General features: G+C 73.2%; 62 protein-coding genes and 1 pseudogene (2 of these 63 running past the window's edge). 30 read left to right on the top strand and 33 right to left on the bottom strand.

Annotation, left to right across the window (positions count from 1 at the left end; genetic code table 11):
- The 3 genes from HF526_RS03950 to HF526_RS03940 all read right to left on the bottom strand — a co-directional run.
- On the bottom strand, positions 1 to 896 hold the 5' portion of the coding sequence (locus HF526_RS03950; RefSeq protein ID WP_169379828.1) for a multicopper oxidase family protein. The gene continues 733 nt to the left of window position 1, outside the view; only the first 896 of its 1,629 coding nucleotides appear in the window; its start codon is at positions 894 to 896; the stop codon falls past the left edge of the window.
- A 210-nt stretch (positions 897 to 1,106) separates the two neighbouring features.
- The gene (locus HF526_RS03945) at positions 1,107 to 2,432 is read right to left on the bottom strand and encodes a sensor histidine kinase (protein WP_169379827.1); all 1,326 of its coding nucleotides are present in this window, start codon (positions 2,430 to 2,432) and stop codon (positions 1,107 to 1,109) included.
- Between the two features lie 21 nt (positions 2,433 to 2,453).
- On the bottom strand, positions 2,454 to 3,206 hold the full coding sequence (locus tag HF526_RS03940) for a response regulator transcription factor (RefSeq protein ID WP_169379826.1): 753 nt from the start codon (positions 3,204 to 3,206) through the stop codon (positions 2,454 to 2,456).
- Positions 3,207 to 3,412: 206 nt separating this feature from the next.
- On the opposite strand from HF526_RS03940, the gene HF526_RS03935 reads away from it, so the two are divergent.
- On the top strand, positions 3,413 to 3,838 hold the full coding sequence (locus HF526_RS03935; protein ID WP_169379825.1) for a response regulator: 426 nt from the start codon (positions 3,413 to 3,415) through the stop codon (positions 3,836 to 3,838).
- A 15-nt stretch (positions 3,839 to 3,853) separates the two neighbouring features.
- On the opposite strand, the gene HF526_RS03930 is transcribed toward HF526_RS03935, so the two are convergent.
- Positions 3,854 to 4,321 carry a PPOX class F420-dependent oxidoreductase gene (locus HF526_RS03930; RefSeq protein ID WP_169379824.1) on the bottom strand — a complete coding sequence of 156 codons (468 nt, stop codon included), beginning with the start codon at positions 4,319 to 4,321 and terminating at the stop codon, positions 3,854 to 3,856.
- Positions 4,322 to 4,378: 57 nt separating this feature from the next.
- Between HF526_RS03930 and HF526_RS03925 the strand changes: the two genes are divergently transcribed.
- From HF526_RS03925 to HF526_RS03885, 9 genes are all read left to right on the top strand, one after another.
- The gene (locus HF526_RS03925; protein WP_169379823.1) at positions 4,379 to 4,807 is read left to right on the top strand and encodes an HIT family protein; all 429 of its coding nucleotides are present in this window, start codon (positions 4,379 to 4,381) and stop codon (positions 4,805 to 4,807) included.
- Between the two features lie 4 nt (positions 4,808 to 4,811).
- Positions 4,812 to 5,501: a histidine phosphatase family protein gene (locus HF526_RS03920; protein WP_169379822.1), complete on the top strand. Its 690-nt coding sequence runs from the start codon at positions 4,812 to 4,814 to the stop codon at positions 5,499 to 5,501.
- On the top strand, positions 5,452 to 5,817 hold the full coding sequence (locus tag HF526_RS36760) for a hypothetical protein (RefSeq protein ID WP_338051277.1): 366 nt from the start codon (positions 5,452 to 5,454) through the stop codon (positions 5,815 to 5,817). The genes HF526_RS03920 and HF526_RS36760 overlap by 50 nt, the downstream gene beginning before the upstream one ends.
- A gap of 234 nt (positions 5,818 to 6,051) precedes the next feature.
- The gene (locus HF526_RS03910) at positions 6,052 to 7,329 is read left to right on the top strand and encodes an MFS transporter (protein WP_169379820.1); all 1,278 of its coding nucleotides are present in this window, start codon (positions 6,052 to 6,054) and stop codon (positions 7,327 to 7,329) included.
- A gap of 631 nt (positions 7,330 to 7,960) precedes the next feature.
- The gene (locus tag HF526_RS03905) at positions 7,961 to 9,229 is read left to right on the top strand and encodes a sensor domain-containing diguanylate cyclase (RefSeq protein ID WP_169379819.1); all 1,269 of its coding nucleotides are present in this window, start codon (positions 7,961 to 7,963) and stop codon (positions 9,227 to 9,229) included.
- A 334-nt stretch (positions 9,230 to 9,563) separates the two neighbouring features.
- Positions 9,564 to 10,748, top strand: a complete 1,185-nt coding sequence (locus HF526_RS03900) for a GGDEF domain-containing protein (RefSeq protein ID WP_169379818.1) — start codon at positions 9,564 to 9,566, stop codon at positions 10,746 to 10,748.
- 89 nt (positions 10,749 to 10,837) lie between these two features.
- Positions 10,838 to 12,808, top strand: coding sequence for a 1-deoxy-D-xylulose-5-phosphate synthase (dxs, locus tag HF526_RS03895; RefSeq protein WP_169379817.1), 1,971 nt, complete (start codon positions 10,838 to 10,840; stop codon positions 12,806 to 12,808).
- A complete protein-coding gene (locus HF526_RS03890; protein ID WP_169379816.1) occupies positions 12,808 to 13,473 on the top strand; it encodes a response regulator transcription factor in 666 nt (221 codons plus the stop codon). The genes dxs and HF526_RS03890 overlap by 1 nt, the downstream gene beginning before the upstream one ends.
- A 120-nt stretch (positions 13,474 to 13,593) precedes the next feature.
- Positions 13,594 to 14,706 (top strand): sensor histidine kinase, encoded by a 1,113-nt coding sequence (locus HF526_RS03885; RefSeq protein WP_169379878.1) that lies wholly within the window; start codon positions 13,594 to 13,596, stop codon positions 14,704 to 14,706.
- 38 nt (positions 14,707 to 14,744) lie between these two features.
- Here HF526_RS03885 and HF526_RS03880 read toward each other — a convergent pair whose 3' ends face one another.
- The 3 genes from HF526_RS03880 to HF526_RS03870 form a co-directional block, all read right to left on the bottom strand.
- A complete protein-coding gene (locus HF526_RS03880; RefSeq protein WP_169379815.1) occupies positions 14,745 to 15,995 on the bottom strand; it encodes a ribonuclease D in 1,251 nt (416 codons plus the stop codon).
- Between the two features lie 2 nt (positions 15,996 to 15,997).
- Entirely contained in the window at positions 15,998 to 16,651 is a 654-nt protein-coding gene (locus HF526_RS03875; RefSeq protein ID WP_169379877.1) for a response regulator, read from the bottom strand.
- Positions 16,652 to 16,987: 336 nt separating this feature from the next.
- The gene (locus tag HF526_RS03870) at positions 16,988 to 17,575 is read right to left on the bottom strand and encodes a DUF3000 family protein (protein ID WP_169379814.1); all 588 of its coding nucleotides are present in this window, start codon (positions 17,573 to 17,575) and stop codon (positions 16,988 to 16,990) included.
- 106 nt (positions 17,576 to 17,681) lie between these two features.
- On the opposite strand from HF526_RS03870, the gene hemE reads away from it, so the two are divergent.
- From hemE to hemQ, 3 genes are all read left to right on the top strand, one after another.
- Complete coding sequence (gene hemE / locus HF526_RS03865; protein WP_420821584.1) at positions 17,682 to 18,767, top strand: uroporphyrinogen decarboxylase; 1,086 nt, start codon at positions 17,682 to 17,684, stop codon at positions 18,765 to 18,767.
- Positions 18,767 to 20,233: a protoporphyrinogen oxidase gene (gene hemG, locus HF526_RS03860; protein ID WP_169379812.1), complete on the top strand. Its 1,467-nt coding sequence runs from the start codon at positions 18,767 to 18,769 to the stop codon at positions 20,231 to 20,233. Before hemE ends, hemG begins: the two co-directional genes overlap by 1 nt.
- 116 nt (positions 20,234 to 20,349) lie before the next feature.
- A complete protein-coding gene (gene hemQ / locus HF526_RS03855; RefSeq protein ID WP_169379811.1) occupies positions 20,350 to 21,045 on the top strand; it encodes a hydrogen peroxide-dependent heme synthase in 696 nt (231 codons plus the stop codon).
- A gap of 1 nt (position 21,046) precedes the next feature.
- On the opposite strand, the gene HF526_RS03850 is transcribed toward hemQ, so the two are convergent.
- Entirely contained in the window at positions 21,047 to 21,529 is a 483-nt protein-coding gene (locus HF526_RS03850; protein ID WP_211176725.1) for a hypothetical protein, read from the bottom strand.
- A 96-nt stretch (positions 21,530 to 21,625) separates the two neighbouring features.
- Here HF526_RS03850 and HF526_RS03845 point away from each other — a divergent pair, with 96 nt between their 5' ends.
- The gene (locus tag HF526_RS03845; RefSeq protein WP_169379810.1) at positions 21,626 to 22,672 is read left to right on the top strand and encodes a zinc-binding dehydrogenase; all 1,047 of its coding nucleotides are present in this window, start codon (positions 21,626 to 21,628) and stop codon (positions 22,670 to 22,672) included.
- 2 nt (positions 22,673 to 22,674) lie between these two features.
- Here the strand turns inward: HF526_RS03845 and msrB are convergent, their stop codons facing one another.
- Positions 22,675 to 23,100, bottom strand: a complete 426-nt coding sequence (gene msrB, locus HF526_RS03840) for a peptide-methionine (R)-S-oxide reductase MsrB (RefSeq protein ID WP_169379809.1) — start codon at positions 23,098 to 23,100, stop codon at positions 22,675 to 22,677.
- 41 nt (positions 23,101 to 23,141) lie between these two features.
- Positions 23,142 to 23,447, bottom strand: coding sequence for a hypothetical protein (locus HF526_RS03835; RefSeq protein WP_169379808.1), 306 nt, complete (start codon positions 23,445 to 23,447; stop codon positions 23,142 to 23,144).
- A 102-nt stretch (positions 23,448 to 23,549) separates the two neighbouring features.
- Here HF526_RS03835 and ligD point away from each other — a divergent pair, with 102 nt between their 5' ends.
- Positions 23,550 to 24,551 (top strand): non-homologous end-joining DNA ligase, encoded by a 1,002-nt coding sequence (gene ligD / locus HF526_RS03830; protein ID WP_169379875.1) that lies wholly within the window; start codon positions 23,550 to 23,552, stop codon positions 24,549 to 24,551.
- Between the two features lie 89 nt (positions 24,552 to 24,640).
- On the opposite strand, the gene HF526_RS03825 is transcribed toward ligD, so the two are convergent.
- On the bottom strand, positions 24,641 to 24,829 hold the full coding sequence (locus HF526_RS03825; RefSeq protein WP_169379807.1) for a CsbD family protein: 189 nt from the start codon (positions 24,827 to 24,829) through the stop codon (positions 24,641 to 24,643).
- Between the two features lie 66 nt (positions 24,830 to 24,895).
- Positions 24,896 to 25,599 (bottom strand): annotated as a pseudogene (locus HF526_RS35055) (aldehyde dehydrogenase family protein).
- Positions 25,600 to 26,008: 409 nt separating this feature from the next.
- On the opposite strand from HF526_RS35055, the gene HF526_RS03815 reads away from it, so the two are divergent.
- A complete protein-coding gene (locus tag HF526_RS03815; RefSeq protein ID WP_338051276.1) occupies positions 26,009 to 26,563 on the top strand; it encodes a bifunctional nuclease family protein in 555 nt (184 codons plus the stop codon).
- A 108-nt stretch (positions 26,564 to 26,671) separates the two neighbouring features.
- Positions 26,672 to 27,187: a DUF6328 family protein gene (locus tag HF526_RS03810; protein WP_239028238.1), complete on the top strand. Its 516-nt coding sequence runs from the start codon at positions 26,672 to 26,674 to the stop codon at positions 27,185 to 27,187.
- 12 nt (positions 27,188 to 27,199) lie between these two features.
- Here HF526_RS03810 and HF526_RS03805 read toward each other — a convergent pair whose 3' ends face one another.
- From HF526_RS03805 to HF526_RS03770, 8 genes are all read right to left on the bottom strand, one after another.
- A complete protein-coding gene (locus tag HF526_RS03805) occupies positions 27,200 to 29,077 on the bottom strand; it encodes a complex I subunit 5 family protein (RefSeq protein ID WP_211176724.1) in 1,878 nt (625 codons plus the stop codon).
- A gap of 16 nt (positions 29,078 to 29,093) precedes the next feature.
- Positions 29,094 to 29,447: a sodium:proton antiporter gene (locus HF526_RS03800; protein ID WP_169379805.1), complete on the bottom strand. Its 354-nt coding sequence runs from the start codon at positions 29,445 to 29,447 to the stop codon at positions 29,094 to 29,096.
- Entirely contained in the window at positions 29,444 to 30,196 is a 753-nt protein-coding gene (locus HF526_RS03795) for an MnhB domain-containing protein (protein ID WP_169379804.1), read from the bottom strand. The genes HF526_RS03800 and HF526_RS03795 overlap by 4 nt, the downstream gene beginning before the upstream one ends.
- Positions 30,193 to 30,429 carry a Na(+)/H(+) antiporter subunit B gene (locus HF526_RS03790; RefSeq protein WP_338051275.1) on the bottom strand — a complete coding sequence of 79 codons (237 nt, stop codon included), beginning with the start codon at positions 30,427 to 30,429 and terminating at the stop codon, positions 30,193 to 30,195. The genes HF526_RS03795 and HF526_RS03790 overlap by 4 nt, the downstream gene beginning before the upstream one ends.
- Positions 30,426 to 30,737, bottom strand: coding sequence for a monovalent cation/H(+) antiporter subunit G (locus HF526_RS03785; RefSeq protein WP_169379803.1), 312 nt, complete (start codon positions 30,735 to 30,737; stop codon positions 30,426 to 30,428). The genes HF526_RS03790 and HF526_RS03785 overlap by 4 nt, the downstream gene beginning before the upstream one ends.
- Positions 30,734 to 30,985, bottom strand: a complete 252-nt coding sequence (locus tag HF526_RS36130) for a monovalent cation/H+ antiporter complex subunit F (RefSeq protein WP_169379802.1) — start codon at positions 30,983 to 30,985, stop codon at positions 30,734 to 30,736. Before HF526_RS36130 ends, HF526_RS03785 begins: the two co-directional genes overlap by 4 nt.
- Positions 30,982 to 31,479, bottom strand: coding sequence for a hypothetical protein (locus HF526_RS03775; protein ID WP_169379801.1), 498 nt, complete (start codon positions 31,477 to 31,479; stop codon positions 30,982 to 30,984). Before HF526_RS03775 ends, HF526_RS36130 begins: the two co-directional genes overlap by 4 nt.
- A 157-nt stretch (positions 31,480 to 31,636) precedes the next feature.
- Positions 31,637 to 32,746, bottom strand: coding sequence for an aromatic acid exporter family protein (locus tag HF526_RS03770; RefSeq protein ID WP_169379800.1), 1,110 nt, complete (start codon positions 32,744 to 32,746; stop codon positions 31,637 to 31,639).
- A 246-nt stretch (positions 32,747 to 32,992) separates the two neighbouring features.
- Between HF526_RS03770 and HF526_RS03765 the strand changes: the two genes are divergently transcribed.
- From HF526_RS03765 to HF526_RS03745, 6 genes are all read left to right on the top strand, one after another.
- Positions 32,993 to 34,786 (top strand): thiamine pyrophosphate-requiring protein, encoded by a 1,794-nt coding sequence (locus HF526_RS03765; RefSeq protein WP_169379799.1) that lies wholly within the window; start codon positions 32,993 to 32,995, stop codon positions 34,784 to 34,786.
- 193 nt (positions 34,787 to 34,979) lie between these two features.
- On the top strand, positions 34,980 to 35,111 hold the full coding sequence (locus HF526_RS36125) for a hypothetical protein (RefSeq protein WP_275403867.1): 132 nt from the start codon (positions 34,980 to 34,982) through the stop codon (positions 35,109 to 35,111).
- Positions 35,112 to 35,732: 621 nt separating this feature from the next.
- Positions 35,733 to 36,380, top strand: a complete 648-nt coding sequence (locus tag HF526_RS03760) for an ABC transporter permease (protein WP_169379798.1) — start codon at positions 35,733 to 35,735, stop codon at positions 36,378 to 36,380.
- Positions 36,373 to 37,563, top strand: coding sequence for an ABC transporter ATP-binding protein (locus HF526_RS03755; RefSeq protein ID WP_338051274.1), 1,191 nt, complete (start codon positions 36,373 to 36,375; stop codon positions 37,561 to 37,563). The genes HF526_RS03760 and HF526_RS03755 overlap by 8 nt, the downstream gene beginning before the upstream one ends.
- Entirely contained in the window at positions 37,560 to 38,354 is a 795-nt protein-coding gene (locus HF526_RS03750) for an ABC transporter permease (RefSeq protein ID WP_169379797.1), read from the top strand. Before HF526_RS03755 ends, HF526_RS03750 begins: the two co-directional genes overlap by 4 nt.
- Complete coding sequence (locus HF526_RS03745) at positions 38,351 to 39,331, top strand: glycine betaine ABC transporter substrate-binding protein (RefSeq protein WP_169379796.1); 981 nt, start codon at positions 38,351 to 38,353, stop codon at positions 39,329 to 39,331. Before HF526_RS03750 ends, HF526_RS03745 begins: the two co-directional genes overlap by 4 nt.
- Positions 39,332 to 39,344: 13 nt before the next feature.
- On the opposite strand, the gene HF526_RS03740 is transcribed toward HF526_RS03745, so the two are convergent.
- The 11 genes from HF526_RS03740 to HF526_RS03690 all read right to left on the bottom strand — a co-directional run bounded on the left by HF526_RS03740 (position 39,345) and on the right by HF526_RS03690 (position 46,593).
- Positions 39,345 to 40,943: an alpha/beta fold hydrolase gene (locus tag HF526_RS03740; protein WP_169379795.1), complete on the bottom strand. Its 1,599-nt coding sequence runs from the start codon at positions 40,941 to 40,943 to the stop codon at positions 39,345 to 39,347.
- 84 nt (positions 40,944 to 41,027) lie between these two features.
- On the bottom strand, positions 41,028 to 41,819 hold the full coding sequence (locus tag HF526_RS03735; RefSeq protein ID WP_169379794.1) for a 3-hydroxybutyrate dehydrogenase: 792 nt from the start codon (positions 41,817 to 41,819) through the stop codon (positions 41,028 to 41,030).
- A gap of 26 nt (positions 41,820 to 41,845) precedes the next feature.
- Positions 41,846 to 42,535 carry an Asp23/Gls24 family envelope stress response protein gene (locus tag HF526_RS03730; protein WP_239028237.1) on the bottom strand — a complete coding sequence of 230 codons (690 nt, stop codon included), beginning with the start codon at positions 42,533 to 42,535 and terminating at the stop codon, positions 41,846 to 41,848.
- Positions 42,532 to 43,071: a DUF6286 domain-containing protein gene (locus tag HF526_RS03725; protein ID WP_169379793.1), complete on the bottom strand. Its 540-nt coding sequence runs from the start codon at positions 43,069 to 43,071 to the stop codon at positions 42,532 to 42,534. The genes HF526_RS03730 and HF526_RS03725 overlap by 4 nt, the downstream gene beginning before the upstream one ends.
- Positions 43,072 to 43,082: 11 nt before the next feature.
- Complete coding sequence (locus tag HF526_RS03720; protein ID WP_169379792.1) at positions 43,083 to 43,460, bottom strand: Asp23/Gls24 family envelope stress response protein; 378 nt, start codon at positions 43,458 to 43,460, stop codon at positions 43,083 to 43,085.
- Positions 43,457 to 43,636 (bottom strand): hypothetical protein, encoded by a 180-nt coding sequence (locus HF526_RS03715; RefSeq protein ID WP_169379791.1) that lies wholly within the window; start codon positions 43,634 to 43,636, stop codon positions 43,457 to 43,459. The genes HF526_RS03720 and HF526_RS03715 overlap by 4 nt, the downstream gene beginning before the upstream one ends.
- 16 nt (positions 43,637 to 43,652) lie before the next feature.
- Positions 43,653 to 43,952, bottom strand: a complete 300-nt coding sequence (locus tag HF526_RS03710) for a hypothetical protein (RefSeq protein ID WP_338051273.1) — start codon at positions 43,950 to 43,952, stop codon at positions 43,653 to 43,655.
- Positions 43,953 to 43,959: 7 nt separating this feature from the next.
- Positions 43,960 to 44,274 carry a hypothetical protein gene (locus HF526_RS03705; RefSeq protein WP_338051272.1) on the bottom strand — a complete coding sequence of 105 codons (315 nt, stop codon included), beginning with the start codon at positions 44,272 to 44,274 and terminating at the stop codon, positions 43,960 to 43,962.
- Positions 44,275 to 44,324: 50 nt separating this feature from the next.
- Positions 44,325 to 44,816 carry an Asp23/Gls24 family envelope stress response protein gene (locus HF526_RS03700; RefSeq protein ID WP_169379790.1) on the bottom strand — a complete coding sequence of 164 codons (492 nt, stop codon included), beginning with the start codon at positions 44,814 to 44,816 and terminating at the stop codon, positions 44,325 to 44,327.
- A gap of 146 nt (positions 44,817 to 44,962) precedes the next feature.
- Positions 44,963 to 45,679, bottom strand: coding sequence for a dihydrofolate reductase family protein (locus HF526_RS03695; RefSeq protein WP_169379789.1), 717 nt, complete (start codon positions 45,677 to 45,679; stop codon positions 44,963 to 44,965).
- A 65-nt stretch (positions 45,680 to 45,744) separates the two neighbouring features.
- Entirely contained in the window at positions 45,745 to 46,593 is an 849-nt protein-coding gene (locus HF526_RS03690; protein ID WP_169379788.1) for a (2Fe-2S)-binding protein, read from the bottom strand.
- A gap of 168 nt (positions 46,594 to 46,761) precedes the next feature.
- On the opposite strand from HF526_RS03690, the gene HF526_RS03685 reads away from it, so the two are divergent.
- From HF526_RS03685 to HF526_RS03665, 5 genes are read left to right on the top strand one after another with little or no spacing between them, the layout of a single operon-like run.
- On the top strand, positions 46,762 to 47,823 hold the full coding sequence (locus HF526_RS03685) for a FecCD family ABC transporter permease (protein WP_338051271.1): 1,062 nt from the start codon (positions 46,762 to 46,764) through the stop codon (positions 47,821 to 47,823).
- Positions 47,820 to 48,908, top strand: a complete 1,089-nt coding sequence (locus HF526_RS03680) for an iron chelate uptake ABC transporter family permease subunit (RefSeq protein ID WP_169379786.1) — start codon at positions 47,820 to 47,822, stop codon at positions 48,906 to 48,908. The genes HF526_RS03685 and HF526_RS03680 overlap by 4 nt, the downstream gene beginning before the upstream one ends.
- A complete protein-coding gene (locus HF526_RS03675; protein WP_169379785.1) occupies positions 48,905 to 49,747 on the top strand; it encodes an ABC transporter ATP-binding protein in 843 nt (280 codons plus the stop codon). Before HF526_RS03680 ends, HF526_RS03675 begins: the two co-directional genes overlap by 4 nt.
- 28 nt (positions 49,748 to 49,775) lie before the next feature.
- The gene (locus HF526_RS03670) at positions 49,776 to 50,636 is read left to right on the top strand and encodes a PPK2 family polyphosphate kinase (protein WP_169379784.1); all 861 of its coding nucleotides are present in this window, start codon (positions 49,776 to 49,778) and stop codon (positions 50,634 to 50,636) included.
- Positions 50,633 to 51,100 carry a hypothetical protein gene (locus HF526_RS03665; protein ID WP_169379783.1) on the top strand — a complete coding sequence of 156 codons (468 nt, stop codon included), beginning with the start codon at positions 50,633 to 50,635 and terminating at the stop codon, positions 51,098 to 51,100. The genes HF526_RS03670 and HF526_RS03665 overlap by 4 nt, the downstream gene beginning before the upstream one ends.
- A 48-nt stretch (positions 51,101 to 51,148) precedes the next feature.
- On the opposite strand, the gene HF526_RS03660 is transcribed toward HF526_RS03665, so the two are convergent.
- Positions 51,149 to 52,294 carry an acyl-CoA dehydrogenase family protein gene (locus HF526_RS03660; protein WP_169379782.1) on the bottom strand — a complete coding sequence of 382 codons (1,146 nt, stop codon included), beginning with the start codon at positions 52,292 to 52,294 and terminating at the stop codon, positions 51,149 to 51,151.
- Between the two features lie 108 nt (positions 52,295 to 52,402).
- Here HF526_RS03660 and HF526_RS03655 point away from each other — a divergent pair, with 108 nt between their 5' ends.
- On the top strand, positions 52,403 to 53,458 hold the full coding sequence (locus HF526_RS03655; RefSeq protein ID WP_169379781.1) for an alpha/beta hydrolase: 1,056 nt from the start codon (positions 52,403 to 52,405) through the stop codon (positions 53,456 to 53,458).
- Positions 53,459 to 53,543: 85 nt separating this feature from the next.
- Positions 53,544 to 54,533 (top strand): aldo/keto reductase, encoded by a 990-nt coding sequence (locus tag HF526_RS03650; protein ID WP_169379780.1) that lies wholly within the window; start codon positions 53,544 to 53,546, stop codon positions 54,531 to 54,533.
- A 33-nt stretch (positions 54,534 to 54,566) separates the two neighbouring features.
- On the opposite strand, the gene HF526_RS03645 is transcribed toward HF526_RS03650, so the two are convergent.
- Positions 54,567 to 54,639 carry the end of a dienelactone hydrolase family protein gene (locus tag HF526_RS03645; protein ID WP_169379779.1) on the bottom strand. The gene runs 632 nt beyond the window's last position, so 73 of the gene's 705 nt are visible here — the last part of the coding sequence; its start codon lies off the right edge, out of view — the gene reads right to left on this strand; its stop codon occupies positions 54,567 to 54,569.

Here is a 54,639-nt window from a genome sequence, read left to right as displayed (position 1 = left end):
CTCGCCATCAGCCCACCGTCGGTGCCGATCACGGTCATCGGGTCGCCGGTGGACAGCTGCAGCCGGAAACCGCGGGACAGCGCCGCGTTGAGCACCCGGAAGCGGTACTTGCGCTGCTCGACCTTCAGCACCGGCCACGGGCGGCCGTTGACCAGGATGACGTCGCCGTAGAGACCGGAGTGGCCGTTGTCGTCGTACATGAACTTGCCGTCGGCAGCGAAGATCTTGTCGGCCAGGATCAGCGGCAGTTCGTACTGCTCCTCGGGCTTGCGGCCGTCGATCCACTTCGGAATGGGCAGGGACTGCTCGAGGCCGTCGATGAGGTGGTACTGCGCGGCCAGCCCCATGTAGGCGTTCTCGGCGGTGTGGTGCACGCCGTGGTCGTGATACCAGAGCGTCCGGGCGTCCTGGCTGTTCGGGTAGCGGTAGGTCTTGATCTGGCCGGGACGGGTGATGTCGCTGGCGTAGCCGTCGTACTGCGGCTTCGACGCCGAACCGTGCAGGTGGCACGACGTCCACGGCTCGTAGCCCCATTGCGGGTGCCTGGCCGGCAGCTCGTTGGTCATCCGGATCGCGACCGGGCGGCCGCGGGTGGCGCGGATGGTCGGGCCGGGCGTGATGCCGTTGTAGCCGAAGACCGGGGTCTTCACGCCGGGCAGGATCTCGGCGACGCCGGCCCGCTGGGCGATGTGGTAGTGGTCGACGCCGTTCTTGGTGATCGGGGTGAGCACCGGCGGCACGGCGAACGGCACGGTGTAGGGCTTGGGGAGCTTGCTGGCCGCGATCCGGGAGGCCGATTTCGCGCTCACCACGCGCTCCAGCGGCAGCACGAGCGCGGCCGCGCCCAGCGCGGACAGTTTGAGGAGATCCCTGCGGTTGAGGGCGTGCACGGTCATCCCTTCTTCCCCTGCGTGGGCGGTGGTGGACGTGCCCCTCGGCGCCGGATGTCGGGGCCCGCCGCCGCGCACCGCTTCGCTGGGGTGAGCTGTGGCTCGACCGGCTGCCGGTGCTGTCGGGAGTCACTGTGCGGCCCGGGGCACCTGCCCGGCAGCCTCGCGCGGGGGTCCCGCACCCCCCGAGAACTGGGGGTCCGTCCTGCGGAGCGGTCAGCCGGCGGTGCGGGCGGGCACCCGGGCACACGCCCGGGTGCCGCCCTCGGAACGAGGCTCCACGGTGAACCGGCCGCCCAGCGCGTCCACCCGGTCGATGAGCAGCCGCAGCCCGAGATGGCCCTCGGCGCGTCGGTCGAGCCGCTCCGGCGCGATGCCGACGCCGTCGTCGTCGACGGTGAACAGCACGTGCTGCGGATCCTCGGGATCCGGCCCCAGGTGCACGGTCACGGCGCCGGCCCGGGCGTGTTGCGCCACGTTGGACAGGGTCTCGCGGGCCACCCGGTACAGGGCGGCCGCGGTCTCCGCGTCGACCGGGGGCAGCGGCTGGATCTGCAGCGTCACCGCGACACCGCGCTCGCGCAGCCGCCCGGTCAGGTCGCCGATCGCACCGGCCAGCCCGCCGCCGCTGAGGTCGGGCGGGTAGATGTCGACCATGAGTCGGCGCAGCTGGTCGACCGACCCCCGCACGGCCGTGCTCACCGCGTCCAGCGCGCCGTGCCGGTGCTCGGGGAGGTCGCGGCGCAGCGCGCCGAGCGCGTACCCGGCGCCGGCGAGGTCCTGGACCACGCCGTCGTGCAGGTCCGCTGCGATCTGCCGGCGCTCGCGTTCCGACGCGGACAGCGCGCTTTCGAGCAGGTGCCAGCGGTGGTTCTCGTGCCGGCGCACCCGGCGGGCCAGCGAGACCGCGATCGGGATCTGCACCACCTGCAGCAGCACCAGGGCGCCCAGGGCGAGGGGCACCACCCGGGCGGCCAGGGCGGCGGCCTGCCGGTTGAGCTTGTCGGCGCTGTAGTAGATCTCGAAGGCGAGCGGGGTCCGGCCGGGGAGCCGCAGCGGGACGTAGACCTCGACGAATCCCTGCTCGCCCGGCACCGCGCCGGCCTCGGGTTGTTCCTCCAGCCCGGAGCTGGTCTCACCGCGCTCGATCGCCGCGGTGACCTCGGCCGGGACCGGCTCGATCGCGCCGATCTGCGTGGTGTCGCTCGCGTAGACGATGCGGCCGTCGGCCTGCCAGACGGTCAGCTCGGAGAACATGCCGTCGCGCAGCCGGTTCACGACCGCCTGATCGAGCTCGGCCCGCCTGGCCCGGTCGCCGGCCAGCACATCGATCAGCAGCGGGCCGACCACCAGATCGGCGAGGCGCTGCGTGGTCCGCTCGGCGTCGGCGAGGGCATCCCCCCGGGCCACCTGCCGAGCCCCGAGCACCGCGCCCACCGACACCGCGGCCAGCGTGACGACGGCGACGACGATGAACAGCACGACGTCGCGGCGCACCCGCTCCTCAGCGCTGGAGGCCCAGCGACCGTTCTCCGGGCTCATCCCGGGCTCATCCCGGGCTCGTCAGCGCTCGTCGGGGGCCTCGATGAGGCCCAGCTTCTGCGCGCGCACCACGGCTTCCAGCTGCGAGCGCACGCCGAGCTTGGCGTGCAGCGACTTCACGTAACCCCGGCAGGTGTGCAGGCTGATGCCGAGCACCCGGGCGATCGACTTGGGTGGCATGCCCTTACCGAGGCAGTTCAGCACGTCCAGTTCGCGCTGGGTGAGCGTGGGCACCGGGACCGCCGCCGCGCGCGGGGCCACCGGCGGCCCGTTCGGGCCGAACGTGGAGGGGGCGACGAGCATCGACCCGCTGCGCACCCGGCGCAGCACGTCGAGCATCTCGGTGAGCGACCCGTCCTTCGGGACGAACGCCGAGGCCCCGGCCTGCGCGGCCCGTACCACCCACTCCGGGTCGCGGTGCGCGGAGACGACCGCGATCACCGACTCCGGGGCGATCTCGCGGATCCGCCGGGTTGCGGCGAGCCCGTCCTGCCGGGGCATCTCGATGTCCATGACGATGACGTCGGGCCGCAGCTCCTGGGCCGCCGCGATCGCCTCCCCGGCGCTCGACGCGGTACCGACGCACTCCAGTCCCGGTTCCGTGGACAGGGCGAAGGACAGCAGCTCGGCGAAGGTCTTGTGGTCGTCGACGACGAGCACGCGGAGATCGCCCCGCCGCGCGGGGCCCTCGTCCATGACGGTGTCACCGGCCTCGTCGTCGGCGGTCACGTCGTTGCCGGCCGGTGTGTCGGCGACCTGTTGCTGACGTTCCATGCGCACCCCTGTGTCCGCTTCAGGAGCCTGGGTCGCCCGAAACGCCCATGACGTTACAACCAGTGCGGTGGCGGACAACCTACCGAGGCGGTCAATTCGGCTGCCCAGGGGCCTGATTTGGGGATCGCGGCCGTTCCGGGGGTGGCATCATCCTCGTAGTCGCGGCCAACGCCGCGTAGTTGCCCGACCACCAGCCGGAGCCTTCCGTGATCCGTGTCCTGCTCGTCGACGACCACGCCGCTGTGCGTCACGGCCTGGCTGCGGTGCTCGCCGACGCCCCGGACCTCGACGTCGTCGGGGCCTGCGAGGACGGGAGCGACGTGCGCGAGGCGGCGGTGCGGCTGCAGCCCGACGTGGTCCTCATGGACCTGTCCATGGTCGTGATGGGCGGCATCGAGGCCACCCAGGAACTGCAGAAGGTGCTGCCCTCGGCCCGGGTCGTGATGCTGACCAGCTCGATCGCAGGCGCCGCGGTGCACGAGAGCCACGCCGCCGGCGCCGTCGGCTTCGTCCTCAAGCCCGGAAGCCCCGACGAGATCGCGGACGCGATCCGGGCCGTGGCCGCCGGCGGGACGGCCTGGTGCGCCGAGGCGGTCGAGGCGCTGCGGCACGGCTGCACCGGCGCGGTCTGACCCCGCGGCGCCGGCTCAGCCGTCCGCGAGCCGGGCCGGGAACCCGCCGGTCGCGATCGGGCCCCAGCGCGTGGGGGTGATCCGGATCAGCGCCTTGCCCTGCGTGGTCATCGCCGCGCGGTACTCGTGCCAGTCCGGGTGCTCGCCGGAGATCGAGCGGAAGTACTCGACCAGTGGCTCCAGCGCCTCGGGCAGGGTGAGCAGCTCGGCGTCGCCGTCGACCTGCACCCACGGGCCGTTGAACTCGTCGGAGAGCACGATCGCCGACGCCCGGCCGTGCCGGGCGACGTTGGCCGACTTCGCCCGCTCCGGATAGGTGGCGATGACCAGGCGGCCCTCGGCGTCCACTCCGCCGGTGACGGGGGAGCCCTGCACGCCGCCGTCCGAGCGCGGCGTCAGCAGGATGAGATGGTGCCGCGGCCGGAGGAACTCGATCAGCTCGGCGCGGTCGACGGTGGTGTTCGTCGCGATGGTGCGGGCCATGCGGATGACCATAGGAGCAGTTCGCCGACGCCGCCCGGGGCAGTAGGGTCTACCCCGATGAGCACCCTCTTCACGAAGATCATCGACGGTGAGCTGCCCGGGCGCTTCGTCTGGTCCGACGACCGCGCCGTGGGCTTCCTCTCGATCAACCCCCTCGGCCCCGGCCACACGCTGGTGGTGCCCCGCGAGGAGGTCGACCACTGGGTGGACGCCGATCCGGAGCTGATCGGACACCTGACCGTGGTCGCGCACACCATCGGCAACGCGATGCGCACGGTGTGGCAGCCACCGCGGGTCGGGCTGATCGTGGCCGGGTTCGAGGTGCCGCACCTGCACGTGCACGTGTTCCCGGCCTGGGAGATGGGGGCGTTCGACTTCGCCACCGCCGCCAGGTCCGTGGACGCCGCCGAGCAGGACGGGCACGCGGAGAAGCTGCGCGCCGCGCTGCGCGAGGCCGGGCACGGCGAGCACGTGCCCGCCGCCTGAGCCCGTGCAGCTCATCTTCGTGCGGCACGCGCTGCCGCACCGCGTGCGGCCCTCGGACCTCGCCGACGGCGGCAACGCCGACCCCGGGCTCACCGAGCTGGGGGAGCGCCAGGCCGAGCGGCTGGTCGGCGCGCTGCGCGGGGACCGGGTCGACGGGCTCTACAGCAGCCCGCTGCTCCGCGCGCAGGGCACCGCGTCGCCGCTGGCGGCCGCCCTCGACCGCACCCCGCGGCTGGTGCCCGGCCTGCGTGAGTACGACGCCGGCGAGAAGCATTACGTGCCGGTGCACGAGATGGCCCGGGCGGACCCGGCCGCGTGGGAGCGGATGCGGGCCGGGCTGCTTCCCCCGCACATCGACGCCGGCGCGTTCCGGGAGCGCGTGGTCACCGCCGTGGAGTCGATCGTCGCCACGCACCCGGGGCGGAAGACCGCCGTCCTCGTCGCGCATGCCGGCGTGATCAACATCTACCTGGCCTACCTGCTCGACATCTCGCGCACGCTGGCCTTCCCGCTCGACTACACCGGGATCACCCGGGTGATCGCGAGCCGGGACGGCCGCCGCGCGGTGCGCACCGTCAACGAGATCGCCCACGTCACCGACCTGCTCGCGACGGCGTCCACGCCGGACTCGCCGGCAGCGTCCTGTGAGGACGAGGGCGCCGGCTGCGGGCGGGCGTCCGGCCCGCGATCGTGACGTGGCCGCGACTCGACCGGGGCACGATCGGCCTCGTGCTCATCGGGGTACCACGCGAGGTCAAGAACAACGAGTACCGGGTCGCTACTGCGTCGCCGACATGCCCGCCGCGGTGCCCGACACCTCTACGCGGGCGCTGACCGACGTCACGCTGCCCTACGTTCTCGCGCTCGGCGACAGGTGCCTGGCCGGGTCGGTGACGGCGGACCCGGCGCTGGCCGCGGGTGTCACTGTCGCGCGCGGGCGGGTGGTGCAGCCGCAGGTGGCCGCGGCCCACGGCCTGGAGCACGTCTCGTTGGCCGAGGCGTTGCCGTGACGGCTGGGCGAATCGTCCGTTTCCCTCCGACACGGCGTCCGCCCGGCGCGTCAGATCAACCGTTCAGGGCAGTTCGAGTGTCCTGAGCTGACCTGGTGCGCACGGGTGCCTACGCTCGGTTCCGCCGTCATGCCGGGGGAAGCGGTTGTCGCGATCACTCGGGGGGCTCGCGCCGTCGCGATCCGCGCGCCCACTCGAGGTCGATGTGTCGCACGGGGGGAGGGGCGCGGCCTCATGCCGGGGGAGCGTGCGCGCGCGGCCGGGTTGAGCCAGGTCTTCGCCGTGGCCGAGTTCCGCGCTCTCTGGGGGGCCGAACTGATCTCGGTCGCCGGTGACCAGCTCGCCCGCGTCGCGCTGAGTGTCCTCGTCTACGGCCGCACCGGGTCGGCGGCCTGGGCTGCGGTGGTCTACGCGCTGACCTTCCTGCCCGCGCTGCTGGGCGGGGTCCTGCTCGGCGGGCTGGCCGACCGGCACCGCCGTCGCGAGCTCATGATCGTCGTGGACCTGCTGCGGGCGGTGTTGGTCGGTGCCATGGCGGTGCCGGGCATGCCGCTGTGGGCGCTCTGCACGCTCCTGGTGGTGGTGGTCCTGCTCGCCTCGCCGCACGGCGCGGCGCAGGCGGCGCTGCTACCGGCGGTGCTCCCCGAGGGCGACGCGTACGAGCGGGGAATGGCCGTCCGGCAGATCACCAACCAGGCGGTCCAGCTGCTGGCGTTCACCATGGGCGGGGCGCTCCTGCTGGTACTGAGCCCGGCAGCCGCGCTGGGGCTCAATGCCGTGTCGTTCGTCGCGTCCGCGGTCATCCTGCGCAAGGGGGTGGCTGCGCGCGACACCCCGCGCGACGACGTCGCGCGCTCCTCCGGCCGGGCGCCGGCCACCGAGATCCTGCGCGACGGCGCCCGGGCGATCCGGATGGTGCTGTCCGATCCGCGGCGCCGGTCGCTGCTGTGCCTGGTCTGGCTGGTCGGCTTCTACGTCGTGCCCGAGGGGCTCGCCGCGCCGTACGCCACTTCGCTGGGCGGCGGGCCGGCCGCGATCGGCCTGCTCATGGCCGCGGACCCGGCGGGGAGCGTGCTGGGCGCCTTCCTGTTCACCCGGCTCGTGCCGGCGGAGCGGCGGCCCAGGCTCATCGGCTGGCTCGCAGTGGCCGCCGGGCTCCCACTGGCCGCCTGCGTGCTCTCTCCCAACCTGCCGGTCTCGATCCTGCTGTGGGCGCTCACGGGTGCATTCGCCACCGCATACCTGGTGCAGGCCCAGGCGTCGTTCGTCCGGGCCACCCCCGATGCCCAACGGGGTCGCGCGGTGGGTGTCGCGGCGTCCGGTCTGGTCGCCGCCCAGGGTCTGGCGGTGCTGCTCGGCGGCCTGCTCGCGGAGCGCTGGTCGCCCACGACCGCCGTGGCGGTCTGCGGCGCCGCCGGGGTGGTCGCGAGCGCCGTGGCCGGGTACGCCTGGTGGCAGGCCGGCCAGGAGCGGCGCACGGCGGCCGATGCCGGGGCGCTCGAGTGCGGCTGATCCGCGTGGATGCTGCATCGGTGGGCACGACCTCTTGTCCTCTTGTCACGCATGGTGGGCTCTCCCCTCTCGGTGTCGTCGACGAACAGCGATCCGGGTGGCGTCACCAGCTCTTGTTGCACACGATTTCCCCTCCTTTCGTGAGTCGTCGGCAGGTCGTACGGGTCGACGGGTCACCAGCTCTTGTTGCGCATCAACGTTCCTCTCCGCCGGTCGAATGATCGATTCGCTGAATGGCCAGCACATCTTGTTGCGCCAGCTGTGTTACGCACTGTGAGTTCTCCTCTCCGGGTGCCGGCGCGGGACATCGATCCCGCCCCTCGATTCCATCTCGGGGATATGGCCGGTGATCACCAGCTCTTGTTGCGCACGATCTGCACTCCCGTCCGCCGATCCGCGCGCAGTGTTGACGTTCCGTGTCGAATGCCGTTCGTCACGCCGACTCCTCGTCCGACCTCTGGCTGAGTGACACTCTCGGGCTCATCTACTAGGCTCACATGCGGTGACAGGCGAATGACTGAGAGTATGAATGGCCAGTAATCCGGTTGACGAGACCGGGCCGGGAGAAGCGCCGGCTCGGCCGTCGAAGGCCGGCCAATGGGCCGTATGGAGCATGCCCGGGCGAGTTCTCATGCCCGTCTTCGTGGTCGAGCTGACCGCGTTGGCACTGGTCCTCACCCACATCCCGGGTACGCATGCCGACCGCGGGGATCTCGCCATAATGGTCACCCTCTGCGTTCTCGGCGTGTTGCACACCGAGATCGCCGTCGGCGTGGAACGCATTCGGCGGCGGGTCACCGAGGCTGCTCCGCACGTCGACCTCAGCTCGGTGTGGACGTTCGCCGGTGCCGTCCTCCTGCCACCGGCACTGGCCAGCGGCGTGGTCGTCGTCGTGTTCACCCATCTCTGGTGGCGGGCCTGGCGTCCCCGGGTGCCCGTCTACCGCCAGATCTTCAGCACCGCGACCGTCGTCCTCGCCTGTCACGGCGCCTCCGCCGTGCTGGTCTATCTGGGCGTCGGCAAGCTGGGTACCGGCGTCGGTGCCGGCGGCGCGCCGATGGCCCTCGTCCTGGGGCTGCTGGCCTACACGACGGTCAACAGCGGTCTCATCGCCGGCGCCATCGCCGTGAGCACCCCGCATGCGACCGCGTCCCAGGTGCTCGGCCACTGGGACGAGAACATCCTCGAGATCGCGACCCTGTGCCTCGGCGCGCTCGCCGCCGCCGCGCTGGCCATCAACCCCTGGCTCGTCGTGCTGGTGCTGCCGCCCCTGCTGGTCCTGCACCGCGCCGTCCTGGTGCGGCAGCTCGAGCAGGCGGCCAGCACGGACGGCAAGACCGGGCTGCTCAATGCGGCGGCCTGGCACACGCAGGCCGAGCGGGAGGTCCGCCGGGCCCGGCGCCAGAACGCCGGCGCCGCGGTGCTCATCCTCGATCTGGACCACTTCAAGGCGGTCAACGACCGGCACGGGCACCTGGCCGGCGACCAGGTGCTCTCCTCGGTGGCCGAGGCACTGCAGGCCGAGGTCCGCGACAACGACCTGGTCGGCCGGTTCGGCGGCGAGGAGTTCGTGGTTCTGCTGCCCGGCCTCGACGGCGGCAGCTACGGCCGTGAGGAGCTCGAGGCGGTCGCCGAGCGGATCCGCCGCCGGGTCGCCCGCCTCGCGGTGCACATCCCCACGCCCGACGGGCGGCTGACCGTCACCGGGCTGAGCGTCTCGGTCGGCGGAGCCCGGTTCCCCGACGACGGCGCCGACCTCAAGGGACTCATGGAGGTCGCCGACTCTGCGCTCTACGCGGCGAAGCGCGCCGGCCGCAACCTCGTCCGGATGGGGCTGCACGGTCCCGGCCCGGCACCGCTGTCCCGCGCGGCCACCGAGCCGCCGGTTCAACCGTCCTGAGCGGCGGCCCGGCGGCGCGCTCCGACGTGGGCACTCACGTCGCACGGTTACGCACAGCCACTTTTCCGCGCGCGGTCCCGTCACTCCCCGCTATGGGCTTCTCGATGTTTTCCACCCCGTCGGGCGATCTTGGCGGCACTGACACCGAACGGCTGGGTCACTAATCTCGACCCACGACACCAACAGTGTGCGTGAGGGGGACTCTGTCGTGTACGAGTCGTCGCCTTGGCCACGCTGGATCACCCGATGGGCCGTGTGGTCGCTCGGCGGCCGGGTGGTCCTGTCACTCCTTCTGGTGGAGTCGGCAGTCCTTTCATTGGTCGTATTGAGTGCGATGGCCGACCCGATCACCGGCAGCCAGGTCGTCATCGCCGGGTGGCTGGTCCTTTTCGGGCTGATTCACATCGAAGTGGCCACCGGCATCGAACGGGTCCGGCGCCGGGTGGCCGGCACGTCCTACTTCGACCTCAGCTCGGTGTGGACGTTCGCGGCCGCCGTGCTGCTGCCGCCCGTGCTGGCCGCCGGTGTGATCGCGGCGCTGTACCTGCATCTGTGGATCCGGGTCTGGCGGCCCGCCCGGGTGCCGCTCTACCGGCACGTGTTCACCACGGCCACGGTCGTGCTCGCCGCGTACGCGGCGCACGCCGTCGTGAGTCCGATCGGTGGCGTGCACGGCTGGCCGCAGGACGCGTCCACCCTGGGCGCGCTGGCTCTGGCCGTCCTCCTCTACGTCACCGTGAACACCGCGCTCGTCGGCTGCGCGATCGCCCTCACGGCCACCGGCGCGCGCCCCGGCGATGTGCTCGGCCACTGGGACGACAACGCCCTCGAACTCGCGACGCTGTGCCTGGGAGCACTCGCCGCAATGGCGCTGGTCGCCAACCCGTGGCTGATCGTGCTGGTGCTGCCCCCGCTGCTGGTCCTGCACCGTGCGGTGCTCGTGCGTCAGCTCGAGGAGGCCGCGAACACCGACGGCAAGACCGGGCTGCTCACCGCGGCCGCCTGGCACCACGGCGCGGCCCGTGAGCTGCGCCGTGCGCAGCGCAGCCGCGGCGCGGTGGCCGTGCTGATCCTCGACCTGGACCACTTCAAGGCCGTCAACGACGAGCACGGCCACCTCGCCGGTGACGAGGTGCTGGCCGCGGTCGCCGGCGCGCTGCGTGCCGAGGTCCGGGAGAACGACCTGGTCGGCCGGTTCGGCGGCGAGGAGTTCGTCGTGCTGCTGCCCGACCTTCCGCTCGAGCGTTCCGGTCGCAGCGAGCTGCACGCCGTCGCCGAGCGGATCCGGCACCGGGTCTCGATGCTCGACGTCACCGTGTGCACTCCCGAGGGCGAGTACACGGTCACCGGACTGAGCATCTCCGTCGGCGGGGCGACGTTCCCGTCGGACGGGGGCACCCTCGAGCAGGTGCTCGCGGTCGCCGACCGGGCGCTCTACGCAGCCAAGCGCGACGGCCGCAACGTGGTGCGGATCGCGCCGGCGCCGCAGGTGCCCGCGGCGCGCAGCGCCACCGCCTGATCTCCCCGTGCGCCCGGGCGCCGCAACCGCGGCGATCCCGGTCCGCCGCCGGGGGGTGCGAAGATCCGGGCGTCCGTAAAGTAGGTCCTGTGAGCGTCCTGCGATCCGTCCGTGGCCCGGCCGATCTGAAGCGGCTCGGTCCCGCCCAGCTCACGGAGCTGGCGACCGAGATCCGCCAGTTCCTCGTCACCTCGGTGTCCCGCACCGGTGGCCACCTCGGCCCCAACCTCGGGGTCGTCGAGCTGACGATCGCGCTGCACCGGGTGTTCGACTCACCCCGGGACAGCATGATCTGGGACACCGGGCACCAGGCCTACGTGCACAAGATGCTCACCGGCCGCCAGGAGGGCTGGGACCGGCTGAAGAAGACCGGCGGCCTGTCCGGCTACCCCAGCCGCGCCGAGAGCGAGCACGACCTGGTCGAGAACAGCCACGCATCCACGTCGCTGTCCTGGGCCGACGGCCTCGCCCGTGCCTACGCCCTCACCGGCCAGCAGCGGCACGTCGTCGCGGTCGTCGGCGACGGTGCGCTCACCGGTGGGATGGCCTGGGAGGCGCTGAACAACATCGCCGCCGGCAAGGACCGCAACATCGTCATCGTGGTCAACGACAACGGCCGCTCCTACGCCCCGACGATCGGCGGGCTGGCCGACCGGCTCGCGTCGCTGCGGCTGCAGCCCGGTTACGAGCGGTTTCTCGAGGCCGGCAAGCAGACCCTGCGCGGGACCCCTGTCGTCGGGCCCGCCCTCTACGCGGGCCTGCACGCCCTCAAGGCCGGGGTCAAGGACGCGATCAGCCCGCAGGAGCTGTTCTCCGACCTGGGCTTGAAGTACTTCGGGCCCGTCGACGGCCACGACATCGCGGCCATGGAGTCGGCGCTGCGCCGGGCCCGGCACTTCGGCGGGCCGGTGATCGTGCACGCCGTCACCCGCAAGGGCAACGGCTATCCGCCCGCGGAGAACGACGAGGCCGAGCAGATGCACAGCCCGTCGGCGTTCGACCCGGAGACGGGCCTGCCGACGGGGCCGCCGTCGGTGGGCTGGACCAGCGTGTTCGCCGAGGAGATGGTGGCGCTCGGGGCCCGGCGCGAGGACATCGTGGCGATCACCGCGGCGATGCTCGGCCCGACCGGGCTCGTCCCGTTCGCCGAGGCCTACCCGGAGCGCTGCTTCGACGTCGGGATCGCCGAGCAGCACGCGCTGACCTCCGCAGCCGGACTGTCCCTGGGCGGCCTGCACCCCGTCGTCGCGTTGTACTCGACGTTCCTGAACCGGGCCTTCGACCAGTTGCTGATGGACGTCGCGCTGCACGGCCGGGCCGTCACCCTGGTGCTCGACCGGGCCGGGGTCACCGGCAGCGACGGACCATCGCACAACGGGATGTGGGACCTGTCGATCCTCGGGATCGTGCCCGGGATGCGGGTGGCGGCCCCGCGCGACGCCGCCACGCTGCGCGAGGAACTGGCCGAGGCGGTCGCGGTGGACGACGGCCCGACGGCGCTGCGTTTCCCCAAGGGCGCGGTGATCGAGTCGGTGCCTGCGGAGCGCCGGATCGGCGGGGTCGACGTGCTGCACGAGCCCATGACGCCGGCGGGCGGGTCCGCGAACCTCGACGAGGCGGTCGACGCGTCGGTGCTGATGGTGTGCGTCGGCGCCTTCGGCGAGCTGGGTGTGGCCGCGGCCGAGCGGCTGGCCCGCCAGGGCGTCGGGGTGACCGTCGTCGACCCTCGCTGGGTGCTGCCGGTTCCCGAGGTGCTGATCGGACTGGCCCGGGCGCACCAGCTCGTCGTCACGGTGGCCGACGGCGGGCGACACGGCGGGTTCGGCTCCGCGCTGGCCGACGTGCTGCGCGCCGCCGAGGTGGACGTCCCGTTGCGTGACCTGGCACTGCCCCAGGAGTTCCTCGAGCACGGCAGCCGGCCGGACGTGCTGGCCGCGGTCGGGCTGACCGCGCAGGACGTGGCCCGCCGGGTGACCGAGTGGGCGGCGGCGCTGCCCGGGGCGCGGGTGCCGGGGCCGGTTGCGGCCGAGGCGGCGGAACCGGAGGAGCAGACGCACTGATGCGGGTGCTCATCGTGGAGGACGAGCGGCCGCTCGCCGACGCCGTGGCTCGCGGGCTGCGCCGGGAGGGCATGGCCGTCGACGTCGCCTACGACGGGCTCAGCGGCCAGGAGAAGGCCACGGTCACCCGCTACGACGTGGTTGTCCTCGACCGCGACCTGCCCGGCATGTCCGGCGACGAGCTGTGCGCCGAGATCGTCGCTTCCGGGGCGACCACCCGGGTGCTGATGCTCACCGCCAGCGGCACGCTGGCCGACAAGGTCGACGGGCTCTCCCGTGGCGCCGACGACTACCTGGCCAAGCCGTTCGACTTCCCCGAGCTCGTCGCCCGCTGCCGGGCCCTGGGCCGGCGCGCGACCCCGGCCGTGCCGCCGATGCTCGTCGCGGGTGACCTGGAGCTCGACCCGGCCCGGCGCACCGTGCGGCGGGCCGGCCGGCCGGTCGAGCTGACCCGCAAGGAGTTCGGCGTCCTCGAGGTGCTGCTGGGCGCCGGCGGCGCGGTGGTCAGCAGTGAAGAGCTGCTGGAGCGCGTCTGGGACGAGAACGCCGATCCGTTCACCACCACGGTGCGTGTGACTGTGATGACTCTGCGTAAGAAGCTGGGCGACCCTGCGATGATCGAGACCGTGGTGGGTGCCGGCTACCGGGTACCGGCCGCGGGCTGAGCAACCGTGGCCGAGCTCGCCAGGTCATCAGCCGACGACGGCCGGCCGGTGACGCCGGGCGCGGGACGCCGGGGCGCGCGGCGACACGGTGGGGGACCGGGGCTGCGTCCCCGGCTGACGATGCTGAGCACCGCGCTGGTGGCGCTGGTGAGCGCGCTGCTGCTGTGGCTGGGCTGGCTGCTGGTCGGTGGCGTGGCCCGGGCCGTCCCGGCGCTCCCGGAGGGCAGCACGGTCCGGGTGGGTGGCCGCGACGTGCCCGCCGACCAGCTCACCGAGGCCGTCGGGGCGGCCGCCCGGGCCGAGGTGCTCCGCGCCGGGTTCATCGCGTTCCCGCTGGTCGTCGTGGCTGCCGGGCTCGTGTCCTGGGTGCTGGTCGGGCGCGTGCTCGCCCCGCTGCACGCGGTGACGGCCACGGCCCGCCGGCTGACGGCGGAGTCCCTGGACGAGCGCACCGGGCTCCGCGACGCGCGCGGTGAGGTCGCGGAGCTCGTGGCCGGGTTCGACGCGATGCTCGACCGGTTGCAGGCCGCGTTCGACGCGCAGCGCCGCTTCGTCGCCAACGCCAGCCACGAGCTGCGCACCCCGCTGTCGGTGCTGCGCACCGAGGTCGACGTGACGCTCGCCGACCCGGCGGCTGACGTCGCGGAGCTCCGCCGGATGGGCGCGGTGGTGCGGGAGGCCACCCGGCGCGCCGACGACCTGATCGCCGGGTTGCTGCTGCTGGCCCGGACCGAGGCGGCCGAGCACGTCGAGGCTCACCCGGTCGATCTCGACGACCTGCTTACCGGCGTCCTCGCCGCGACCCGCCGGGAGGCCGCAGCCCGGGGTCTGCGGGTGCAGGTCCGGCGCGCAGCGGCGCTGACCACCGGCGACCCGGTGCTGCTGGAACGGGTGGCCGGCAATCTGGTGGAGAACGCCGTGCGGCACAACGTGGCCGGTGGCTGGGTGGACGTGTGCACGGCGGTGGCGCCCGGGGGCTGGGCGGAGCTGCGGGTCGCCTCCACCGGCCCTGAGATCGCCGTGGACCGTGTCGAGGAGCTGTTCGAGCCGTTCCGTCGCGGCCCCCGGGATCGCACCGGCGGCGCACCGGGCTCCGGGCTCGGGCTCTCGATCGTGCGGGCCGTGGTGCTGGCGCACGGGGGAACGGTGCAGGGCGAACCGGTGCCGGGCGGGGGGCTGGCCGTCACGGTCCGTCTGCCCGGGCGCGCCGAGCGGGCGGCGTCCTCGACGTAGCCGGCGCGGATCCGGTCGCCGTCGCCTGCCGGCCTCCGCTAGGAGTGGGCGTTCAGCGCCTGCTCGAGCAGGGGAGCGGTGAGCTCGATCTGCCACGGCCGTGCCCCGCCGGAGCGCAGCGCCTCGGCCACGGTCTCGCCGGAGCCGTCCGGTGGCGGGGACCAGCAGATGCGCCGCAGCAGGTCGGGTTGCAGCAGGTTCTCCACCGGGATCGACCACTGCTCGCTCACCCGGGCGATCGCGGACCGAGCGGCGGAGAGCCGGGCGGCCGCCTCCGGGTCGCGGTCGGCCCAGCGGGCCACCGGCGGCGGGCCGTCGTTGGGCGCGGAGGAGCGCGGCAGCTCGTCGGGGCTCAACCGGGCGGCCGCCGACAGTGCCGCGTACCAGTAGTGGGTCAGCCGCCGCTGCGAGCGGCCGCGGAACACCGGCATCGCGGCCAGCGCCTGCGGGGAGTCCGGTGCGGCGATGGCGGCGTCGACGATGGCCGCGTCGGGCAGCACCCGGCCCGGCGCGATGTCGCGTTCGGCGGCCAGCTTGTCGCGGGCCTCCCACAGCGACCGGACGCCGGCCAGCGGGCGCGGCTTGCGGACCTTGTGGATCCCCGACGTGCGCCGCCACGGCTCGGCGCGCGGCGCCGGTGGCGGTGCGGTGCGGACGGCCTCGAACTCCTGCTCGGCCCACTCCAGCTTGCCCTGCTCGGCGAGCATCTCGGCCAGCACGTTGCGCAACTCGATCAGCACCTCGACGTCGAGTGCCGCGTAGATGAGCCAGTCCTCCGGCAGCGGACGGCGCGACCAGTCGGCCGCCCCGTGACCCTTCTCCAGGGACAGGCCCAGCAGCTGCTCGACCATCGGGCCCAGGCCGACCCGTGGTAGTCCCACGAGCCGGCCGGCGAGCTCCGTGTCGAACAACCGGGTCGGGGTCAGTCCCACCTCGGCCAGGCACGCCAGGTCCTGGGACGCCGCGTGCAGCACCCACTCCGGCCCGGTGAGGGCAGGGGCGAGTTCGGACAGGTCACTGCCGAGCGGGATGGGGTCGATCAGGGCGCTGCCGGCCCCGGCCCTGCGCAGCTGCACCAGGTAGGCGCGCTGCGAGTACCGGAATCCGGACGCCCGTTCCGCGTCGACCGCGATCGGGCCGTCCCCGGCGGCGAACTCGGCGGCCGTGCGGGCCAACTCGGCCCGGTCGGCGACCACCGAGGGCAGCCCATCGGCCGGCCGCAGCAGCGGAACCGGTTCGTTGACGTGCTCACCGGTTACAGCGCCGGTGCGGTCGGCCGAGGCGTTCAAGGTCAGCGGATGACCCCGGCCCGCATCGCGAGCGCGACCATCTGAGCCCGGTCGCCGGTACCGAGCTTGCGCCCGATCCGCGACAGATGGCTCTTCACCGTGAGCGCGGACAGGCTCAGCGCCTCCCCGATCTCCTTGTTCGACTGCCCGTCGGCGACCAGCTGGAGCACCTCCACCTCGCGAGCCGACAGCTCGCGCGGTGTGTTGTCGGTGCCCGGAACCCGGGTTCCGGTGGCGAGCAGCGGGGCGACCGTCGGGTCGGCGTAGACGCCGCCGTCCAGCACCCGCTTCACGCCGTCGGTCACCACGGCAGGCGACGCCGACTTCAGCAGGTACGCCTGCGCACCGGCCTGGAAGGCCGACCGCACGGCGTACGGATCGTCCGAGGATGCGAGGACCACCAGCCGGTTCCAGCCCATTGACCGGAGTTCGGTCACCAGGTCCAGACCGCTGCCGTCCGGGAGACCCAGATCGAGGATCGCCAGATCGCAAGGCCCGTTCGCCTGCGCTCGAGCACGTGCCTCGGCCACCGAAGCGGCCTCGTGCACGGTGCCCGCCCCCATCGAGCGCAGCCGTGCGGCGATCGCCTCACGAAGCAGTGGATGGTCGTCGACCACCAACACTGAGAACAGTTCTTCCCGCGGGTGCGGGACCATGGCGGGCGACAGCACGGCTCCTGTCGAGCCGCGCAAGGGTGCGCCCTGGCCCACAACGGCCACGTCACTACCTCCCTGGAGTCGGTCGTTGCCCCCCGACCGGCACCAGACCCTCGGCCGACGGAGAGTTGCGCCCGACCGCCCGAGGAGGTGTCGTGGAGGAAGCGTAGCCCCCCAAGCGGTCTAACGTCGTGTATCCGATCGCACTTTCTCGAAGGAAAGTTACAGCGTTGTCGAACGCCGATGACACGTTCGGGTGGGCCACGACATGCTGGGGCGCAAGGAAGAGGCAGGTAGACCCTGGAATGGGGACGTTCGGCACTGGCGTCATCGCCGTTAGACCGTTCGCTGGACGAGTGAGCGGGCTCCCACCGGGGGGAGCCCGGCCGCGGTGGCGATGAGGGTGCAGAACGCCTCGGCGTGCGGGGCGAGGTCGGTTCCGGTCGGGGTCCAGGACGCGCGCAGCTCGACGTCGTCGTCCCGGCGCGGCCCGGAGATGTCCCCGAAGCGCACCGAGGAGGTCTGGGTGACGGTGCCGCCCAGGGCGACGTGATCGGCGCCCGCCTGCTCCAGGGCTTCGGTCAGCCAGGACCACCCGACCACGGGGAAGAGCTCGTCCCCGAGCTGCTCGGGCTCCAGGCGGGCCTGGACGAAGCAGACGAGCCGGAAGGTGCCCTCCCACTTGTCCTGCCCGGCCGGGTCGTGCAGCAGGATGAGCCGGCCGGAGGTGTCCGGCTCGTCGAGGTCGTCGAAGCCGTCACCGCGGTGGCCGATGTCGGCCTCGACGCTGAACGCCCACGAGTAGGGGGCCAGCCGCGGCGGGGCCTCCAGTGCGGAGACCACGAGCTCGGGCCGCGGCCGTACGGCGGACAGGGACGCGACCGCGCGGCGGAACTGGGGTGGTGGTGCGGTCACGTCAGGCACGAGCGGGGACTCTAGGTCGCGAATCCGGCACTGGGGGGCAGGCGCGCCGGGATCCGATCGGGCGACGCTGCGGAGCACATGGGAGGATGACCAGGTCATGACTGCGCTGCCGAACGCCGCCCCCGCCGTCCCTCACCGGTCTGCCGGCTCCCCGGGGCCCCGGCGCGACCTGAGTTCGGCGCCGTTCCTGGCCGCCGCCCGCGGGCAGCGGCCCGCGCACCTGCCGGTGTGGCTCATGCGCCAGGCCGGGCGGTCGCTGCCGGAGTACCGGGCGCTGCGCGCCGACACCGGCATGCTGCAGGCCTGCCTGACCCCGGACCTGACCTGTGAGATCACGATGCAGCCGGTGCGCCGGCACGGGGTCGACGCGGCGATCCTGTTCAGCGACATCGTGGTCCCGCTCTACGTCGCGGGCGTCGGGGTGGACATCGTCCCGGGCACCGGGCCCGTCGTCGGGCGCCCGGTGCGTACCGCGGCCGACGTCGAGCGGCTGCCGCGCCTGGAGGCCGAACAGGTCACCCCGGTCACCGACGCGATCGCGCTGCTGCTCGCCGAGCTGGGGCAGACGCCGCTGATCGGGTTCGCCGGGGCGCCGTTCACGCTGGCCTCCTACCTGATCGAGGGCGGCCCGAGCCGCAACCACGAGCGCACCAAGGCGCTGATGCGCTCGGCGCCGCAGGTGTGGCATGCGCTGCTCGGCCGGCTCGCCGACCTCACCTCGGTGTTCCTGCAGGCGCAGGTCGAGGCCGGGGTCGACGCGGTGCAGCTGTTCGACTCCTGGGCCGGGGCGCTGTCCGAGCGCGACTACCGCGAGTTCGTGCTGCCGCACTCGGCGTCCGTGTTGTCGCGGCTGGCCGACGCGGGGGTGCCGCGGATCCACTTCGGGGTCGGCACCGGCGAGCTGCTCGGCGCGATGGCCGAGGCCGGGGCCGACGTCGTCGGCGTGGACTGGCGGGTCCCGCTCGATGTCGCCGCGAAACGGGCCGGCGGCACCCACCCGGTGCAGGGCAATCTCGACCCGGCGGTGTTGTTCGCGGACTTCGGGTCCGTCGAGGGCGAGGTCCGGCGGATCGCGGCCGAGGGGCGCCGCACACCGGGGCACGTGTTCAACCTCGGGCACGGCGTGCTGCCGGAGACCGACCCGGACGTCATCACGCGGCTGGTCGAGCTGGTCCACGACCAGCCGGTCTAGTGGCCGCGCCGCGCGTCGCCGTCGTCGGCGCCGGGATCTCCGGGCTCGCCGCGGCGCACCGGTTGCGGGCGTTGCTGGGCCCCGGCGCGACGATCACCGTCCTGGAGCGCTCCGACCGCATCGGTGGCGTGCTCCGCACGGTCGATCTGGCCGGGGTGCCCTACGACGTCGGCGCGGAGGCCTTCCTGGCCCGCCGCCCCGAGATCCCCGCGCTGGCCGGTGAGCTCGGGTTGACCGACCGGATCGTGCATCCCACGGGCGCCGCGGCGTCCATCCGGGCCGGGGGGCGGACCGTGCCGTTGCCCGGCGGCACGTTGCTCGGGGTCCCGACGAGTGCGGCCCGGCTGGATGTGGTGCTCTCCGCCGCCGGGCTCGACCGGGTCGCGGCCGAACCGGCGCGGCCACTGCGCTGGGAGCCCGGAGCCGATGTCGCCCTCGGCGCGCTGCTGCGGGGGCGCTTCGGCGACGAGGTGGCCGACCGGGTCGCCGACCCGCTGCTGGGTGGTGTCTACGCGGGCCGGGTCGACGCCCTGGGGATGCGGGCGACGGTGCCCGCCCTCGCCGCCGCCCTGGACGCAGGCGCCCCGTCCCTCACGGCCGCCGCCGACTCCGCCCTCACCCCACCCCCCGCGAGTCGGCAGTTTCGGGAGGGTGAGTCGTCGCACACGGTTGCCGCGGGCCCGGTGTTCGGCGCGCTGCGCGGGGGCTACCGGGTCCTGCTCGACGCGCTCGCCACGGCCTCGGATGCGGACATCCGGCTGAACACCACGGTCCGATCCTTGGAACGGACCGCCGCCGGGTGGCGGCTCACGTGCGGCCCGGCCACCGCCCCCCAGGCCCTCGACGCCGACGCAGTGCTGCTCGCCGTGCCCGCACCGGCGGTGCGCCGGCTGCTGGCCGACGCCGTCCCGGCCGCCGCCGCGGCGGCGGGGGAGATCGAGCTCGCGTCGTCGGTCGTCGTCGCGCTGGCCTACCGGGGGACCGACACCGCGTCGCTGCCGCCCACCTCCGGTGCGCTGGTCGCGGCCGACGAGCCGCTGTCGATCAAGGGTGCGACGCACTCGTCGAACAAGTGGGGGCATCTCGCGGCCGACGCCACCGACGGCCTGGTGCGGCTGCGCACGTCGCTGGGCCGGTTCGGTGAGACGGCGACCCTGCAGGTCGACGACGCCGAGCTCGTCGCCCGGGTCCGGGCCGACCTGGCCGCCCTGACCGGCGTCACCGCGGCGCCGGTGGCCGTGCACGTGCAACGGTGGGGCGGTGGGCTGCCGCAGTACGCGGTGGGGCACGGCGACCGGGTGCGCCTGATCGAGGCCGCGGTGGCGGCGCTGCCCGGGCTGGCCGTTGCCGGGTCGGCGCTGCACGGGGTCGGGGTGCCGGCGTGTGTCGGCACGGCGCGGTCGGCGGCGGAGCGGGTTGCCGCGTCGCTGGTCGCTTCGTCCGGCCGCGACTCGCGCGCGGGCTGACGGCGGTTCGCCCTCCCGGAAGTGACGACTCACCCTCCCGAAAGTGACGACTCGCGGAGTTGTGAGGGGTGGCACCAGGGGGGTGCCGGTCAGCGGGGGCGTGGCAGCATTGGGCTATGGCACGCCTGGACTACGCCGAGCTCAACGACACGATCCGCTACACCATGTGGTCGGTCTTCCGGGTCGAACCCGGGAAGCTGGGGGAGGACCGCGCCGCGGCCGCGACCCAGGCGGCCGAGTTCATCGAGGCCCTCGAGGGCAAGGGTGTCGTCGTCCGCGGGGTCTACGACCTCGCCGGCATGCGGGCCGACGCCGACTACATGATCTGGTGGCACGCGGAGCACATCGAGGCGTTGCAGGCCGCGTACGCCGATCTGCGCCGCACCACCGCGCTGGGCCGGGCCAGCGTCCCGGTGTGGAGCCAGGTCGCGCTGCACCGCCCGGCGGAGTTCAACAAGAGCCACATTCCGGCCTTCCTGGCCGGTGAGGAACCCAAGCGCTACGTCAGCGTCTACCCGTTCGTGCGCTCCTACGAGTGGTACCTGCTGCCCGACGCCGACCGCCGCAGGATGCTCGCCGACCACGGCAAGGAGGCCCGCGACTACCCCGACGTACGGGCCAACACGGTGCCGGCGTTCTCGCTCGGCGACTACGAGTGGATCCTCGCATTCGAGGCCGATGAGCTGCACCGGATCGTCGACCTGATGCGGCACCTGCGTGCCACCGAGGCCCGGCTGCACGTGCGCGAGGAGATCCCGTTCTACACCGGGCCCCGGGTGCAGATCGGCGACCTCGTCGCGACTCTGCCGTAAGTCAGCCCCACCGCTCCCACACGGCGAGGCTCTGCGCGCCCATCCCGTTGTCGTGGATCCGCTGGAAGTTCCGGCCGCCCCGGGCGAACGCGCGCACCGTGCCGGCCGGGACCTCCTGCCCGGGTACGGCCGTCCAGGTGCAGTCCCGGACGTGCACGAGGTCGACGGCCCGCGCGGCGGCCGAGCCGTCGTAGCGCCAGGGGCCGGCGAGCCGGCCGAGGTGGTAGTCGCCGTCCCCGCCGCGGGTCCACACGAACGCCCCGTCCGGAACCTCGGCGAAGCGCCCCAGCCGGGCGGCGGTCCGCTCGGCGTACCCGGCGGCGACCCGGGCGATCGCGTCGTCGAGGTCGTCGGGCGCGGGATCGATGGTCCCGCCGACGCCGCAGAGCCCCTCGGCCAGGGCCCGGTCGACCCCCGGCGGGACGCCGTCGCGGCGCGATCGCATCGGGGCGCGGTAGACCATCGGCTCGGCGTCTGCGGCCATACGGACGAGCGTAGGCGCGGCCGCGTCTCATACTGAGACGCGATGTGACCGTCGTCTCACTAGCGTCGATGCTCCATCGCGCCGAGGGAGCAGTTGATGAAGGCACTCGTTTATCACGGTCCGGGCCAGAAGTCCTGGGACACCGTCGCCGATCCGAAGCCGGTCGATCCGACCGACATCGTCGTGCAGATCGACACCACCACCATCTGCGGCACCGATCTGCACATCCTCAAGGGCGACGTGCCGACCGTCGAGCCGGGGCGGATCCTGGGGCACGAGGCGGTCGGGACCGTGGTGGCCGTCGGTTCCGCGGTGAGCAGCCTCGCCGCCGACGACCGGGTGCTCGTCCCGGCGATCACGTCCTGTGGCCGGTGCGCCTACTGCAAGCGTGCGATGCCCAGCCATTGCCAGGCCACCGGCGGCATCGGCTGGATCTTCGGGCACCTCGTCGACGGCACCCAGGCCGAGTACGCGCGCGTCCCGTTCGCGGAGACGAGTGTGCACAAGGTGCCCGAGGACGTGACCGACGAGCAGGTGCTCTTCCTCGCTGACATCCTGCCCACCGGCTACGAGGTCGGCGTGCGCAACGGCCGGGTGAAGCCGGGCGACGTGGTGCTCGTCGTCGGTGCCGGTCCGGTCGGGCTGGCCGCGATCCAGACCGCCGCGCTGTCCGGCGCGGCCCGGATCATCGCCGTCGACGCCGCCGAGTCCCGGCTCGACCACGCCCGCCGTTTCGGTGCCGACGAGACGATCCGCGCCGGCGACGACGCGGAGGCGCGGATCGCAGTGCTGACCGACGGCGGCCTCGGCGTGGACGTCGCCATCGAGGCGGTGGGCGTCCCGGAGACCTTCGATCTGTGCACCCGGGCGGTCCGCCCCGGTGGGGTCGTGGCCAACATCGGCGTGCACGGGGCGCCGACGACGCTGCACCTCGAGGATCTCTGGATCAAGAACGTGACGATCACGACGGGGCTCGTCGACGGCACCACGGTGCCGATGCTGCTCAGCCTGGTGCGCTCCGGCAAGATCAAGGCGGAGCTGCTGGGTACGCACGACTTCGGGTTGGACGACATGCTCGCCGCCTACGACACCTTCGCCGAGGCCGGCAAGCACAACGCGCTGAAGGTCGTGATCAGGCGGTAGCCCTACTCGGTCTCCGGGACCAGCGTGAGCGAGACCGAGTTGATGCAGTACCGCAGGTCGGTGGGGGTGCCGTAGCCCTCACCCTCGAACACGTGGCCGAGGTGGCTGTGGCAGGACGCGCACAGCACCTCGACGCGGCGCATCCCGAGGCTGTTGTCGGCGCGCTCGATGACGGCGTCACCGGCGAGCGGGGTGAAGAACGAGGGCCATCCGCAGTGCGACTCGAACTTGGTCTCGCTGCGGAACAGTTCCGCGCCGCAGGCCCGGCACTCGTACACCCCGGCGGTCTTGGTGTCGGTGTACTCGCCGGTGAACGGCCGCTCGGTACCGGCCTGGCGGAGGACCTGGTACTCGGCGGGACTGAGCTGCTCGCGCCATTCCTGGTCGGACTTGACGACCTTGGGCGCGCGTTCGGTGACCGGATCCATGCGTCCACGCTAACCCGTCGTGGGCGTGCGTGCCGCAGTGCTCAGGACCAGCTGGCGAGGACGAACAGCAGGGTGTTGTAGGCCACGTACAGCGCACCGAGCAGCAGCAGCACCACCAGCAGCACCGCACTCCAGCGGCGGCCGCCCTCGGCCCGGTTGGCGGAGTCGGCGAACTCGCTCACCCCGGCGAGGTAGCCCTCGACGGTGAACGCCGGGTGCTGCTGTTGCATCCGGTCGAGGTGCGCTGCGAAGGCCTGCGCCTCCGGGTCGTCCGGGTCGAGACCCAGCAGTTCGTCGTCGAACTGCGAGGACCGTGCCGGCCGGTCGGGTCCTCGGGGATCGGGCATGGGTCGAGGGTAACCGGCGCGACCGACGCCGGCGGGCGATCAGCCGCGCCACGGGTCCGGGAAAGCGGTAGCGTCCCGCCGGTGGCCGGCAAAAACGTGGAGATGCTCGCCGTGCCGGGGCCGGACGGCGACCGCGAGGTCCGGCTGTCCAACCCGGACAAGATCTACTTCCCGGAACGCGGGATCACCAAGCGCGAGGTCGTCGAGTACTACCTGGCGGTCGCCGAACCGATGCTGCGGGTGCTCTACGACCGGCCGACGAACCTCAAGCGGTTCCCCGACGGTGTCGACGGCGAGCCGTTCTTCGCCAAGCGGGTGCCGAAGGGGGCCCCGTCGTGGGTGGGGCAGGTGACGGTCACGTTCCCCAGCGGCCGCAAGGCCGAGTCGGTGTGCCCGTCGGAGCCTGCGGTGATCGCCTGGGCGGCCAATCTGGGTACCCTCGACTTCCACCCGTGGCCGGTGCGCCGGGCCGATCCCGACCGCCCCGACGAGCTGCGCATCGACCTCGATCCGCAGCCCGGCACCGGGTTCGCCGACGCCGTGGCGGTCGCGGCAGTGCTGCGCGAGGTGCTCGGCGAGGCCGGGCTCGTCGGCTGGCCGAAGACGTCGGGCGGGCGCGGGGTCCACGTGTTCGCGCGCATCCGCCCGGAGTGGTCGTTCGTCGAGGTTCGCCGCGCGGTGATCGCCATCGCGCGCCGGGTGGCCGAACGGATGCCCGGCCGGGCGACGGTCGACTGGTGGAAGGAGGAGCGCGGTGAGCGCGTGTTCCTCGACTACAACCAGGCGGCCCGGGACCGCACGATCGCGTCGGCCTGGTCGGTGCGCGGACTCCCGCGTGCCACCGTGTCGATGCCGGTGAGCTGGGCGGACCTGCCGTCGGTGGAGCCGGCGGACTTCGACGTGCGGACGGTTCCGGGACTGCTCGCCGAACGTGGCGACCCGCATGCCGGGATGGACGCCGAGGTCGGCGGGCTGGAGGTCGCCCTGGACTGGTTCGCCGCCGACGAACGCGACCGCGGGCTGGGGGAGCTGCCCTACCCGCCGGAGTATCCGAAGATGCCGGGCGAGCCGATGCGGGTGCAGCCGAGCCGCGCCAAGCGGTAGCGCGTCGCCACGGCCTCGGGTGCGTGAGCGGGCGCGGCGCGGGCCCGGTCACGTCGACGCGACCGGGCCCGGGCCCGGGCCGTCTTCCCTCAGTCCTTCTTGAAGACGTCCTTGGCGGCGTCCTTCACCTTCTCGCCTGCCTGCTTGATGCTGCCCTTGGCCTGGTCACCCTTGCCCTCGGCTTCGAGTTCGTGGTCGTCGGTGGCCTTGCCGGCGGTCTCCTTGGCCTTGCCCTTCAGCTCGTCGGCCTTGTTGTCGATCTTGTCGCCCATGGCCATGAGACGTCTCCTCTCGTCGTCGGGCCCGGTGTCGCGGGGCCCTCGGGTTGCGGTTCCATCAGCGGCCTACCCGATCGGTGCGCCGGGCAAGCGTGCACCGCGGCCGGACTGTTCCTCTCCGTCGATCCAGACGGTCTTGGCGTTGACGAACGAGCGCGGCCCGAACTGTGCCAGCTCTCGGCCGTACCCGGAGTTCTTGGCGCCGCCGGAGGGGACATCGCGCGTCGACTCGGTGAACCTGTTGATGTACATCATTCCGGTCTCCATCTCGGCGACGACCGCTGCTGTTCGGCCGGGTCGCGGGTCCAGGAACTGCCGCCGAGCCCGAACGGGGAGTCGTTGGCGATCCGGATGGCCTCGTCGGCGTCGCGGGCCCGCCAGACCAGGGCGACCGGGCCGAAGAACTCCTCGTGGTGGCTGGGGGATCCCGCGGGGATGTCGGTGAGCACGGTCGGTGGGTAGAAGTTGCCGGGCCCGCCGAGCGGCTTGCCCCCGGTCAGCAGCCGGGCGCCCGCCGCCGTCGTGTCGCGGACCTGCTGGTCGATGGTCTCGACCGCCTCCGGTGACGACAGCGGGCCCAGGTCGGTGGTCTCGTCGGCCGGGTCACCGACCGTGATCGCCTCCATCCGTTCGACGAGCCGGCGGGTGAACTCGTCGGCCACGTCCTCGTGCACCACGAACCGCGTGGCGTTGATGCAGGACTGGCCGTTGTTCAGGGTCCGCGAGGTGACGGCGGCCGCGACCGCGTCGTCCAGGTCGGCCGAGGGCATCACGATGAACGCGTCGCTGCCGCCCAGCTCCAGCACGCTGGTCTTGATCCGGCAGCCCTTCGCGCACTTGTGCGCCTCGGCGGAGAGCGCCAGCTTCCGCTCCAGCTCGTCGTCTGTGAGGGCGTCGAAGGTGCGGATCTGCTCGCTGGTCGCCGGATCGGTGGTCGCGATGGCCACGAGGGGCCCTCCCTGAGCTCGACGGACAGGTTTCTTCCCGGCCCTACCTCGGTGGAGTCCACCGGGAACGTCCTGCGACCGGCGTCGCGCTCGCTGCCCGCGTTCGGGCCGGGCACGTGTGCGCCGACGCCCGTGCGGGGTACGCGCAGTCAGCGGCTCAATCGCCGAGATGCCGGTCGACCGACCCCGGCCGGGTGGACCGGTCTGCGCAGGACAGGAAGGAGGCCGAACGGTGAGTGACCTTCTGGTGCCGGTCGATGTCGTCGGAGTCGGACTGACGGTGGTCGCACCCGACATGGGTCCGGCCGATCCGGAGATGGTGCTGGTGCTGCGGGAGAGCAGCGGCCGGCGCAGGTGGCTGCCCATCGTGATCAGCCCGGAGGAGGGGAAGGCCATCAGCGACGCACACGCCGCCGCGAGCCTGCCGCGGTCCGGACCGCTCGGGCTCCTCACCACGATCCTCGACGCCCTGGACCGCCCCATCAGCCGGATCGAGCTGACCGGTCTGCACGGTGCCGACTTCGTCGCCGAGCTGGTCTTCGACAACGGCCGTCGAGCCCCGGCGCGGCCGGCCGATGCGGTCGCGCTGGCCCTGGGCGCCGAGCCGACGACACCGGTGCTGGTGACCGAGCACCTGCTCGATGCCACCGGCGCCACCGGTGCCACCGGTGAGCCGCGCCGGTCGGACGAGCCGGTCGATCGCGGTGACCACGACGATCAGATCCGCCGGTTCCGGGCCTTCCTCGACGCCGTCGCGCCGGAGGACTTCGACGACGGCCGACGATGACGCTGCCTGAGATGGCCTGCCGTGCGCTCAGTGGTCGCCGCGGGTGACGGGGCGCCCTCGAGCCCGCGGACGCGGTGACAACCGCGTCCGGCTCGCTAGGGTGCGTCGATGGCGGAGCGGGACGGGGAGCCGTCGGTGAAGTCGTCCGGGGAGTTCCGGGACAGGCGGGCCGAGGGGCCGCTCGAGCGCGCGGACCGCAACGTCGTCGAGCTGCTCCAGGAGGTGCGGGTCGCGCAGACCGGGGTGCAGATCCTCTTCGCGTTCCTGCTGTCGCTGTCGTTCACGGATCGGTTCGGCCGGGTCGACCCGACCCAGCGGGCCATCTACGTCGTGACGCTGCTGCTCGCCGTGGTCACGACGGCGCTGCTGGTCGCTCCGGTCGCGGTGCACCGGATGGTGTTCCGCCGCGGCATGAAGGAGCAGCTCGCCGTCGTCGGCCACAGGTTGGCGGTGCTGGGGCTGGCCGGCCTGGCGCTGACGCTGACCGGGTGCATCCTGCTCGTTCTCGACGTGACGCTGGGCCGCAAGCTCGCGATCGTGCTGGCCGCCGCGGTGGCGCTGTGTTTCGGTGTCCTGTGGTTCGTGCTGCCACTGCCGCTGCGGGCACGCCGGTCGTCCCGGTAGCGCCGGGCCCGGTCAGCCCGTCGCACCGAACGCCAGGGCCAGCGCGGCCAGCCCGGCCAGCAGCCAGGTGACGTAGTCGCCGAGGTGGCCGGAGTGCAGCGCCCGTAAGCGCTGCAGCGGCGCCGTGGCCACGGCGTGGCAGCGGCGACCCGCACCAGCCGCCGCCGGGACTCGGCGCAGCCACCGTACGACCGGGCGCAGCGCCCCGGCCCGGTATACCGTCACGACGGCCAGTGCCGCGGCGAGGGCGGCGCTCAGGCCCCCGAGGGCGACCGACTCGGCCGTCCACCCGGTCGCGGGCAGCGCGGTACCGGTGGTCGCACCGGGTGCGGCCGACAGCGCAGCTGCGGTGTAGCCCCGCGCGTCCACCAGTTGCGCGGCGGCGACGGCGGCCGCCCGGGCCACGGCCGGGACCGTGCCTGCGGCGAGCGCGAGGAGCAGCAGAGCCAGCGCCGGACCGATCATGGTGAGGGGTGCGCGGCGCAGCGCCCCACGGGTCTCGGGGTCTTCCTCCTCGTCGACCTCCCGGTCCCGGTCCCGCGGCAGAGCGGGCCCGGCCCCGAGGAAGACACGCAGCCCGGCGCGGAGCACCGCCGCGCCGGTCAGTGCCGACACCGCGACGAACAGCACCAGCAGCACGTGCGGGCCACCGGTGGTGAGCTCGTGCTCGACGAGCCCCTTGCCGAGCGCGGTGCCGAACGGTGGCAGCCCGGCCAGTGCGAGCCCTCCGAGTCCGAACGCGGCCCCGGTCAGGGGCAGCCGGCGGCCGCGGCCGTGCAGGTCGGCTTCCTGCACACTGCCCAACCGGTTCAGCAGGACCCCGGCGAGCAGGAACAGTGCGCCCTTCACCGCTGCGTGCGCGAGGACGTACAGTGCGACGCCGGCCAGCGCAGGGAGCCCGAGCAGCCCCACCCCCATCAGCAGCATCCCCATGTGGGCCACCGTGGAGAAGGCCAGGAGCCGCTTGATGTGGTGCTGGCACACGCACATGACCGCCCCGAGGAGCGCGGTCATCGCCCCCAGCGCCAGCAGCACCGGGCCGATCCGCGCGGGTGGCAGCACCGCGGACAGCGTCGAGAAGTACAGCCGTGCCACGCCGTAGAGGCCGAGCTCGACCATGACCCCGGAGAACAGGACGCACACCGGTGCAGGTGCGACGGCGTGCGCGTCGGCGAGCCAGAAGTGGAACGGCACCGCCGCGGCCTTGGTCAGGAAGCCGGTGCAGATCAGCGCCGTGGCCGCGACGATCAGCAGGTCGGCGCGGCCGTCGGCGGCCAGCGCCGTGTGCAGCTGGGCGAACCCGAGCTCCCCGGTCCGCCCGTACAACAGCCCGATCCCGAACAGCACGCAGAAGGCACCCACGGTGTTGACCACGGCGAAGTTCAGCGCGCCCTGCAGCGGGCCGGGCTCCTCGATCTTGAATCCGGTCAGGGCGTAGGCCGCGGCGCTCATCAGCTCGAAGAAGACGAAGGCGTTGAAGAGGTCGCCGGTGAGCGCGAACCCGGTCATCCCGGCCAGGAACGCCAGGAGCAGGACATGGAACCAGGCCTCGACCTCCTCGAAGTACCGCCACGTATAGACGAGCGCGGCGACGGTGAGCGCGGCGACGAGGACCGTCAGCCCGGCGCCGGCCCGGTCGACCACGAACACCACGCCGACCGACGCTCCGCCCGCCGGCCGGTAACCGCCGATCCAGGTGGCCACGCGGGCAACGCCGGTGCCGGCGACCAGCAGCGACGCCCCGGCCAGGACGCCCGCCGCGACCGCGATCGAGACGGCGTCGACCGCCCGCCGCGGCAGCCACCGCCCGGCGGCGGCCAGCCCGGCCGCCGCCAGCAGGGGCACCGCCACCAGCAACGGCGGAAGTGTCGGCAACCCTGGCTCGATCATTGCGCGGGCGGTCCGCTCACCTGCGGAGGGTGGTGAGCTGGTCGGGGTCGACCGTGCCGTGACGCTTGTGGATCTGCACGGTCAGCGCGAGCAGCAGGGCCGTCACGGTGGCGGAGACGACCACATCGGTCAGCGTCATCGCCTGCACGACCGGATCGACCACCGGGGTGCCGGGCGGCACGTCACCGAACACCGGCGCGGTGCCGCCGTGCCGGTAGCCGATCGCCAGGAGCAGCACGTAGGTCGAGGACTGCACCACGGTCAGCGATCCGACGGCGTGCACCAGGTTGCGGGTGGTGACCAGGCCGTAGCAGCCGACGAGGAACAGCCACGCGGCCACGAGGTGGGGCAGCAGGTCCGGCAGGGTCATTCCGCCGCCGCCGGGGGATCACGCAGCTCGATCGCCTGTCGCAGGAACGCCTGCAGCAGCAGCACGATGCCGCTGGCCACCTCGACGCCCACGGCCACGTTCAGTACCGCCACCGACCCTCCGGACAGGTAGGCGCCCAGTGACCCCGGCGGAAGGAGCTCGGCGAGGAAGGTTCCGGTCAGTACGGTGCCGGCGAGCCCCAGCGCGAGGAAGGCCGCCGCCGCGGCCGCGTCGCCGACCTCCAGTGCACCCACCGGCACGGCCCGGCGCAGGGCGGCGTAGCGCCCGGCGATGTAGAGCAGGTGCCACGCGGTGGCGAGCACGACGCCGCCCTGGAAACCACCGCCGGGGGTGAGGTGCCCGTGGGTGATCAGTACCAGGGCGAGCAACGTCGTCACCGGCAACATGACGTATCCGTAGAGGCGGCTCCCCGGGAACACACGACCGGCCTGCCGGACCCCGCGCACCGGCCGCTCGCCGGGCTCGGCGCGCAGCAGGACGAGCGTCCCGACGACCGAGACGAACAGCAGGAACTCCTCGCCCAGGGTGTCGATGGCGCGCTGTGCGAAATTGATCGACGACACCACGTTCGCGGTGGCGAGCGGCCCCGCGGCGAGGGCGACCGTGCGGTCGCCGTACGGGTGGTGCGCCGAACCGAAGGTGGGAAGCTGGCGCAGGGCTCCTGCCATCACGGCAGCGACGACGGTGCCCGCTACCGCGCACAGCACCAGCCGGGTACGCGTGGTCATGGTCGCCCCCGCGTCTTCTGCACCGTCAGCATGACCATCAACGGCACCACCGCGGTGCCCACCGCGAGCTGGGAGAGCGCGACGTCCGGGGCCTGTAGCACCACGAACAGCACGGTCAGGCACAGCCCGAACACCGCCATCTGCACCGCCTGGCGCGACGGGTTGCGGGTGAGCACCACGGCGGTCCCGGCGGCCGCCACCATCAGCAGCGATACCACGACGAGCAGGTTCACGGCGCCGCCTCGGCGTCGGTCCCGGCGTCGATCGTCCCGTCGCGCTGCGCGGTCGCCCGCCCCACCGCCGCGGTCGCGACCGCGCCGCCGGCCACCACCAGCAGACCGATGAGCAGCACCTGCAGCAGGAGGGCGGCGCCACCGAGCTGGAGGATCACGGCGACGGACACGCAGGGCGCCCCGATCGTGGCGGCGGGCGCGAGGAAGTGCAGGCGCACGTAGCGGTCCCGGATCAGGCACAGCCCGGCGCCCGACAGCGCGGTCGCCAGCACCGCGATGCCCAGCAGCACCGCCTCGGCCGCGATCACCGGCGGACCACCGTCCGGGTGAAGACCAGCGTCCCGGTGGTGTTCAGCGCGGCCAGCACGAGCGCGACCCCGAGGTAGGACGGGCGACCGTAGCCGACGGCCAGCACCATCACCACCAGCGTGGTGACCGTGCCGGCCAGACACAGCCCGGCGAGCCGGTCGACCGTCTCGCCGCGGCTCGCCGTCACCAGGGCCGGCACCATGCCCACCACCAGCAACGCGGCGGCGCAGGCCAGCCAGGTGTTCACGGCCGCAGCTCCCGGACCACGAGCGTGCCCCGCTCGGGTGCGGCGTCGACCGGATAGCTGCCGGGCGTCACCCCGGTCAGCACCGATGCGACTGCGACCGGGCCCAGCTCGGCATCGCGCGCCTCGGTCACCCGGTGGGTCCGCCGCACCGAGCGGTGATGCGTCCCGGCGCGGTCCGTCATCAGCACGGCGAGCAGGCGGCCGCTGTCGACGAGGACACGCCGGGGCAGCCGACGAAGCAGCCGCCACGCTGTCCTGCGCATCTCGGCCGGCGGCCCGAACGCCGAGCGGGTGGCCCGGCGGCCGAGCACGGCCACGATCGCGGACAACCCCGCCAGCGGCACGCCGAGTGCGCCCAGTTCCGCGCCTCCTGCGGTGGGGTTCATGGCCAGGTAGCCGAGGACGAGGGCCGGCCACCACACCAGCGCCTCGACCACCGTCGCTCGCGCCGGTGCTCCGCCGCGGCGCCGGCTTCCGTCCTGTGCGTCGGCCACGCCGAGCTCTACCCGTTCTCGCCGGTCATGACACCACCGCTCCTGACGGCGCGCCGGCCGCCCGCACGGCGGCGAGCCGGCCCCGTCATCAGATGGCGGCGGGTGGCCTGGGCGACGTCGTCGGCCCGGACGGTGGTCCTGCGCATCCGGTGCCTGCTCACGTCTCCTCGATCGGACGGTGTGAGTGCGTGACGGGGGTCGGCGATCCCCTCGCGCCGGGGGTGAGTTGGGCGAGCGCGTCCTCGACGGTCAGCACGAAGGTGCTGCGGATGGCCACCGGGCCGGCGCCCACCTCGGCCCGGGTGCTACGGACGCGGTCGAGTGGGCCCGCCAGCTCACCGGCCAGCCGGTCCTCGGGACTGCTCAGGTGCTCGACCATGGTGTCGATGCCGTCGGCGAGCCGGTCCAGGGTGTCGGCGAGACCGGGGTCGGGCTGCTGCTGCGCGCGGGCGAGGCTGGCGAGCAGCGCTGCGCTGTGCATGATCCGCTCGACGGCCCGGCTGAGCCGTTCCACCGACGACGGCCCGGCCAGACCGGCGCCGACGCGGCGGATGAGCCGGCGGCGTGGGTTCCATCGGGTGCTCTCCCGGCCGTACCAGACGGCGTCGGCGGCGTGCAGCACGGCGCCCCGCAGCTGCCGGGCCCGGTGCACCCACTCGTCGGCGTCCGCGCGGTCGTAGCCCTCGCGGAGACCACCGGCCATGCCGCGGACCAGGTCTGCGAGCTCGATGGCGAGCCTGCGCACCGCGTCGTCGCCGCTACGCAGGTGCACGGGCGGCAGCACGAGGGTGTTGACGCAGGCTCCGACCAGGGTGCCGGCCACGCTGAGCCCGACCCATACGGCGAGGTCGCGGGGGTGGCTGAAGTAGCCGGCCGCCACCATGATCACCGCGGTGACCGCGACCCAATAGCCGTCGGGACCGAACCAGCGCCAGCGCCCGGCGAGCAGCCCGGCGAACACGGCGAGCGGGACCCCGACCGGAGCGGGGGTGCCCAGCACGCTGAGCACGTAGGCGAGCCCGACACCGGCCAGTACGATCCCGGCCTGCTGGACCGCGTTGCTCCAGGACCGGTACACGGTGCCCGTCACGGCGAGGACGGCGGCATAGGGGGCGAGGAACGCGTTCGGCGCGTGGAACCACCGGGCCACGAGGAGGGCCAGCAGCGCGGCCAGCGCCGACTTGCCCGCCTGGACGAGGATCTCGCGTTCCCGGCCGGGCCGGCCCACGGCCGCGATCCGTTCGCCCAGTACCCGCAACACCCGCACGCCGGTGTATAGCCGGATCAGCCGGCGGTCATGCGCGGGCCGGTCAGCCTCTCGCTCGTGAGGCGGACCGTGAGGTGCCAGGCGCTTGTCCCGAGGGCCGGTGGACGGGCCTTTCGGCCGCGGCTACCGGATGCCCGCCGGGGCCGGCAGCCAATCCCGGGGCCGTCGCCCGGGTTGGCCGGGGGACGGTTACGGGTAGGCATCGGGAGGAGCGGACCGATTCACGACCGGACCGAGGGAGGGGTCATGGCCGAGACCGTCGGCGATTACGTGCTGCAACGACTGCGCGAGTGGGGAGTCCAGCAGGTCTTCGCCTATCCCGGAGATGGGATCAACGGAATCGTCACGGCGTTCGGGCGGGCCGGCGACGACCCGCATTTCATCCAGGCCCGCCACGAGGAGATGTCGGCGTTCCAGGCCGTGGGGTATGCGAAGTTCAGTGGACGGGTCGGGGTCTGCATGGCCACCTCGGGCCCCGGCGCGATCCACCTGCTCAACGGGCTCTACGACGCGAAGCTCGACCACGTGCCCGTCGTGGCGATCGTCGGGCAGACCGAGCGCAGCGCGATGGGCGGGGCCTACCAGCAGGAGGTCGACCTGCAGGCGCTGTTCAAGGACGTGGCCGGCGACTACCTCGTCGAGGTCAACGTCCCCGAGCAACTCCCCAACGCCATCGACCGGGCCTTCCGCACGGCGATGTCCCGGCGCGCGCCCACCGCGGTGATCATCCCGAGCGACGTGCAGGAGGAGGCGTACACCCCGCCGGCGCATGCGTTCAAGCAGGTGCCCTCCAGCCCGCCGGGGCTGACCCGCCCGGCTGCGGTGCCGTCCGCACCGGACCTCCGGCGCGCGGCCGAGGTGATCAACGCGGGCAGCCGGGTGGCGATCCTGGTGGGGCAGGGAGCCCGCGCAGCCGCAGCGGAGGTGCAGCAGGTCGCGGAGGCCACCGGGGCCGGGGTGGCAAAGGCATTGCTGGGCAAGGACGTGCTGTCCGACGACCTGCCGTACGTCACCGGGGTGATCGGGCTGCTCGGCACCCGGCCGAGCTACGAGCTGATGCGCGACTGCGACACCCTGCTCATCGTCGGGTCGAACTTCCCCTACTCACAGTTCCTGCCCGAGTTCGGCAAGGCCCGCGCTGTGCAGATCGACCTCGACGGCTCGATGATCGGGATGCGGTACCCCACCGAGGTCAACCTGGTCGGCGACGCCGCGGCCACGCTGCGCGCGCTGCTGCCGCTGCTCACCGGCACGCCGGCCAAGGCGTGGCGGGAGAAGATCGAGGCCGGCGTCGCCGGCTGGTGGCGCACCATGGAGCAGCAATCCATGGTGAACGCCGATCCGGTGAACCCGATGCGGGTGGTGTGGGAGCTGTCCGAACGGATCCCGCACGACGCGATCGTGACCGCCGACTCCGGGTCCGCGGCCAACTGGTACGCCCGCCTGCTGCGGGTCCGCGGCGAGATCCGCGGCTCGCTGTCGGGAACGCTGGCGAGCATGGGTCCCGCGGTGCCCTACGCGATCGGCGCCAAGTTCGCCCACCCGGACCGGCCGGCGGTCGCGATCACCGGCGACGGCGCGATGCAGATGAACGGGATGGCCGAACTGCTCACCATCGCCCGCTACGCGCACCGGTGGGCCGACCCGCGCTGCGTGGTCTGCGTGCTGCACAACAACGACCTGAACCAGGTGACGTGGGAGCTGCGGGCGATGGGCGGCGCGCCGAAGTTCGAGGAGTCCCAGCAGTTGCCCGACGTGTCCTACGCGGACATTGCGCGCGCGATGGGCCTCGACGCGATCACCGTCCGGTCGCCCGACGAACTGGGGCCGGCCTGGGATCGCGCCCTGGGTGCCGGGCGCCCCACGGTGATCGACGTGTACTGCGACCCCGAGGTGCCGCCCATCCCACCTCACGTCACCCTGGAGCAGGCCTCGTCGAGGCTCCGCGCCGTGCTCAAGGGCGATCCCGGCGGCCTGCACCTCGTCGTCCAGGGCGCCAAGACGAAGCTGCGGGAGGTCCTTCCCGGGCAGGACCGCTGAGCTCCGGCCCGGCCGCCCGGGCCGCCGTCGTCCGTCGCCTTCGGGTGGTCGGTCATCTCGAGGGGTTGGCCGGGCGCCGATCCCGCGATGTGCTGCGCGGTCGCCGGGCGCCCCCGGAGGTGGTAGGACCGTGCTGTGGGCGCACGTCGCGCGGTGCCCACCACGACCGAGGATCGGATCACGAGGTGAGGACATGACACAGCCTCGTCGGACCAAGCCGCAGCGGGACGAGCAGCGGATCACGAAACGGACCACGCCGGACCTCAAGCAGATGCTGAAGGCGGCCAAACGGCAGGCGAAGAGAGAGCTGCGCCAGGTCCGCTGAGGCGAACGCGCTCGGCAGACCCGGCAACAGGGGCCGGATGCGCCGGTTGGTCCGGTATGCGCTGTTGCGGGTGTCACGCAGACGCCCCACCGGTGCGCCGCCGGAAGATGGACCGGGCCCGTTCGGCCCGGGCGGCGCAGGGCTCGTGCTCGAGCAGGTCCCGGTCGGCGATGGCGCAGGCGTGCTCCCCACAGCGGCAGCGCCTCGGCCGGGGTGCACCGGCCGGCCCGCGGCGAGGGCCAGGATCTCCAGCACCTGGCGGGGCTGCACGCCGATGATGTCACCGACCCCGAGCAGGGGTCCTCGGCGTGCACGGCGGTGGTGCCGACAAGGCCGATGTGTGCAGCACGGGTTCCTCCGGGCGGCCGGTACCGGGAGCCACCGGGCCGGCGGAGAGCGTGCCGCAGCACCGGCGCCGGGAGCCCCCGGCCACGGGGCCTCGGCCGCGGTCATCGTCGGTGCGGCCGGCCCCGTTCGGGGTCCGACGCCGTTCCAGCAGGTCGAACGGCGCGTCCTTCTGTAAGGTCCGCCGCAGATGAAGATCACCTGGACTCACTGACCTGGAGGCCGAGCTATGTGCTGGTTACGGGCAGTCTCCCCAGTCCTGCCCGGCGGCAGGCCATGAGTTTCCCCGACTACGTGGTCGACCGGTGGGACCGACTCTCGCTCGAGGCGCTCCTGCACGTCAGCGGCGTCGTCCAGTGCACGATCATCGCTGCGATCGTGGGTGTGCTGATCGGTGTCACGGTGTACCGCAGTTCGGCGGGCTCCGCGATCGCGACCGCCTTGGCGAGCACGATCCTCACGGTCCCCTCGTTCGCATTGCTGGCGTTGCTCATCCCGGTCCTCGGATTGGGCGTGGCGCCGAGTGTCACCGCCTTGGTGCTCTACGGCCTGCTCCCCATCGTGCGGAACACGATCGTCGGGCTCGGCGGCGTCGACCCGTCGATCACCGACGCGGCGCGCGGCATCGGGATGAGCCGGCTGGGCGTGCTGACCAGGGTGGAGTTGCGACTGGCGTGGCCCGCGATTCTCGCCGGGATGCGGGTGTCCACCCAGATGTTGATGGGAATCGCGGTGATCGCGGCGTACGCCAAGGGATTCGGTCTCGGTTCCGAGGTGTTCTCGGGTCTCACCCGCGCCGGTAGCGCGAACTCGTTGAATCAGGCGCTGGCCGGGACGCTCGGGGTCGTCATCCTGGCTCTCGTCCTGGACGGGGTTTACGTCCTTCTCGCTCGCCTGACCGTTTCCAGGGGTGTCCGTGACTGAAGCACTGCAGGAGTCCGCTCAGAACGTGTCCGTCTCGGGGGCGGAGATCGAGCTGGAGCACGTGACGAAGCGTTACCCGAACCAGCCGCACCCTGCCGTCGACGACTTCACGATGACGGTCCCGGCCGGAAAGGTCGTGGTCTTCGTGGGGCCGTCGGGCTGTGGGAAGACGACGACCATGCGCATGATCAACCGCATGATCGAGCCGACGTCGGGCCGGATCACCATCGGCGGCGAGGATGCGCTCGAACTCGATCCGGATCGGCTCCGACGGAAGGTGGGCTACGCGATCCAGCAGGCGGGCCTGTTCCCGCACTTCAGCGTGGCCGAGAACATCGCGGTCGTACCGGGATTGCTGGGTTGGGACAAGAAGCGCATCGCGGCGCGGGTCGACGAGATGATGGACCTCGTCGGTCTCGATCCGAAGGTCTTCCACGACCGTTTCCCCCGGCAGCTCTCGGGTGGGCAACAGCAGCGTGTCGGTGTGGCGCGCGCTCTGGCCGCCGACCCGCCGGTGCTGCTGATGGACGAGCCGTTCGGCGCGGTCGACCCGATCACCCGAGGCCATCTGCAGGACGAGCTCATGCGGCTGCAGGCGGATCTGGGCAAGACGATCGTCTTCGTGACGCACGACTTCGACGAGGCGGTCAAGCTGGGTGACAAGATCGCCGTTCTGGGCGATCGGTCGACGATCCTGCAGTACGACACGCCCGAGGCCATCCTGGCCAACCCGGCCGACGACACCGTCGCGGGCTTCGTCGGAGCGGGAGCCTCGCTCAAGCAACTCACCCTCATGCGGGTCCGGGACGTGGACTACCACACCGACGACGTCCTCACCGTCGGCCTGGACACCACCCCGGCCGCCCTGCGCAACCAGCTGACCCAGCGCCGCAAGACCTACGCACTGGTCGTCGACGAGCGGCGGCGCCCGCTGCGCTGGGTGCACGTCCGTGAGCTGGGCGCGGTGGCCTCGCTCGCCGGGGCCGGCAGGCCGGTCGGCGACTCGGTGAGCACCCAGTCCACGCTGCAGGACGCCCTCGAGGCGATCCTGACCGAGGGCGGGAACGCGGTGGTGACCGGACCGCGCGGCGAGTTCGTCGGGACCATCGACATCAGGACGGTCACCGACGTCATCGCGACCATGCGCGAGGAGCACTCCGACGGTGACGGGAGCCCGTCATGACGGCCATCGCCGGGCCTGCCGCCGCGACGTCGTCACCGGCCTCGGCGGAGCGGGCCTCCCGGGTGGCGGACCGCGCTCGCCTGCTCGCCCAGCCCGTGGCCGTGGTGCTCATCGTCGTCGCGGTGGTCGCGTGGGCGCTCAGCAGCGACCTGAACGCCAACGAACGGGAGACGCTGAACCTGCCCACCATCCTCCGGCTGACCGGGCAGCACCTCCTGCTCACCGCGGTGGTCACCGCGCTCGTGGTGCTCATCGCCGTTCCGCTCGGTGTCGCGCTGACCCGGCCCGGGGCGAAGCGCCTCGCCCCGCTCTTCCTGGCGATCGCCAACGTCGGTCAGGCGGCACCCGCGCTCGGCGTCATCGTCCTGTTCTTCCTCTGGACCAGCTGGGAAGGCCTGTGGGCCGCGGCCATCCCGCTCGTCTTCTACACGCTGCTGCCGGTGCTGCGGAACACGATGGTCGGCATCCAGCAGGTGGACCCCGCGCTGGTGGACGCCGGCCGGGGTATCGGGATGTCCGCGGCGGCCGTGCTCTGGCGCATCGAGTTCCCGCTCGCCGTGCCGCTGATCCTGGCCGGCCTGCGCACGGCCCTGGTGCTCGCCGTCGGCACCGGGACGCTCGCGTTCTTCGTGAACGGCGGAGGACTGGGAGAGCTGATCGACACCGGGTACAAGCTGCAGCTGACCTCGGTGATGGTCGTGGGGGCGGTGCTCGCCATCGGGCTCGCACTACTGATCGACTGGCTCGGCGGCGTGGTGGAGCGAGTCCTCGGACCCAAGGGCCTGGGATGAGCAGATCGAGGCTACGAGCTGTCCTGGCCGGGTTCGTCGTGCTCGCGACGACGCTCACCGGCTGTGGACTCGACACCAACACGGCACTGCCCTTCACCGTGCAACCGGGATCGATCCGGCCGGTTCCGGAGCTCGAGGGTGTCCGGATCACCGTGGGGTCCAAGGACTTCACCGAGAACATCCTGCTCGGCTACATCGCAGAGCTCGCGTTGTCCGCCGCCGGGGCGGATGTCCGGGACCTGACCGACATCAAGGGTTCCTCGAACTCCCGGCAGGCCCTGATCAACGGTGACATCGACCTGACCTGGGAGTACACCGGGACCGGCTGGATCAACTACCTCGGGCACACCCAGCCGATCCCGGGGGAGCGGGCTCAGTTCGAGGCCACCAAGGCCGCCGACGCGCAGCGCTTCGGCATCGCCTGGCTCGACTACTCCCCGGTGAACAACACCTACGCCTTCGGGACCACCCGGGCCTACGCCGAGCAGCACCACCTGCGCACGGTGACCGACCTCACCGCGTTCCTCACGAGGAACCCGGCCCAGGCCGTCTTCTGCGTGGAGACCGAGTTCGCCAGCCGGCAGGACGGGTTCCCGGGCGTACAACGAACGTACGGCTTCCCGGCGACGACTGTGAAGACCTTCGGGACCGGCGCGATCTACACGGCGATCGCCAACGGCACGTGCAACATCGGGGAGATCTTCACGACGGACGGCCGGATCGCCGGGCTGAACCTCGCGGTCCTGTCCGACGACAAGAAGTTCTTCCCGCAGTACAACGCGGCCGTCACACTCCGGCAGGAGTTCCTGGACCGGCACCCGCAGATTCGGCAGGTTCTCGAGCCGGTCGCCAAGGCCATCGACAACCAGCAGATGATCGAGTTGGGCAAGCAGGTCGACGTCGAGGGCCGGGACCCCGGCGTGGTCGCGCGGGACTGGATGGTCTCCCGGGGCTTCATCGGCGCGGGCACGTCGTGAGAGGACGACCGCGTCACGGAGGGCAGAGGGTGCTCGGCTGTGGGACGACCCCGTCCACGAGCATCGCGTCGACGACACCGGTCACGCACGGGGTCCGCGGATAGGCGCCGGTACCCGAGCCCAGCCAGCTCAGGAAGCGCGCCGTGGTCATGGTCTGCGCCACCCGCTTCGAGCCGGCCAGCGGTGCCCGGGGATCGTTCGCGGTGCCGATCACCAGGATCGGCGGGGCGGCGGCGACCGGTCCCGGCGGCGCGGGGGCGGGCAGTGCCGGCCACGGCGCGCAGGCCAGCAGCCGCTGCGCGTACACCCCGCCGAACAACGGGTGGTCGGTGCGCCACCGGGCGGTCAGCCGGCCGACGTCGGCCGGGGTGAGCCGGCGCCGGGAGTCGTTGCACGCGGTGGCGAGAGCGCCGTCGAAGCGGCCGTCGCGGCCGAGGATCGGGTCCAGCCGGGAGAGCAGACCGTCCGGGTTGCCGTCGCGCGCCTGGGCCAGCGCCGCGTCCAGGTCGGGCCAGCTCTGCGGTTCCTCCAGACCGGCCTGCAGCGCGGCGACGGCGGCCCCGGCGGTCAGTCTGCGCCCGTCGCGGGCGACCAGCGGTTGCGTACTCAGCTGCAGCAGCAGCGTCTCCACCGCGCCGCGCGGGTCGGCGCCCAACCGGCAGTCCGGGTGCGCGGTGCACACGGTCGCGAAGGCGTCGAAGGTGCTCTCCGCGGCCGCGGCCCGGGTCTCGGAGAGCTCGGGCTGGTCCTGGGTGGGGTCGGGCGGCCCGTCCAGGACCAGCCGCCCGACCGCCTCCGGGTGCGCCGCGGCCCATCGGATCAGCGCCGCCGCGCCGTCCCCGACCCCGATCGCGGAGAGTCGCTGCACCCCGAGCAGGCCTCGCACCTGTTCGATGTCGGCGGCCGTGGCGGCCGTCCGGTACGAGCTGATGGCCCCGGAGAGCAGCAGGTAGCAGTCCTGCACGACCTCACGGGAGCTGTCGAGCAGCCCGTTCAGCCCGGCATCGCTGGTCCCGGACGGGTCGGTGTCGACGATCGCGGCGCGGGACGTCGGGGGTGCGCAGTCGAGGGTGTCGACGCCGGAGCCGCGGCGATCGAGGCCGATCAGCTGGTAGCGCCCGAGCAGGGCCGGGGAGACCTCGGTGGCCAGCCGGACCGCGTGCCGGGCCGAGGGATCGGTGTCGCTGTCGCCCAGCACGAGCAGCGGCGGCCGGTCGTCCGGTGCGCCGGCCGCACCCACCCGGACCACCCCGATCCGGGTCCGGCCGAGGCCCGGCTGATCGGGGTCGGTGGTCACGCTGACCTCGCCGCATTCGACGTGCAGCGGCCCCGCCACCGGAGTCGGGGAGCCCAGCGCGGCAAGGGTGTCGGCGGTGCAGTCGGAGAAGGGGATCGCCGAGCGTTGCGGGTCCGGTTCCGGCAGCTCGTCGGGCGAGGCCGGGCTGGTCGCGGTGGCCGACGGCGCCGACGGCATGTTCTCGCCCCGCACGGCGACCGGTGGGCGCTGGGACGGGCCCACCGCGCAGCCGGCGAGCACGGCGGTCAGGCAGGCCCACACGACCAGCAGCGTGAACCGGCCGGCCCCTCGCGCGCGCCGCGGCGCTGATGACACGCGCTGGCTCCTCCCCAGTCCGACGATCGTCGCCCGATCAGCTTGGCGCACCACGGGTGTGGCCGAGGTGAGCGCGCCCCGGGCTCAGCGGGCGGTCCAGCCGCCGTCCTGGCACAGCGAGGACCCGGTGATCGACGCCGAGGCGGGGCCGTAGAGCACGGCCGCCAGCTCGGCGACCTCGTCGGGCTCGATGAGCCGCTTCACCGCCACCGGGCCGAGCATGATGGTCTCGACGACCTCGTCCGGGTCGATGCCGTGCGCCCGCGCCTGATCGGCGATCTGCTTCTCCACCAGCGGGGTGCGCACGTAGGCGGGGTTGATGCAGTTGCTCGTGACGCCGTGCGCCGCGCCCTCCAGAGCGGCCACCTTGGAGAGCCCTTCGAGGCCGTGCTTGGCGGTCACGTAGGCCGACTTGAAGGCGCTGGCCCGCAGGCCGTGCGCGCTGGAGATGTTGATGATCCGGCCCCAGCCGCGCCCGTACATCGTCGGCAGCGCGCGGCGGATCAGCCGGAAGGGTGCCTCCAGCATGATCGTCAGGATCTGGGCGAAGATCGCCGGGTCGAACTCGTGCAGGGGCGCGACGTGCTGGCGCCCGGCGTTGTTGACCAGGACGTCCACGTCCGCGGGGAGCGCGTCGACGGCGGCGGTGTCCGACAGGTCGCACACGACCGGTTCGACACCGCCGGCCCCGGGGTGGCCGGACAGCTCGGTGGTCAGGTCACGGACCAGGGCGTCGAGCCCGGTCTTGTCGAGGTCGACGGCGCGGACGGCGGCACCGTCGCGGGCCATCCGCCGGGTGATGGCCGCGCCGATCCCACTGGCGGCTCCGGTGACGAGGGCGGTCCGACCGGCCAGCGGCGGGTGCGTGGGAGTCATGTCCGCCGACGCTACGCAACCGATGCTCACTCCACCCGGCGGCCGGCGCCGCCGGGGGTCTCGAGCTCCACGCGAACGGCGACGGGCAGCTCGTCGACCCCCAGCGATGCACGCGCCCCCGTGAGCACCTGCTCGTCGAGGTCGCGGAGCACCTGCGCGAGGTCGGCGTCGTCGCTGAGCCAGAGCGTCAGGCGCAAGGCGGGCGTGCGGTCGTCGCCCACCAACCGGGCCCGGGCCCGGGCCACGCCCGGCAGGGTCGCGGCCTGCCCGGCGACGGCCTCCGCCGCCGCCGGGGCGGTGATCACGATCGCGGTGTCGGGGGCGGTGTCCAGGATCAGGTCGGGCCGGCGTTCGGGGCGCACCGACCGGGCTGCCCAGACCAGCCCGAACACGACGATCAGCAGCCCGGCCGCGATCGCGATGATGCGCGACGGCGTCGGGTGGGCGCGGAAGGTGTCGACGACGACCGGGTCGAGCAGCGGGCGTTGCGCGCGGCCGGTGCCGAACACGCCATAGGCCAGCAGCGCGGTCAGGGTGCCGCCGACCAACAGCACCAGGCCGATCAGCACGCACAGCCAGCGGTCGCCGGCCGCCGACCGCGCGACCGCGTGCCGCGACCGGCGGCGGACCCGGGCCGACGGCGTGGGCCGGACCGGGGTCGTCGCAGGGGCGGCAGCCGGGCCGGCAGTGGGGGCGGAGTCGACGGGGGCGCTCATCGTGGTCCCTTCCGTTCACGGGTGGCGACGCCGACCCTCGGCCGCCGCGCCAGCGGCAGCTCGTCGAGCAGGCTGTCGACCTGGCTGGTGACGGTGCGGCGCAGCTCGCCGTGCTGGTCGTCCCAGCCCTCGGCCCGCACCGAGATCTTGCGCGCGGACGCGGTGACTCTGGCCGCGGCGACGTCGTCGGCGGCCCGCACCCGGCGCCCCACCAGGCGGGCCAGCACCCGCGGCGAGGTGGTCACGGTGACGTCCGGTGACGGCGCCGTGAGCCGGATGTCGTGGCGGCGGGCGAGCAGCCCGAGCAGCACCAGGAGCAGCCCGACCACGGCGGCCGCAATGGCGATCGCCGCGACCGGGTTGTCCTGCCAGGTCAGCCGTTCCAGCGCGGCGCGCCACGCCGGCCAGGGTGCCACCAGCGCCTGGCCACTGACCGGCCGCACCCACGCGGCGACGACCTCGATGACCACGAGCACGCCGACCGCGGTCAGGCCGAGGGCGAGCAGCGGGGCGAGCACGCGGAGCAGAACCCGCATGTCATGTCTCCTTACTGGAGCCGGGGTGGTGGCGGCGCGCCGCGCAGCCCCGAGACGGTGACCGCCAACGTCCGGACCCGGTAGCCGGCCAGCCGCTGGAGCTCCTCGCCGACCCGTGACCGGACGGCATCGACGACGGACCTGACGGGCGCGGGGTAGCTCAGCGTCAGCTCGAGGCGGACATCCACCGAGTCCGGGTCGCCGGCGCCGGTGTTGACCCGCGCGCTGGCCCCCGACTCGCCGACGTCGATGCCGGCGAGCGTGCGCTCGTTGCGCAGCGTGCCGGGCACCCGGTCGGCGGTGTGCTCGATGATCTTGCGCAGCACCGTGGGGTGGATGTCGAGACGACCGCGGTCCCCCGGATCGTGCGGCGCGGGGGCCGTGCTCACCGGTCCCGGCCCCGGCCGAGCATCGTGCTGATATCGAGCTCGCCGTCGAGAACGCGGCCCACGACGAGGCCGATCAGGCCGACGACCAGCGCGATGAGGAAGGCGGTGAACCCGCCGATGGCGCCGGCGGCACCGAGGATGAGACCTGCCAGCAGGCCGGTCTGGGTCGCGTTCATCTGGCTCTCCTGGTTGTCACTGGGGTGGGGGCTCGTGCGGGGGACCGGGCCGGTCCACCCGGGTGCGCCGGTGCCGGCGCACGGTCCGGATCGCGGCGATCGCCACCTTCACCGGGAAGGGCAGGTCGGCGACCACCTCGATGGGTGCGTCGTAGCGCCGGTCCGCCGGCTCGGGGTCGCGCGCGGCCGCCCGGGTGGCGTGGAACCGGGCGAGCCCGGCCACGAACGCCTCCGGATCGCCGCCGCGATCCGGATGGTTGTCCCGGACGAACGCGCGGTAGGCCGCCCGTTCCTCCGGGGTCATCTCCGGATTCACGGGCTGCTCACCTCCGGTCGTCCGTGACCACGTCGGTGACCGTGATGTTGACCGGGACGGCGCCGCACAGCGGTGCGACCTGCCGGCGCAGGACCTGGGCCACCTCGGGGATCGGCCGGTCGAGGTGGAGCACGACCCCGAGTTCGACCGGCTCGCCCGCCTCCCCGATCCGCACGCCGACGAGGCGGCGGCCGGGCAGGTAGGTGGCCAGCGCCCCGAACTCGCCCGCGTCCAGCCGGGCGACCGCGGGGTGCGCGGCCGCCACGGCGGCGACCCGCTCGGCCAGGGTGGTCTCCCGGCCGGTGTCGGGACGCGTGGGCACGGTCGGCGGTGACGGCTGGGGCAGTGGGGACGGCACGGTGGCGGTCGGCCTCACTCGACCCGGGAGGTCTGCGCGGCCGGGGCCTCCTCGCCCTCGTCGCCGTCGGGCAGGTGGATGTCGTTGACCGCGATGTTGACCTCGATCACCTCGAGGCCGGTCATCCGCTCCACGGCGGTGATCACGTTGCGGCGCACCGCGCGGGCCAGGTCGACGATCGCCACGCCGTACTCCACGACGATGTCGAGGTCGATCGCGGCCTGCTTCTCGCCGACCTCGACCTGCACGCCGGCGATGTTCGCGGCGCCGGTGCCGCCGCCGGGGATCCGCTCCCGGATCGCGCCGAACGCGCGGGACACCCCACCGCCCATGGAGTGCACCCCGGAGATCTCCCGGGCCGCGATGCCGGCGATCTTCTGCACGACCGACGCGGCGATGGTCGTCCGGCCCTGCGAGGTGTCCTCGGCCAGCCGGGCCGGGGTGGCGGTCCCCGTCGCCGGGGCGGTCGCGGTGGTGCTCGGAGTGGTTGCCGTGCTCTGGGTCATCTCGCGCTCCTTGTCACTGGCGGTCACTGGCGGTCACTGGCGATCTGTGCCGACCGGTCGCTGCCGATCGTTCGCCAGGTGAGACGTCGATACCCGCCCCGGCCTCACAGCACATCACCCGATCAGTGGGGTCCTGGCCGCCGCGCTCATCGGTTCCGGCGGTAGCGCAGCAACAGCGTGTCGTCCGCGTGCAGCGCGCCGACCAGCGACATCGACCGTGGGACGGCCTCCGCGCGGCCGGTGGCGATCCGGCCGGCATCGTTGCCGGCGAGCAGCGGGGCGACGGTGAGGCACAGTTCGTCGACGGCGTCGGCGGCCAGCAGGTCGCCGTGCAGGCCCGGGCCGCCCTCGCAGAGCACCCGCCGCAGTCCGCGGCGGTCGAGTTCGGCGAGCAGGCCCGACGGGTCCAGCCGGTCGAGGACGACCACGTCGCCGCCGGCCGCGGCGAGCCGCTCGCGCTGCTGCGCGGGGACCGACCCCAGCGTGAGGATGATCGGCGGGACCGCGGTGTCGGTGAACAGCGGGCTCTGCGGATCCAGGTTCCCGGTGCCGGTGACGACGGCGATCGGCGGGGGAGTGTCGCGTCCCTCGGTGGGACGGCGGGCGCCCCGGTAATTCTCGGTGCGGGCGGTCCCGGCGCCGACGAGGATCACGTCGGCGAGCCGGCGGAGCAGCCCGAACACCTTCTTGTCCGCAGCCGAGCCGAGGCCGCCGGACCTGCCGTCGACCGACACGGCCCCGTCCAGGCTGGACACGAAGTTGACCCGGACGTAGGGCGTGGCGAGGCCGGTCGGGTAGGCGTAGGTCGCGGCCAGTTCGGCGTCGTCGATCTCGGCTCCGGGGCCGGGCAGAAGTCGCTGCACGCCGCCATCCCAGCATCCGGCGGGCGCGTTGTCCCGGCGGCGACTCGAAGGCAGGATCGGTCCGTTCAGTCCGCGAGATCGGCGTAGCGCTGCGCGCGCTCGGCGGGCGAGGTCCGTGGGCAGGTCGAGCAGGCGGTGCCGGCCGCGGACACCTTGAAGTAGTAGCAGCACGAGACCCGTCGCCGGGACAGCCAGATGCGGTCGCGGGCATCGACGAACGGGTGCAGCGTGGAGGGCTCGGGGAACAGGGGCGTCCCGCCGGGCAGCACGAGCGCCGCCTCCTGCAGCGAAACGGTCATCGCGGACTCGTCGCGGTATGCGGTCACGCCGTCGGCGCCCCGCCAGACTCCGGCGTCCAGCCCGTCGAAGAACGCACCGAGCAGCGCGCGCCGCGGCAGCGGGCGTCCCGGCGGGTAGTCGGCGAGGAACTCGTCGGCGTGCCCGCGGATCTGACCGCGCAGTACGGCCGCGAGCGCGTGTTCGTCGGCGACCACGGTGGCGGCCGGGTCGTCGGCGGCCGGGTCGTCGGGCAGGCACCAGAACCGGTCGTCGAGCAGGCCGGTGGCGGCCGGGACGGGATTGCCCGGGTCGCGGCGGAACGCCAGCGCGGCCCGGTCCAGGCGGGGGACCCGGCGGGCGTGCCGCAGGAACGCGGCCCCGGCCAGCCCGGGCAGGTCGGCGCACCAATGCAGGACGAAGGCACTCGCCGTGGTCGGGTGCGTCCGTCCGTACCAGCCCGGCAGGGCCGCGGCGGTCTCGGCCTCCCAGCGCGCGACGAACGCGGCGCCGACCTCGTCGCAGCGGGTCCAGCCGTCCTCGGCGCGCACCGGGCCGACGCGCACGTCGAGGCCCTCGACGGCGGCGGACACCCGGGCCGCCGTCTCCGCGACCGCGGAGGTGAGCGAGAGCGTCATGGAAGTGAGGCTAGCCTAACTAGAGCGGATCGGCGTGTCGGGTGCCACTGAGGTTGGGCTGCCCTCTGTCATGGCAGGCTTGCCTCACTTATGGTGAGTGTCCCTTATGGTGAGTATCGCCGTGGATCACCGTGGCCGCGATCACCCGATGGAACGACTGGAGGGCGTGTGACGACGACCGCCACCGCGCCGTCCGTCCCGGCGGGCGACCGGCGGCCGCGGACGACCCGCTCGCTGCGCCGCCGGCGGCTGCTCGGCCTGGCGCTGCTGTTCGCGCTGCTGGTGGCGTGTTGCCTGGCCAGCGTCGCGATCGGGGCCAAGGCCATCCCGCTCGGGCACGTGTGGGACGCGCTGGTCGCGCCCACCGGTTCCGAGGACGACATCGTCGTGCGCTCGCTGCGCATCCCGCGCACCGTGCTGGGCGCGCTGGCCGGGGCGGCGCTCGGACTGGCCGGGACGCTGATCCAGGGCCACACCCGCAACCCGCTGGCCGACCCCGGCCTGCTCGGCGTCAACGCCGGGGCCGCGTTCGCGGTGGTGACGGGCATCTACGCATTCGGCGTGACCAGCCTGTTCGGCTACGTCTGGTTCGCCTTCGCCGGGGCGCTCATCGCCAGCGTCGCGGTGTTCGTGCTCGGCTCCGCCGGCCGCGGCGGGCCCACCCCGGTGACGCTCGCGCTGGCCGGGGCCGCGGTCAGCGCGCTGCTGGCCGCGCTCACCACGTCGGTGATCCTGGTCGACGTCGCGTCCCTGGACGCCTACCGGTTCTGGAGCGTCGGTTCGCTCGCCGGCCGCGACGCCGAGGTGGCCGGCCAGGTCGTCTGGTTCCTGCTGGCCGGGGCGGTGATCGGGCTGGCCGGAGCGCCGGCGCTGAACGCGCTGTCCCTCGGTGAGGACGTCGCGCGCTCGCTGGGCCAGTCGGTCCGCCGGACCCGGGTACTGGGCGTCGTCGCGATCACGCTGCTGGCCGGCGGCGCGACCGCCGCGTGCGGGCCCATCGCATTCGTCGGCCTCGTCGTGCCGCACGTCGTACGCGCCTTCACCGGCCCGGACCACCGCTGGCTGCTGCCCGCCTCCGCGCTCGCCGGGGCGGTGCTGCTGCTGACCGCCGACGTGCTCGGCCGGATCGTGGCCCGGCCCGGCGAGCTGCAGGTCGGGATCGTGCTGGCCCTGGTCGGGGCGCCGTTCTTCATCGCGCTGGTCCGCCGCCGCACGATGGTGCAGCTGTGACGGCCCGGGCGCCGGAGCGCGTGCGGGTGCCGGGCCGGGCCCCGGTGCGGTTGGGGCGGGTCTCCGCGGTGTGGCGGCCGCGCTCGGTGGCGGCGCTGGTGCTCGGCGGCGCCGTGCTGGTGCTGGCGATGGCGGTGAACATCGGCCGCGGCGAGTTCCCGATCAGCATCGGTGAGGTGCTGGCCGTGCTGGCCGGTGGGGGAGACCCGAGCCAGCAGTTCATCGTGCTCGAACTGCGGCTGCCGCGCTCGCTCACCGGGGCGCTGGTCGGCGCCGCGCTCGGCGCCTCCGGCGCCATCCTGCAGGCCGTCGCGCGCAACCCGCTGGCCAGCCCGGACATCATCGGCATCACCGCGGGTGCAGGTGCCGCGGCGGTCTCGATGATCGTGCTGGGCGGCAGTGTCGGCGCTCTCGGCGGGCTCGCGTCGGCGGTCGGGCTGCCGATTGCGGCGCTGCTCGGTGGGCTGCTCACCGCCGCCCTGATCTACGGGCTGGCCTGGCGCAAGGGCATCCAGGGCTTCCGGCTGGTGCTGGTCGGCATCGGGATCAACGCGATCCTGTTCGCCACGATCAACTGGCTGCTCGTCGCCGCGCAGGTCTACGAGGCGGCCCGGGCGCAGGTCTGGCTCAACGGCAGCCTCAACGCGCGCGGCTGGGAGCACGTGGTCCCGGTGGGGATCGCGCTGATCGTGCTGGTCCCCGCGGCGTTCGTGCTCGCGCACCTGCTCGGCGGACTGCAGTTCGGCGACGACACCGCGCGGGGCCTGGGGATCCGGGTCGACGGCGCGCGCACTGCGCTGCTGGCGGCCGCCGTCGCGCTGGCCGCGGTCGCCACCGCGTCGGCCGGGCCGATCGCGTTCGTCGCGCTGGTGGCCCCGCAGATCGCGCAGCGCCTGGTCGGGTCACCGCGCCCGCCGATCGGCGTCTCGCTCGTGCTCGGTGCGGCGCTGACCGTGACCGCGGACCTCGTCGCGCGCACCGCGTTCGGTGGCACCGAGTTGCCCGTCGGCATCGTCACCGCGGTGCTCGGCGCGCCCTACCTGCTGTACCTGCTCGCCCGTCACCGCCGGGAGGCCCGCGCATGACCCAGACCAGCGTCCGAACCTCCGAGCTGCCCGCGGCCGCGCCCGGACCCGTCCGGCTACGGGCCGAGGGGGTCCGGCTCGGCTACGGCGACCGGACGATCGTCGACGGCCTGGACCTCGACGTCGTCGACGGCACGGTCACCGCGGTGATCGGTCCGAACGGCTGCGGCAAGTCCACGTTGCTGCGCGCGCTGGGCCGGCTGCTCAAGCCCGCCGGCGGGCAGGTGTTGCTGGACGGCAGGCGGATCGACCGGATCCCGACCCGCGAGGTCGCGACCGTGCTCGGGGTCCTGCCACAGTCCCCGGCCGCGCCCGAGGGACTGACCGTGGCCGACCTGGTCGCCCGTGGCCGGCACCCGCACCAGGCCTGGTACCGGCAGTGGTCCGCCGACGACGAGGACGCCGTCGCCGAGGCGCTGCGCTGGACGAACATCCTCGACCTCGCCACCCGCCCGGTCGACGAGCTGTCCGGCGGGCAGCGCCAGCGGGCCTGGATCTCCATGGCGCTGGCGCAGGGCACCGACCTGCTGCTGCTCGACGAGCCGACGACCTTCCTCGACCTCGCCCACCAGGTGGAGGTGCTCGAACTGGTCCGCCGGTTGCACACCGAGTTCGGCCGGACCGTGGTCATGGTGCTGCACGACCTGAACCTGGCCGCCCGCTACGCCGACCGGCTCGTCGCCATGCGGGCGGGGCGCATCGTCGCCGCCGGCGAGCCGTCGGAGGTGATCACCGAGCCGCTGCTGCGCGAGGTCTTCGGGCTGGACGCGCGGGTGATCCCGGACCCGGTGTCCGGCGCCCCGCTGGTCGTGCCGGTGGGGACCCACACGCCGCGCTGATCCAGCCCACCCTGGCTACGCTGCGACCATGGCGAAGACCGCACGCGAGACGTTCCGGGTGCCCGGGGGCAGTCGCGACGTCCCGGTCGATCTCGCCGCGCTGGATCCGGCCGGCCGCCCGATCGGTCCGAAGGACAAGTCCGCCGCCGAGGCGGACATGGTCGACCTGGACGCGCGCATCGACGCCCGCCAGGAGGCGCTGTACGCCGAGTCGGTCGGCGGCGGCCAGCGCGCCGTGCTGCTCGTGCTGCAGGGTATGGACACCTCGGGCAAGGGCGGGGTGATCCGGCACGTCGCCGGGATGGTGAACCCGCAGGGTCTGCAGATCGCCTCGTTCACGGCACCCACCGAGTCCGAACGCGCGCACCATTTCCTGTGGCGGATCCGCAAACGGGTGCCGGTGCCGGGGCGGATCGGGGTGTTCGACCGCTCGCACTACGAGGACGTGCTGGTGGTGCGCGTCGAGTCGCTGGTCCCCGAACAGATCTGGCGGGCCCGCTACGAGGAGATCAACGCATTCGAGGCCGAGCTCACCGAGCAGGGCGTCACGGTGCTCAAATGCATGCTGCACATCTCGCCGCAGGAGCAGGCCGAGCGGCTGCTTGCGCGGCTCGAGGACCCGTCGAAGCACTGGAAGTACAACCCCCGCGACGTCGACGCCCGGGCCCGCTGGCACGACTACCAGGCCGCCTACGCCGAGGCGCTGCGCCGCTGCGACACCGACGACGCCCCCTGGTACGTGGTCCCGTCGGACCGCAAGTGGTACCGGAACTGGGTGATCGCGACGCTGCTCGCGGAGACCCTCGAGGAGCTCGATCCGCAGTTCCCGGCAGGCGACTTCGACATCGCCACCGAACGCGCCCGGATCGTGGAGAGTGTGATCACGTGACGGCACGGTCCACGGCGCGCCGCGGCGCCGTCGCGCTCGCCCTGCTCGGTGCCCTGCTGGCCGGTTGCAGCAGTGGCACCGCCGCCACCGCCGCGGCGCCGGCCTCCGCATCCGCCGCCCCGGTGCCCGCCGATCCGGACGCCGCGGCCTGCCGGCGGCACGCCGCCGCGGCGCCGGAGGTGCGCAGGGTGCTCGGTGTGGTCGACGCCGGCCCGGTGCTGCCGGCCGGCGTGGCGTTCCTCCTGCTGGCGCCCCGCAACGCCTACGCGACGCCGGGCGCCCGTGACGCCTCGGTCGCCGCGGCGATGACCGAGATGGTCGCCGCCATCGACGACCTCGACGCCCAGGGCCGCAGCCGGCTCCCGGCGGGCGGCAACCCGGCCGGCGACAAGGTACAGCTCGACGCGGCCCGGATCACCGCCGCGCTCGAGACCGCCGACCGGGTGTGTGCCGGCCGGACCTGAGCCCGGGTGCTCAGGTGGCCGGCCGGCGGATGATCCGGTGCCGGAGGGTCAACCGAGCAGGGTGCGCCCGATGATCTCCTTCATGATCTCGTTGGTGCCGCCGTAGATGGCCTGCACACGGGAGTCGATGAAGGCCTTGGCGATCGGGTACTCGAGCATGTAGCCGTAGCCGCCGTGCAGCTGCACGCAGCGGTCGACGACGCGCTTGAGCAGGTCCGAGGCCCACCACTTCGCCTTGGCGGCGTCGGGAACGGACAGCTCGCTCGTGACGTGCTCGGTGATGCAGCGGTCGACGAACACCCGGGCGATGGAGATCTCGGTGTCCATCTCGGCCAGCTCGAAGCGGGTGTTCTGGAAGTTGCCGATGGGCCGGCCGAAGGCCTTGCGGTCCTTGGCGTACTGCAGGGTGTGCCGCAGCGCGGTCTCCGCACCGGCCACGCTGCCGACCGCGATGGACAGCCGCTCCTGGGCCAGGTTCTGCATCAGGTAGATGAAGCCCTGCCCGATCTCGCCGAGCACGTTCGCGGCCGGCACCCGGACGTCGGTGAACGACAGCTCCGCGGTGTCCTGGGCCTTCATACCGACCTTGTTGAGGCGGCGGCCGCGCTCGAAGCCGGGCATCCCGCGCTCGACCAGGAACAGGGAGAAGCCGTGGCTGCCCGCCGCGGCATCGGTGCGGGCCACGACGATCACCAGGTCGGCCATGATGCCGTTGGTGATGAAGGTCTTGGCGCCGTTGAGGATCCAGTCGCCGGAGGAGTCCTGCACCGCCGAGGTCTGGATGCCCTGCAGGTCGCTGCCGGTGCCGGGCTCGGTCATCGCGATGGCGGTGATGATCTCCCCGGAGCAGAAGCCGGGCAGGAAACGGCGCTTCTGCTCGTCGTTGCACAGCCGCAGCAGGTAGGGCGCGACGACGTCGTTGTGCAGCGGGAAGCCGAGCCCGCTCGCGCCCGCGGCCACGATCTCCTCCGTGAGTACGGCGTTGTATCGGAAGTCGTCGACGCCGCCGCCGCCGAACTCCTCGGGGACGTCGGTGCCCAGCAGGCCCGCCGCGCCTGCGGCCTTCCAGACCTCGCGGCTGACCTGGCCGTCGGCCTCCCACTGCTCGTGGAACGGCATGACCTCCTTGGCGAGGAAGGTGCGGGCGAGGTCGCGGAAGGCGTCGTGTTCGGCCTCGAAGATGTCACGCTGCATGCGCGCAGTGTCACATACTGGTCGGTAACTTCGGAAACGGCGCGGCCGTGCCGACGGTGGCCCGGGCAGGCCGGATCGCCTGCCGGACATGGCTTAGGGTCCGCGGTCATGAGGCTGACTGCCGCCGTGGGGAACGTGCGGGACAAGGTGATCCGCGGTGGCCTCGCCGACCTGACACGGATGCCCCGCACGGCCGTCGCGACCGGACCCGACGGTGCCCTGTACCGCTACCACCCGCAGGTGGGAGCTCCGGCGGGCGGGGGCCCGCCGGTGCTGCTGGTGCCGCCGCTGGGCGCCCCCGACTTCGCCTACGACCTGCGCCGGGGCTGCTCCCTGGTCGAGCACCTGCTGAGCGCCGGGCGCACGGTGTACCTGGTCGACTACGGGCCCATCTCGTTCGCCGAGCGCGGGCTCGGCATGGAGCACTGGGTCGACGGCGTGGTGCCCGACGCCGTGCGCCGGGTGGCCGACGAGACCGGGTCGGACGTACAGCTCGTCGCCTGGTCGCTGGGCGGGATCTTCGCGCTGCTCGCGGTGGCCGCGGCCGCCGACGCCGGGGAGCCGCTGCCGGTGCGCACCGTGACCGCGGTCGGCAGCCCGGTCGACATCTCGGCGGTCCCGCTGGTCGCGCCGCTGCGCCCGCTCGCGATCGTCACCGGCGGGCGCGGGCTCTCGGCCGTCTATCAGCTCGTCGGCAGTTTCCCGGCGCCGGTGGTGAGCTGGGCGTTCCACCTCACCGCGGTGGACAAGCTGATCACCAAGCCGCTGACGCTGCTCTCCCGGCTCGACGACCGGGACTGCCTGGCCCAGATGGAGGCCGTCGATCACCTGATGAACAACATGCACGGCTACCCGGGCCGGGTGTTCGGGCAGATCTACCACCTGCTGCTGCGCAACAACGACCTCGCCGACGGCACGCTCGCGCTCGCCCGGCGGACGATCCCGCTCGCGGCGGTGGACGTCCCGGTGCTGGTGGTGGCCGGCCGCAACGACCTGATCGCGCCGCTGCGCGCGGTGCAGCGGGTCGTCGGGCTGCTCACCGGGGCACCGGAGGTGCGCTTCGAGACCGCGCCCGGCGGGCACCTCGGGGTGCTCACCGGGCGCAACGCCCGCACCACCACCTGGGCGCACCTCGACACGTTCCTGGACGACTACCGGCATTGACATGCTCGTGCGCGGTAGGTGGTGCCGGAGCACCACTTACCGCGCACGAGCGCCGCAGGCGCCTCGTCGGGTGTTCACTGGGGCGATGCGCTACCTGGAGAACATCGGAACCGCGAAGCGGTACTCGGCCATCGGCCTGGGCGCCTGGCAGTTCGGCTCCCGGGAGTGGGGCTACGGCGAGGACTACGCCGACCGGGAGGCCGGGAAGATCGTCGCGCGGGCCCGCGAGCTGGGCATCACCGTGTACGACACCGCAGAGATCTACGCCTTCGGGCGCAGCGAGAAGATCCTCGGCCGGGCGCTGCGCGAGTCCGGCGGCACCGACGACGTCGTCGTCGCGACCAAGGTCTTCCCGATGCTGCCGACCGCGGGTGTCGTCGAGCAGCGTGCGGTGGCCAGCGCGCAGCGGCTGGGGGTGAAGCAGATCGACCTGTACCAGGTCCACCAGCCCAACCCCGTCGTCCCGGACACCACGACGATGCGCGGCATGCGGGCGCTGCACGACGTCGGGCTCGTCGACGAGGTGGGGGTCAGCAACTACCCGCTGCAGCGCTGGCAGCGCGCCGAGGCGGCCTACGGCTCGCGGGTGCTGTCCGACCAGGTTCACTTCAGCCTGGTGGCGCGGGACCCGATGGCGCAGATGCTGCCCTGGGCGCAGCGCACCGGGCACGTCGTCATCGCCTACAGCCCGCTCGCGCAGGGCCTGCTGTCTGGCCGCTACGACGCGACGAACCGGCCCACCGGCGGTATCCGCGCGGCCAACCCGCTGTTCCTGCCGGAGAACCTGCAGGCCGCGGCGCCGCTGATCGACGCCCTGCGCGAGGTGGCCCGGGCGCACGACGCCACCCCGGCTCAGGTCGCGCTGGCGTGGGTCATCCACTTCCCGAACGTGGTGGCGATCCCCGGCGCGTCGAGCGTGGCGCAGGTGGAGAGCAACGCGGCCGCCGCCGACATCACCCTCACCGACGACGAGCACGCGGCGCTGACCCGGGCCGCCGAGGCGTTCCACCCGGTCACCGGGCTCGGCGCGCTGCCCAAGCTCATCAGCGGCTTCGCCGCTCGTGCGCGGAAATAGTCGCTCCAGCGACTATTTCCGCGCACGGGCGCGTCAGCGCAACTCGCGCCGCAGGAACTCCAGCGTGCGGTTCCAGGCCAGCTCGGCCTGCTCGGGGTCGTAGGTG

This window comes from Pseudonocardia acidicola (assembly GCF_012911935.1).
GTDB classification, from domain to species: Bacteria; Actinomycetota; Actinomycetes; order Mycobacteriales; family Pseudonocardiaceae; genus Pseudonocardia; species Pseudonocardia acidicola.
This window is presented reverse-complemented; position numbering and strand designations above follow the sequence as displayed.

Bases quoted from the DNA above. Each gene is read 5' to 3' on its own strand.
- HF526_RS03945 (WP_169379827.1), bottom strand. From the start codon at position 2,432: ATGAGCCCGGAGAACGGTCGCTGGGCCTCCAGCGCTGAGGAGCGGGTG.
- HF526_RS03940 (WP_169379826.1), bottom strand. From the start codon at position 3,206: ATGGAACGTCAGCAACAGGTCGCCGACACACCGGCCGGCAACGACGTG.
- HF526_RS03930 (WP_169379824.1), bottom strand. From the start codon at position 4,321: ATGGCCCGCACCATCGCGACGAACACCACCGTCGACCGCGCCGAGCTG.
- HF526_RS03925 (WP_169379823.1), top strand. From the start codon at position 4,379: ATGAGCACCCTCTTCACGAAGATCATCGACGGTGAGCTGCCCGGGCGC.
- HF526_RS03910 (WP_169379820.1), top strand. From the start codon at position 6,052: ATGCCGGGGGAGCGTGCGCGCGCGGCCGGGTTGAGCCAGGTCTTCGCC.
- HF526_RS03905 (WP_169379819.1), top strand. From the start codon at position 7,961: ATGCCCGTCTTCGTGGTCGAGCTGACCGCGTTGGCACTGGTCCTCACC.
- HF526_RS03900 (WP_169379818.1), top strand. From the start codon at position 9,564: ATGGCCGACCCGATCACCGGCAGCCAGGTCGTCATCGCCGGGTGGCTG.
- HF526_RS03890 (WP_169379816.1), top strand. From the start codon at position 12,808: ATGCGGGTGCTCATCGTGGAGGACGAGCGGCCGCTCGCCGACGCCGTG.
- HF526_RS03885 (WP_169379878.1), top strand. From the start codon at position 13,594: ATGCTGAGCACCGCGCTGGTGGCGCTGGTGAGCGCGCTGCTGCTGTGG.
- HF526_RS03875 (WP_169379877.1), bottom strand. From the start codon at position 16,651: ATGGTCCCGCACCCGCGGGAAGAACTGTTCTCAGTGTTGGTGGTCGAC.
- hemQ (WP_169379811.1), top strand. From the start codon at position 20,350: ATGGCACGCCTGGACTACGCCGAGCTCAACGACACGATCCGCTACACC.
- HF526_RS03850 (WP_211176725.1), bottom strand. From the start codon at position 21,529: ATGGCCGCAGACGCCGAGCCGATGGTCTACCGCGCCCCGATGCGATCG.
- HF526_RS03845 (WP_169379810.1), top strand. From the start codon at position 21,626: ATGAAGGCACTCGTTTATCACGGTCCGGGCCAGAAGTCCTGGGACACC.
- msrB (WP_169379809.1), bottom strand. From the start codon at position 23,100: ATGGATCCGGTCACCGAACGCGCGCCCAAGGTCGTCAAGTCCGACCAG.
- HF526_RS03835 (WP_169379808.1), bottom strand. From the start codon at position 23,447: ATGCCCGATCCCCGAGGACCCGACCGGCCGGCACGGTCCTCGCAGTTC.
- ligD (WP_169379875.1), top strand. From the start codon at position 23,550: ATGCTCGCCGTGCCGGGGCCGGACGGCGACCGCGAGGTCCGGCTGTCC.
- HF526_RS03825 (WP_169379807.1), bottom strand. From the start codon at position 24,829: ATGGCCATGGGCGACAAGATCGACAACAAGGCCGACGAGCTGAAGGGC.
- HF526_RS03810 (WP_239028238.1), top strand. From the start codon at position 26,672: ATGGCGGAGCGGGACGGGGAGCCGTCGGTGAAGTCGTCCGGGGAGTTC.
- HF526_RS03805 (WP_211176724.1), bottom strand. From the start codon at position 29,077: ATGATCGAGCCAGGGTTGCCGACACTTCCGCCGTTGCTGGTGGCGGTG.
- HF526_RS03800 (WP_169379805.1), bottom strand. From the start codon at position 29,447: ATGACCCTGCCGGACCTGCTGCCCCACCTCGTGGCCGCGTGGCTGTTC.
- HF526_RS03795 (WP_169379804.1), bottom strand. From the start codon at position 30,196: ATGACCACGCGTACCCGGCTGGTGCTGTGCGCGGTAGCGGGCACCGTC.
- HF526_RS03765 (WP_169379799.1), top strand. From the start codon at position 32,993: ATGGCCGAGACCGTCGGCGATTACGTGCTGCAACGACTGCGCGAGTGG.
- HF526_RS36125 (WP_275403867.1), top strand. From the start codon at position 34,980: ATGACACAGCCTCGTCGGACCAAGCCGCAGCGGGACGAGCAGCGGATC.
- HF526_RS03760 (WP_169379798.1), top strand. From the start codon at position 35,733: ATGAGTTTCCCCGACTACGTGGTCGACCGGTGGGACCGACTCTCGCTC.
- HF526_RS03750 (WP_169379797.1), top strand. From the start codon at position 37,560: ATGACGGCCATCGCCGGGCCTGCCGCCGCGACGTCGTCACCGGCCTCG.
- HF526_RS03745 (WP_169379796.1), top strand. From the start codon at position 38,351: ATGAGCAGATCGAGGCTACGAGCTGTCCTGGCCGGGTTCGTCGTGCTC.
- HF526_RS03735 (WP_169379794.1), bottom strand. From the start codon at position 41,819: ATGACTCCCACGCACCCGCCGCTGGCCGGTCGGACCGCCCTCGTCACC.
- HF526_RS03730 (WP_239028237.1), bottom strand. From the start codon at position 42,535: ATGAGCGCCCCCGTCGACTCCGCCCCCACTGCCGGCCCGGCTGCCGCC.
- HF526_RS03725 (WP_169379793.1), bottom strand. From the start codon at position 43,071: ATGCGGGTTCTGCTCCGCGTGCTCGCCCCGCTGCTCGCCCTCGGCCTG.
- HF526_RS03715 (WP_169379791.1), bottom strand. From the start codon at position 43,636: ATGAACGCGACCCAGACCGGCCTGCTGGCAGGTCTCATCCTCGGTGCC.
- HF526_RS03700 (WP_169379790.1), bottom strand. From the start codon at position 44,816: ATGACCCAGAGCACGGCAACCACTCCGAGCACCACCGCGACCGCCCCG.
- HF526_RS03690 (WP_169379788.1), bottom strand. From the start codon at position 46,593: ATGACGCTCTCGCTCACCTCCGCGGTCGCGGAGACGGCGGCCCGGGTG.
- HF526_RS03675 (WP_169379785.1), top strand. From the start codon at position 48,905: ATGACCCAGACCAGCGTCCGAACCTCCGAGCTGCCCGCGGCCGCGCCC.
- HF526_RS03670 (WP_169379784.1), top strand. From the start codon at position 49,776: ATGGCGAAGACCGCACGCGAGACGTTCCGGGTGCCCGGGGGCAGTCGC.
- HF526_RS03660 (WP_169379782.1), bottom strand. From the start codon at position 52,294: ATGCAGCGTGACATCTTCGAGGCCGAACACGACGCCTTCCGCGACCTC.
- HF526_RS03655 (WP_169379781.1), top strand. From the start codon at position 52,403: ATGAGGCTGACTGCCGCCGTGGGGAACGTGCGGGACAAGGTGATCCGC.
- HF526_RS03650 (WP_169379780.1), top strand. From the start codon at position 53,544: ATGCGCTACCTGGAGAACATCGGAACCGCGAAGCGGTACTCGGCCATC.